Raw genomic sequence first — 56390 nt, forward strand, 5'->3', positions numbered from 1 at the left:
TGGGCGGCCTGGTCGACGAGGTACTCCTCCGCCTTCGCGACGACGTCGGGGTCGAGGTCGGCCGGCAGGTCGTCGAGCGACGTGACCAGCACCCGCGCCTGCGCCGGATTCACCGCCCCCGACGCCTGCCCCTGCCCGACCCGGGACCACCTGCCGGTGATCGCCTCGGCCAGCCGGGCCGCCCCCAGCGCCGGCCCGGCGTCGGTCCGGGTCGCATTGGCCAGCCACGCCGCCGCCGACCGCGCACCCGAGTCCAGCGCCACCTCGTCAGCCGACGCGAGTACCCGCAGCTTCAGCTCCTCCACCCGCGAGGCCAGCGCGGTCAGCTCGACCAGTGCGGCCGCCTGGTCCTCGGTCCGCATGTATGCCGGGTCCACCTCGGCCACGAGATCGAGTTCCTTGCCGATCGCCTCCGTGCACGCCAGCACCGGGTGCATGGGGTGCAGCGGCCGGATCGACATACCCAGACACTAGGCGCGACCACCGACATGTTTTCGAACGCCAGTTCGACCTGTGGAGACGTCATCGGCCGCCTTCGGTTGTGGACGGAAGCCGGGCCCGGAACTGACTCACCGACCGCCACCACGCGCCGGTCCGGCTCGTCGACCCCCCCCCCGCGGCGCACGCACAACGGACCTCGAAGCGCTCACCAACCGCGTACGGCGCGACCAAAGCAGCAAGCTCCGGACTCACTGGGACCCCATCTCTGGTCATGCCCCCAGAATCTGGGGGCACCACCGATCAGGTGTCCGCGATGTCTTGAGACTTAATCCGTCCGCGATGTCCCGAGCCTTCACACTCGCTCCGCTCGCACCTCAACCACCGGCTCGTGCCCACCGCAGCACGTTGACAGCCCATCGCAACCACACGCCGGTCGAGCTCGTCGAGACCACCCCCTCACTGACCTCACCGGGTCTCGACGGCCCGACCACCGTGGGTCAGCGGCGGCGGGCGACGGTGAGCAGGACCTCGGAGTGGTCGTGCAGGTCCTCGGGCGACACGGCAGCCAGCCGTCCCTCGACCCGCGCGACCACCTCGGTCTGCGCCTCCCGCCCGAGCTGGGCGAACCGCCAGCCGAGCGAGCCGCAGCGGGTCCGGAGGGCGAGGGCAGTCTCGGCGGAGAAGCGGCCGTCGAAGGAGCGCGGCGTGGTGCTCACCTCCGTGAAGTGGTCGTCGAGGAGCGCGGCCATGCTCTCGACCGTGTTCGTCTCCTCGTCGGACCGGGGCGGCGGGTCGAACACCGGGGCGCCGACCCGGTCGAGCTCCTCCCGGACGGCGACGTCGGCGGCGGTGCTGACCTGGGTCCCCCAGGTCGCCGCGAGCAGCCAGCCGCCGGGGCGGAGCACCCGCGCCACCTCCGCGACCCCCGTCCGCGCGTCGGGCAGCAGGAAGAGCATGAAGGACAGCACCGCCACGTCGGCACACCCCTTCGCCAGGGGCAGCTGCACGGCATCGGCCTGCACTCGCGGCGTACCACCGGGGACGCGCCGGAGCATCCCGAGGCTGCGATCGAGGGCGACGACCGCGCCACCCTCCCCCGCAGCACGTCGCAGGTCCCCCAGCAGCGCACCCGTCCCGGCGGCCACGTCGAGCACCGTCCGGGGCCGGTCCGGCGTCGGCAACGCGGACACCAGGTCGCGCGCATGGCGGTGCAGCTCCGGCGCCCAGTACTTCTCGTAGGCCTCGGCGCCGGCGTCGTACACCTCTGCCAGCGCCTGCTGCGGCGTCCGCTCCAACCCCTGCATGTTCCCGACCCTAGGCCCGCCGCCCGGCACGTTGACAGCACACTGTCAATCTTGACAGGATGCTGTCATGTCCTCCTCGCGACCCACCGTCCACATCGCCCTCTACGACACCTTCGCCGACTGGGAGCTCGGCCACCTGACGACCGCCCTCAACGGCGACGACTTCCACCAGGGCCCCGGCTACGACGTCCGGTACGTCGGCGCCACCCTCGACCCCGTCACCAGCATGGGCGGGATGCGGGCGCTGCCCGACGTGCTCCTGCACGACCTCTCCCCCGCCGACAGCGCGATGCTCGTGCTGCCCGGGTCGCAGATCTGGGCCACCGAGGCGTACCGCCCGTTCGTCGACAAGGCCCGCGACTTCCTGACCGCCGGCACCCCGGTGGCGGCGATCTGCGGCGCCACCGGCGCCCTCGCGCAGGCCGGGCTGCTCGACGACCGCGCCCACACCAGCAACGCACCCGAGTTCCTCGCCGCCCTCGGGTACGCCGGAGCCGCCCACTACGTCGACGAGCCGGCCGTCGTCGACGGCGACCTGGTCACCGCCTCTGGCGTGGCGCCGGTCGAGTTCGCGCGGGCGGCGCTGGCGCGGCTCGACGCGTGGTCGCCCGAGGTCCTCGACTCGTGGTTCAGGCTCTACCGCCACCAGGATCCCGCCGGTTTCCACGAGCTCATGGCCGCCTCGTCGTGACCACCGAGCGGAGCCCCCAGCCGACCACCGAGCGGACCCCCGAGCAGGAGCTCCTCGGCGGCGTCGCCGTCACCACCTTCAAGGTCAACGGCCAGGTGCTGGAGCTGGCCGAGCGCCTGGCCCGCCCGGTCGGGCTGACCGCGGCGTGGTGGCAGGTGCTCGGCGCGGTGCTGCCCGCGCCGCTCACGGTCTCGGGGATCGCACGCGAGATGGGCATCACCCGGCAGAGCGTGCAGCGGATCGCGGACCTGCTGGTCGAGCGCGGGCTCGCGGAGTACGCCGACAACCCGGCGCACCAGCGCGCCCGGCTGGTGGTGGCCACCGAGGAAGGCCTGGCAGCGGTCAGGCGGATCGGACCGGCCCACGCCGACGCGGCCGCACGACTCGCCGCCGAGCTCGGGACCGAGCGGTTCCGCGAGGTGCTCGCCGCGCTGCGGGACCTGTCCGCGGCGCTGGAGGCGCTGGAGTAGGACGCCGGGTCTCGACGAGCTCGACCGGCGTCATTCCCTGCCCTGCTCACCTTCCGGGGTTTCGAGGCTCGGCGCCGGCGCGCCTCGCACCTCAACCACCGATCGTGGGTCGGGTGAGAGGGTGGGGACGTGGAGCGCGACGACCTGGTCCGGCTGCGGCGGGCGCGGGACCGGATGGACCGCGACTACGCCGAGCCGCTCGACGTACCGCTGCTGGCGCGCGAGGCGCACATGTCGACCGGGCACTTCCAGCGGGCGTTCAAGCAGGCGTTCGGCGAGACGCCGTACGCACACCTGATGACCCGCCGGATCGAGCGGGCGATGGCGCTGCTGCGCAACACCGACCTGTCGGTCACCGAGGTCTGCATGGCGGTGGGGTGCACGTCGCTCGGCTCGTTCAGCTCGCGGTTCACCGAGCTCGTGGGCGAGACACCGACGGCCTACCGCTCTCGGTCGCACGACGACCTCGTCGGCGTCCCGGGCTGCGTCGCCAAGCTGGTCACGCGTCCCCGTCGCGCCTGATCACAGCGCCTGACCCCAGCGCCTGACCCCAGCGCCCGACACCAGCGCCGGCCCCCAGCGCCGGCCTAGGCGGTCAGGAACGGAGAAGCGCCCACGCCGACCGGCGCCCTAGCGTTCGGAGCATGACGACCCACACCCAGAACCCCACCTCCACGATCGCCCTCTCCAACACGTTCATCCACGTCGCCGACCCGGAACCGGCGCTTGCGTTCTACCGCGACGTCCTCGGCTTCACGGTGAAGCTGGACGTCAGCAAGGGCGGCTTCCGCTGGGTCACCCTCACCACCCCGACGCAGCCCGGCATCGAGCTCACCCTCAACCAGATCGGCTCGGGCGTGCCGGCCTCCGACGCCGACAACGAGGCGCTGAAGGACCTGCTCGCCAAGGGCCTGATCACGTTCCTGATCTTCGACTGCGACGACGTCGATGCGCTGTTCGAGCACGTCCGTGCCAGCGGTGCCGAGGTCCTCCAGGAGCCGGCCGACCAGTTCTACGGCGTCCGCGACTGCGCCTTCCGCGACCCCGCGGGGAACATGGTCCGCTTCAAGTCGCCGCTGCCCCAGCAGGGCTGAGGCGTCCGGGCCGTGTGCCACCCGGCCCGGCTGGCCGCTGCCGTCGCGCCGCGGTCAGCCTTGGGGGCGCAGCTTGATGAACGCCTTGGCCATGGACACCTCGCGACCCCTGGCGTCGAACCCGGTCGCCAGCACCCTGAGCCGGGCCACTCGCGCCCGGTTCAGCCGGACCGGCAACCTGACGCGGTAGTAGTCGGCGCCGGGGGTGCCGACCCGGACGCGCCTGGTGTCGAGCCCACGTCCCTTCCCGACGAGGCGAATCCTGTCGACGTAGCAGGGGACCCACATGTCGACCCGCACAGCGACCCAGCGGCCGACGGGAACCCGCTTCGACCCCTGGGCCGAGACCTCCAGTCGCGCCGGGTCGGAGACCAGGGCCCCGCGGGGGACACCGTCCATCCGGTCGTGCTGGACGCCGTCCTGACCGTGGCCGGTCACCGCGATCCACGCACAGTCGGGTCGGCTGGGCAGCTCCATCCGGAGGTCGAACGTGAGCGTGGCGCCGTCCCGGACCACGCCGCCCTCGGGCGAGTGGGTGCTCACGACCGTGGTGCTCGTCGCCGAGCATGAGCCGTCCCCCAGTCGATTCCCGAACGCCACGACGAGGGCGGCTTCGGTCTCGGCGGTCGGCGCCGCGGCGAGTGTCACGTCTCCCCACAGCCGCTCGACGGAGGAGTAGCGGAGGTAGAGGGCGGCACCGTCCAAGGTCCTGGCGGGCTCGGAGGAAGCCGGCATGCCGGCCGCGTGCTCGGTGAAGGTCCAGCGCACCTCCGTGACACCGCCAGGCTCGCACGCCTCCACCGGGGCCGCCCAGGCCACGAGCCCGAGTGCGACCAGCACCGCCGGCCACGCACGACGCCCTGCCCCCGGTTGCCTCAATGCTCCGGTCCCCTCATCCCCGAACCCCGATCTCGCCCCCGCCTCACTGTAGAGGTGCGCGGGCCCGCCGGACCACGATCAGCGGTTCCGTACGATTGGTCGACGTGAGCCACGCAGAGACCTCCCCGACGAACGCACCCACGAACGCCCCCGCGAATGCCTGGGGGTTCGGCCTCGCCACCGTCGTCGCCGGCGGCGACTCCGAGGGCACCGTCCTCGACGTCTGGTTCCCCGAGCCCACGCTCGGCGAGGCGCCCGCCGACGCCCACACCCCCGACGCCCTGGCCGCGCTCGAGGGCGACGACGAGGTGCGCGGCGTACGCCGTGAGGTGCGGCTCGTCGCGATCAAGGACCTGCAGGCGGCGCCGGAGTCGACCGACGACGTCTGGCTGCGCCTCCACCTGCTCTCCTCGCGCCTGGCCGTCCCCCACACCATCTCCATGGACGGCGTCTTCGGGCTGCTCACCAACGTCGTGTGGACCAGCGCCGGCCCGTGCGCGGTCCAGGGCTTCGAGATGACGCGGGCGCGACTGCGCGCCGCCGGCCATCACGTCACGGTCTACGGCGTCGACAAGTTCCCGCGGATGGTCGACTACGTGATGCCGACCGGCGTGCGGATCGCCGACGCCGACCGGGTCCGCCTCGGCGCCCACCTCGCCGAGGGCACGACCGTCATGCACGAGGGCTTCGTCAACTTCAACGCCGGCACGCTCGGCGCCTCCATGGTCGAGGGCCGGATCTCCGCGGGCGTGCTCGTCGGCGACGGCTCCGACGTCGGCGGCGGCGCCTCGATCATGGGCACCCTCTCCGGTGGCGGCAAGCAGGTCATCTCCGTCGGCGAGCGCTGCCTGCTGGGCGCCAACGCCGGCCTGGGCATCTCCCTCGGCAACGACGCGGTGGTCGAGGCCGGCTGCTACGTCACGGCCGGCACCAAGGTCACCATCCTCGACATGGACCGCAAGCCGAAGGTGGTCAAGGCACTGGAGCTCTCGGGCGCCAGCAACGTGCTCTTCCGCCGCAACTCGGTGACCGGCACCGTCGAGGCCGTCCCGTGGCAGCGTGACGGGATCGTGCTCAACGCCGACCTCCACGCCAACTAGCCGATGCGCCTCCGTGGGGTCCTCGTGGTCGGGGGCCTGGTCACCCTTGCCCTCGTGGCGCTGCTGGGCTACCGGCTCGTCGACCGGGTCACCCCGTTCTTCCAGCAGGAGCAGTGCGTCGCGACGGCCGACGACCGCAGCGTCTCGCTGAGTCTCGAGCAGGCCGAGAACGCCGCGCTCATCACCGCGATCTCGGTGCAGCGCGGGCTGCCCGCGCGGGCCGCGACGATCGCGCTGGCGACGGCGTACCAGGAGTCGAAGCTCTACAACATCGAGTCCGGCGACCGTGACTCGCTCGGCCTCTTCCAGCAGCGGCCGTCGCAGGGCTGGGGCAGCCCGGAGCAGGTCCTCGACCCCGTCTACGCCACCAACAAGTTCTACGACGCGCTGGTGCAGGTCGACGGGTACGACTCGATGGAGGTCACCGTCGCGGCCCAGGAGGTGCAGCGCTCCGCCTACCCCGACGCGTACGCCGACCACGAGGACGACGCCCGGGTCCTGGCCTCAGCGCTCACCGGCAACTCCCGCGCGGCCTTCCACTGCGTCACCGACGGCGACGCCGCCGAGGCGGCCGACCGGCTCACCGACTCGGGCCTGACCCGCCGCGCTGACGTCGTACGCCGCGACCTGCTGGCGGCGTTCGGCTCGCTGTCGCTGGGCGGGTTCGCGCCGGGCGGCGTCCGCGACGGCCACCAGGAGGGCTCGACCCACTACGACGGCCGGGCGGTCGACGTCTTCTTCCGGCCGGTGACGCCGGAGAACAAGACGCGCGGCTGGGCGGTCGCGCAGTACCTCGTGGCGCAGGCCGACCGGCTCGGCATCCAGAACGTCATCTTCGACGACCGGATCTGGACCTCCGGCGGCCGCTCCGACGAGGGCTGGCGCGACTACAACCCGCCGAGCCGGTCCGGGTCCCGGGAGATCCTCGAGCACCGCGACCACGTGCACGTCGACGTGTTCGACTGAACACACCGGCCCCGGCCTGCTTCACTCGAGGTCGCTCGCCGCCGATGATGGGCGCGTGCCGCGCGCCTCGGAGACCATCGACGACGCGACCCCGCTGGAGGGGTCGCGCATCGACGTCGGCGCCCGCATCGGCTGGCTGCTGCGCACCCACCGGACCGTGGCAGGGCTGTCCCTGAGGCAGATGTCCGCGTCGCTGGGCGAGGTCGGGGTCCGCGCGTCCGCCGCGACGCTGAGCCGGATCGAGGGCGAGGGGAACGCGACCAGCTCGCTGCTCGACGGCTACACGACCGTGCTGGGCCTGCCCACCGGGCAGCTGTGGACCGCCGCCGCGATGCTGCGCCGCAGCTTCTCCTACGCCCCGCCGGCCACGGACGACACGGTCCGCGACCTCGACTCCTACAGCGCGGCCTGCGACGCGGTCATGGGAGAGGCCCCCACGGGCGGCGACTGGCTGATCTTCGCGCGGCACCACGCCACCCCGGCCGGCTTCGGCCTCCCCTACTCCCTGGTCACGCCGCTCGTGCGCCGGCTGGCCCAGGAGTGCGCTCGCGGGTCGCGGACGGCGCGCGCCGTCCGTCAGGAGGCCCTCTCGCTGCTGATGAAGGGCCCCTACCGGGACCACCTCGCGTCGGCACTGATGGAGCTCGTCGACGAGCCGGACAACCAGAGCTTCTTCCTCCTCACCGGCGTCCTCGGCGACGTCCCGACCCCCGAGGTCGTGCACTGGGCGGGGCGGCGTCTCTCGGGCGCCACGCGCTTCCACGTCTGGGGCGGCTCCTACGTGCTGCAGGGCCTGCTCGTCGGGGGAGGCGTGACCCTCGAGACGTGGATGGAGGTCGTGCCGGCCGTCGAGGCCGGCTGGCGGGCCGCCGGCGACGACGCCGACCGGGCCGCTGCGCTGCGGGAGCTCTGCGCCACGCTGCCGCTCGCGGTGCAGGCCCAGCTCCCGACCGACGTCTGGGCGGCGCCCACGTCGCCGCGGGCCACGGTCCGCTGGGACCGGGCGGCCGACAACGACCACTACACCTTCGCGAGGCGGATCGCCCGGGAGGTCACCAGTCGCCTCGACCAGCCCGCCGAGCCGATGCTGGAGAGGCTGGTCTTCGAGGGCTGCTTCGAGCCGCGGGGCACCCGCCTGTCCATGGCCTGCTGGCTCACCTCGCTCTCGGCCTTCGCCCACACCACGGCCGAGGTGGTCCTCGAGCGGCTGCGGTCCGCACCGGACGCGGAGAGCCGCGCGGCCGCGCTGCGGCTCGCCGTGTTCTGCCACGACGGCCGCAGCGTCCCGGGGCAGGACCGGCTGCTGGCGGACGCCACCCCGGCGGAGCTTCCCCAGGTGCTGACCCTGCTCGGCCGCAGCGGCGCCACCCTGCCCGAGGAGGCACTGCGGCGCGGCCTCGCCGGCGACGCCACCGCCGTGCGGCAGACCCTCTTCTGCCTCGGCATGGCGGGCGACCCCCGCCTCGCAACGCTGGCCGACGACCCGGCCCAGCCGGACGACGTACGCCGCGGCGCGCGCTGGTGGCTGCGCGCCGGACCACGAATCGTCGACTGACCCCCCTTCACCCCGGACCCCCGGGCGACACGCACCCCCGGCCGCGACCCCCTCCACCCGGCGCCGACGCCGGGCACCCATGATGGGCGGGTGCCTCGCTACTCCGGGACCATCGACGACACCACGCCGATGACGGGTGGCCGGATCGACATCCCGGCCCGCCTGCGGTGGCTGCTGCGCACGCACCGGACGGTCGCCGGCGTCTCGCTGCGCCAGATGGTGGCGGCGCTGCGCGAAGCGGGCCTCCAGGTCTCCGCGGCGACGCTGAGCCGCGTCGAGAGCGAGGGCACCCCCAGCCCGGGCGTGCTCGACGGCTACAACGCCGTCCTCGGTCTGCCGTCCGGCCAGCTGCGCACGGCCGCGTTCATGCAGCAGCGGTCGTTCTCCTACGCGCCGGCGCTGCCGCCGGAGGACCTGCCGCGCGACCTCGACCGGTTCACCGCGGCGTACGACGCCGTGACCGGGCCGGCGCCCACCGCCGGCGAATGGCTGCTGTTCGCGCGCCACCACGCGAGCGAGGTCGGTTTCGGGCTCCCGCGCTGCCTCATGGGGCCGCTCCTGGAGCGGCTCGTGGACGAGACGCCGCGCGGGGTCTCGCTCGCCCGCATCGTGCGGTACGAGGCGCTGCACACGCTCAGTCGAACCCCCTACCGGGACGTGGTGATCGACGCGGTGCATGCCGCGGTGGCCGACCCGCACCACCAGGCCGTCGAGTGGGCCACCGGCATGCTGGACGGCGTGCCGGCCCCGCGGCTGCTGCCGTGGGCGGGCGAGCTGCTGGCGGCGCCCTCACGCTTCCGGGTGCGCGGCGCCGCGCACCTGCTGCAGAGCATCCTGGTGACGGGGCGCGTACCGCTGGAGGACTGGCGCCGGCTCGTTCCGGCCTTCGCCGTCGCGTGGGAGGCTGCGCAGGCCGACCCCGACCGCGTCGCGGACGTCGCCATGCTCTTCGCGGCGCTGCCGGTCGAGGCGCGCGAGGACCTCGCCTACCGGATCGGCGGGTGCCTGCCCGACGTGCCGCGGGCGCCGGTGAAGTGGGACCGCCGGTTGGACAACGCCCACTACGGACTGGTGACCGACCTCGCCCGTTCCGTCGTGGCGCGGATCGGGCAGCCGCAGGAGCCGCTGCTGGCGCGACTGCTCTTCGAGGCCTTCTACGAGCCGCGCGGCGTACGCATGTCCAACGCGGCCTGGCTGGTGTCGCTCTCGGCGTTCGCTCCGCTGGTCCGCGACGCCTGCTTCGAGCTCGCTCGGCGACCGGGGCTCGCGCCCGAGACGCTGACCGGGGCGATGCGCGTGGGCACGCTCTGCCACGACGGCAGCCGGATCGACACGACCGGGCTGTGGGACTTCCCCCAGCACCTCGAGACCGCCCAGGTGCTCAGCCTCGCCGGCCGCAGCGGGATCCCGATCCCCGGCCGGGTGCTCGAGCGCGGCCTGGCCGGCGACGAGACCGCTCGTCGGCAGACGCTCTACGCCCTCGGCATGAGCGACGACCCGCGGCTGCGCGAGATCGCGGCCGACCCGGCCCGGCCCGAGGCGGTACGTCGCGGCGCGGAGTGGTGGCTGCGGAGCGGCCCGCGGATCCTGGCCTGACACGGCGTGGCTGCGGGGCTTCACGGGCCTTGGGGAGGGGGTCGCGGGGCGGCTGCTGTCCCCGGTACGGCAGCCACCCCACGAGCATCGGCACACACCCCCCGGTGCTGCGAGACGAGGCTAAGCGACGTCCCCGTCAGATCGAGGCGTTGTTGCACAACTGTTGCGCTCTGCAACAGCTCTTGCCTCGTGGTGCCTCGCGGGTGCCTCCGCGATGCCTCAGGGCAGCAGCCGCTCGTCGACCCGCAGCGTGCGACCGAGGTCGATCTCGAGGTACTCGTTGACGTCCCTGACGCCCGCGCCGCGGCCGCCGGTGGCCGGGTAGTTGTTGTCGTTGAGCACCGCGATCGTTTCCTCGTCGAGGATCTCGACGTCCTCGATCGTGACGTAGGGGAACGTGAACGGGTCGCCGAAGCCACCGACGCCGTCCGGGTTCGCGAGGTCCATCAGGTCCACGAGCAGCTCCTTGTCGGCGTACCCGTCCTTGTCGCGGTCGCGCAGGTCGACGAGGTAGATCCGCTTGAACCGCGCATGGTCGCCGCTGAGGCCGTCGCGCTCGATGAGCAGGAGCTGGTGGCGGTTGACGGCGATGAGGTCGCCGAGCGCGTGGTCGGGCGACTCGAGGCGGTAGCGGAGGAAGTCGCCGGTGAACCGTGCACCGGGGTGGGCCGAGCCGTTCCGCAGCCGGACGTCGTAGATCCGCAGGTCGGCGGCGCGGCCGGCGGCCTTGTCCTCGGCGGTGGCGCCCTCGAGCATCGGGAGGAGGCGCCGGCCGTTCGGCGAGATCGTCATCCCCTCGAAGCCCCGGGAAGCGGCCAGGTTGGGCTGCTCCCCCTCGGCCAGGGTCGGGTTCTGCGGCGACTTCACGCCCGGTGTCGCGATCGGCGCCTCGAGCAGCCGGCCACGCGCGTCGGTGTGCAGCAGGAACGGTCCGAACTCCTCGCCGAACCACAGCGTGCCGTCGGGGGCCACCTGCATCGACTCGAGGTCGAAGTCCCAGCCGGTCAGCAGCCGGTCGCGGGCGGGGCACTCGTAGCCGGCGGGGAGCCCCTCCGGCTTCTCGGCGGCCTCGGCGCAGCCGCCGTCGCGCCAGGTGGTCCACGGGATGTGGCGGTCCGGGTCGCTGAGGTGGAAGCCGCCCCGCACGTCGACCCGCTCGGCGTCGGTGTCCGTGGCGATGCGGTGGACCCGCAGCAGGTAGTCCTGACTGTTGGTCTTGGCGCCGAAGCCGTTGTCGCTCATCGCGAGGTAGCGGTTCCCACCCAGCGCGTGGACCGCGGAGAAGCCCTGGACCGGCTGGCCCGGGAACGGCGCGGCCGGGTTGCCGGTGAAGTGGCCCGACGGCTCACTGCCGGGGACGAACGTGTCGGCGGGGAGCACGGCCCAGCCGGCCAGCTCCGGCTCGCCGTCGCGGCCGGGGTCACCGCCGTCGTACGACGAGGCGGGGGCAGCGAGCACGGGTGCGGCCAGCAGGGATGCGGCGGCGAGGGCCGCGAGGGGGTGGCGGAGGCGCATGTCGGCAACCGGACCTTCCGAGATCGGGGACGTCGCAGGTCACCCGACCAGACCCGGACGAGCGGCAGGCGACGAGCGGGTGACCGGCGGGTGGCCGGCTCCCCTCCCCCGCTCAGGAGGTGGCGAGGCGGGCGACGGCGGCGTCGATCCGCTCGTCGGTGGCCGTGAAGGCGACCCGCACGTGGCGGGCGCCGGCCGCGCCGTAGAACGAGCCGGGGGCGACGAGGATGCCGCGGTCGGCGAGCCAGGAGACGGTCTCCCAGCAGTCCTCGTCACGCGTGCTCCAGAGGTAGAGCGACGCCTCGGAATGGTCGACCCGGAAGCCCGCGGACTCCAGCGCCTCGCGCAGCTTCGCGCGGCGGGCGGCGTACCGGGCGTGCTGCTCGGCGACGTGGGCGTCGTCGTCGAGGGCCGCGACCATCGCGACCTGCTGGGGGCCGGGCATCTGCAGTCCGAGGTTCTTGCGGACCGCGAGCAGCTCACCCACGACCGCGGGGTCGCCGGCGACGAAGGCGCAGCGGTAGCCCGCGAGGTTGGACCGCTTCGACAGCGAGTGGACGGTGAGGATGCCCTCGTGGGACCCGCCGCAGACGTCGGGGTGCAGCGCGGAGACGGGCTGCCGGTCGTCGTCCCAGGCGCACTCGAGGTAGCACTCGTCGGAGACCAGCAGGACCCCGCGCTCACGGCACCAGTCGACGACCTTGCGCAGGTGCTCGACGGGCAGCACCCGGCCGGTGGGGTTCGACGGCGAGTTCAGCCAGACCAGGGCGGGGGTCTCGGGGCCGAGCGACGTCAGCGAGTCGGTCGCGACCGCGCGGGCGCCGGCCAGCGCCGCACCCACCTCGTACGTCGGGTAGGCGAGCTCGGGGTAGACCACGAGGTCGCCCTCCCCCACGCCGAGGTGCAGCGCGAGCGAGCCGATCAGCTCCTTGGAGCCGATCGTGGGCAGCACGCCGTCGAGGCCGAGGCCGGTGACGCCGTGACGGCGCGCCAGCCAGTCGATGCAGGCCTGCCGGGTCTCGGGTCGGCCGATCGTGACCGGGTAGCCGGGGGCGTCCGCCGCTGCGCGTAGTGCCTCCTGGACGACCTCCGGGGTGGGGTCGACCGGCGTACCGATGGAGAGGTCGACGAGACCCTCCGCGTGCGCGCCGGCGCGCTCGCGGAAGGCCGTCAGCTTGTCCCAGGGGAAGTCGGGAAGACGCCCCGAGACCGGACCTCCGGTCAGTGGTCCTGGTTCTGCGGCGGGAGCGCCTCGATGAAGGGGTGGTCCTTGTCGATCACGCCCATCTTGGCGGCGCCACCCGGGGAGCCGAGGTCGTCGAAGAACTTGACGTTGGCGTCGTAGTACTCCTTCCACTCCTCCGGGGTGTCGTCCTCGTAGAAGATCGCCTCGACCGGGCAGACCGGCTCGCAGGCGCCGCAGTCGACACACTCGTCGGGGTGGATGTAGAGCATCCGCTTGCCCTCGTAGATGCAGTCGACAGGGCACTCGTCGACGCACGCCCGGTCCTTGAGGTCGACGCACGGCTGGGCGATGACGTAGGTCACCAGATCCTCCTCTGGGGCACGGGTTCCGCGGATGGTTCCTCGGTTCGGGGCCAGCCTAGTATCCCCCCGTGCAGCAGCCCTCGGAAGCCCACCGGCTGGGACCCCACGTGGTCGGCCAGCGGGTCGTCGTGCGCCGGCTGCTGCGTGGCCAGACGGGTCCGTCGGGCGGCCCGGCGATGACCGACCTGCTCGGGATCTGTACGGCGTGGGGCGACGGCCGCTGCGTCGTCGTGCCGGAGTCCGGGGAGCCGGTCGAGATCGCCCTGGCCGACATCGTCTCGGGCAAGCCGGTGCCGCCGCGGCCGTCCGTGCGGCACCGGGTGTCGGTCCGGGACGCCGAGGAGCACACGCTCCACCTCTTCCCCTTGTCGGGGCCCGGGGCGCTCGAGACGGAACGGCTCGGCGAGTGGGTGCTGCGGACGCAGCCCGTGCTGGTCGAGCGGCTGGTGAAGCGGGCCAACTCGGCGCTGGCGATCGCCGACCCGGGTGTGGGTGTGGATGAGGCTCTGGAGCGGGTCGTCGACTTCTACTCCTCGCGGGGGCGGCCGGTGCTGGTGCAGGTCGAGGCGGACTCGGACGTGGAGGCCTCGCTGGTCTCGCGCGGCTGGTCGGTCGTGGCCGGCGGCGACGCCGACTTCCTCCTCGGCTCCCTCCCCCGCGCCCTCCGCGCCGCCCGCCGCGACGTACCTGCGGCGCAACCTACGGAGGTCGAGCTCGTCGAGACCCACAGCGGCGCGCAACCCACGTCGGTCGAGCTCGTCGAGACCCCGGCCGTCAACCGCGCGACGGTGACGCTCACCCGCAACGGGCGCGAGGTCGCCCGAGGCGAGGCCGCCCTCCACGACGACTGGCTCGGCCTGCACGGGCTCGTCGTCGACGACGCCCACCGCCGGCAGGGCCTCGGCACGGCCATCGTCGCCGAGCTGCTCGACTGGGGCGGCGAGCACGGCGCCACCACCGCCTGGCTCCACGTCGAGACCGCCAACACCGCCGGCCACGCCCTCTACGAGCGGCTCGGCCTCACCCGCCACCACGGCTGCCGCTACCTCGCCCCGCCCACCTGAGGTCCCGGCCCTGCCTTCTCTTCCGGGTTTCGAGGCTCAGGCGCCAGAGCGCCTTCACACCTCAACCACCGGCCGTGGCACCGGTGATCGAGGTGCGAGGCCGGCCGCGGCCGAGCCTCGAGATCCCCGCACCGGCGCAGGGCGGTAACCACACGGACGTCGCCTGTCCTGAGTAGGCGCGCCAAGGTCTCGACGAGCTCGACCGGCGTACCTCAACGCCCTGCCTCCCGTCGAGCCTCGACTGGCACCCACGCAGGGCGGTAACCACACGGACGTCGAGCCCGTCGAGACGTCACTCAGGTCTCGACGAGCTCGACCGGCGTGTGGTCACCGCCATGCCTCCTCGTAAGGGGTCTCGACGGGCTCGACCGGCGTGTGGTCACCGCCCTGCCTCTTCATACGGGGTCTCGTCGAGCTCGTCGAGACGTCTCCCTCGAAAAGGAGTTGGTGGGGGCGGCCGGGGACTCCTACGATCTCGGTGGCTCCGCGCGAGGCGTGACGACCCTCCCCCGGCGAGGCGGGGAGCGCGGGCCCGTGCGTACGACGTACCGACGAGAGGCCGGCGTCCAGTCGGCGAAGGTGTGGTGGCACCGCGACCTTGCCCCCGCCCACACCTCCAGGGCTCCCCCTACTGGAGGTGAAGGATGCAACGCACACTCTGTTCCGACCTGTCCGCCGCGACGCCCGGCTCGACCGTGCGCCTGCAGGGATGGGTGCACCGCCGCCGCGAGCTGTCGGCCGTGACCTTCCTGGTGGTCCGCGACCGGACCGGCCTGGCCCAGGTCGTAGTGAAAACCGCCGACGCCGGGCAGCTGGCCGGCGTGCCGGAGGAGACCACCGTCGAGGTGGTCGGGACCGCGACGGCCAACGCCCAGGCACCGGGCGGCGTCGAGGTCACGGCCCCGACGGTCACGCCACTCACCGAGCCCGCGGTGACTCCCCCAGTGGAGCTGTGGCGGCCCGGGCTCAGCGCGAGCCTGCCGACGCTGCTCGACCACGCCCCGGTCATCTGGCGCCACCCGGCGCAGAAGGCACGGTGGCAGCTGGCCGCCGCGTCGCTGCGCGGGTTCCGGGACGCCCTCGACGCGGCCGGCTTCACCGAGATCCAGACGCCGAAGTTCGTGGCGTCCGCGACCGAGTCCGGCGCCAACGTGTTCGAGGTCGACTACTTCGGCCGGCCGGCGTACCTCGCGCAGAGCCCTCAGTTCTACAAGCAGCAGCTGGTCGGGGTGTTCGAGCGGGTCTACGAGGTGGGGCCGGTGTTCCGCGCCGAGCCGCACGACACGGTCCGCCACCTGGCGGAGTACGTCTCGCTCGACGCCGAGCTCGGCTTCGTCCGCGACCACCGGGACGTGCTGGCGGTGCTGCGCGACACCCTCGCCGGGATGGTCGCCGCCATCCACGAGCACGCCGCGCCGGCCGTCGAGCTGACCGGCGCACGGGTCCCGGAGGTGCCGGAGGAGATCCCGGTGATCCACTTCCGCGACGCGCTCGAGCTGGTCGGCGCGCCTGAGGACGAGCCGGACCTCGCCCCCGAGCACGAGCGGGCGATCGGCGCCTGGGCGCTCGAGGAGCACGGCAGCGACTTCGTCGCGGTCGAGGGCTACCCGATGGTGAAGCGGCCGTTCTACACGCACCCCCAGCCGAACGACGAGCGGTGGTCGAACAGCTTCGACCTGCTCTTCCGCGGCCTCGAGCTGGTGACGGGCGGGCAGCGGCTGCACCGGCCGGCGGACTACGACGCGGCGATCCGGGCGCGCGGCGAGGACCCGGCGGCGTACGCGTCGTACCTGCAGGCGTTCGAGCACGGGATGCCGCCGCACGGCGGCTTCGCGATCGGGCTGGAGCGCTGGACGGCGCGGCTGACCGAGGCGGCGAACGTGCGCGAGGTGACGCTCTACCCGCGCGACCTCAACCGGCTCGCCCCGTAGCCGGCAGCCGTGTGGCTGGCGCCGTCACCGGTGACGGCGTCAGCCACACGGCCGAGGGGTCGAGCGCCTCAGTCGTTCGGCGACTTGCAGACGACCGAGTCGGAGGGCGTGTAGGTGGTCGTGAAGACCTCCCGGTCCACGACCTCGTTGCTGCCCGGCCGGCGGAAGACCCGCGTGACGTCGATGTCGAAGCCGGCGTAGCCGTTGTGCGGCACGCAGTCCTCGTCGCGGATGGTCCGGGTCTTCTCCTCGGTGAAGTTGTACCGGTCGGAGGTGATCGACTCGATGTCCCAGACCTTGGTGGAGTACATCGTGACGGTCACGGCGCCCTGGCCGCCCGGGCTGCTCTGCGAGACGTTCGCGTCGATGAGCACGCCGTACTCGGTGTCGTTCTTGAACCTCAGGTCGAGCGCACCCCACACCACGGTGGCCTCGCGGCCGACCGGGTAGCGGTCGATGTAGAACGAGTGAGGCTTGTGCTCGACGTCCTCGAGGCCGGCGAAGAACATCGCGTTGAAGAGCGTCGTCGCCATCTGCGAGACGCCGCCGCCGAGCTCCTCGCGGAAGACGCCGTCGGCGATGATGAAGCCCTCGGTGAAGCCGTTCTCGCGGGTCCGCTCGCCCACGGTGTCGTTGAGGGAGAAGGTCTCGCCCGGCTTGAGGACGGTTCCGTCGACGAGCTCGGCCGCGCGGCTGAGGTTCACGTTGCGGTAGTCCGCGTGCGGGTAGTACGTCGTGAACGTCGAGACCTGCTCCTTGATCTGGAGGGCCTTGGCGTCCTTGGTGGTGAACTCCGGCTTGGCGACGGTCGAGGGGACCTCCATCCGCCGCTTGCCGTCGGTGGTGGTGACCAGCTCGAGGAACGACGACGTGACGTCCTCCGGCTCGTAGCTCACGCCGGGCTTGGCGGGGACGACCTGGGGCTTGCCGTCGACCAGCGCGACGGTGGCGTCGACGGGGGCGCCGTTCTGGCTGACCCGGTTGCCGACGAGCTTCTTGAGCTGCTTCTTCTTGATCTTCGGCACCAGCTCGCCGTCCTCGGCCTTCACGGCCAGCGCGCTGGTGTAGTCCTTCGGGGAGAGCGTGATCTCGGCGTCGCCGAAGACCAGGGTGACCGGCGCGGAGACGGCCGGGTTGCCGAACTCGTCGAGCGCCTTCTGCACGTCGGCCTCGTCGATCTCGGGCTGCGCCGGGTAGAGGTCGAGCTCGGCGGTGACGCCCTCGCCGAGGTACGCCGCCTCGAGGGCGGCACGGGCCTCGGCGCCGTCGACCTGCTCACCGCCGCGCGGCTGCACGACGCGGACCTTGCCGTCCTTGAACCTCAGGTCGCCGTCGCGCGGCAGCGTGCCCATCTCCGCGACCAGCTTCTCGACGGTCGCGGCCATCTTGTCCTCGTCGACGTCGAGCACGGCGTCGAGGTCGTCGCCGCCGGTGTAGTAGTCCCACAGCCGGCCGGGCGACCAGGACCGCTCGCCGCCGGCCTCCTCCACGGAGGCCTCGTAGTCGACGGCCAGGCCGGCCTCACCGGGCGTGATCCGGGCGACGTCCCCCTCGACCTCGACCGGGATCGGCTCGTCGATGCGGTCGCTCAGGCCCTCCTGGAGCGCCTCCTGCGCCGCGGCGGGCTCCATGCCTCCCACGTCGACCCCGGCGATGGTGGTGCCCCGGGGGACGTTGTCACCGGCGCCGGCGTACGCCGCGGCGTACCCGCCTCCGAAGAGCACGACGAGCACCAGCAGCATGATCACGACGACCTTGCCGCCTGCCTTCTCACGTCCCGGATCAGTCACCGCGCCATGGTAGGAGAGCCCCCCGACCCCGCCCGAAATCGTCGGCCGACACGTGAGAGGGGCCTCACTCAGGCCGCGACGGTGTCCTGGCGCCCGTCCGGCTCGCTTCCCGCGGCAGCGCCGCGCCGGGCGCGGAGCACCACGTACGCCGTCGCGGCGGCCGCGAACGCGAAGCCTGCGGCGACCGCGAGCCCGTCGGTGTAGCCGTCGCTGAGGGCCGCGACGGTGGGGGCGTCGCCGGCGGTCGCGGTGGCCACACTCAGCGCCAGGGCGAGGCCGACCGCGCCGCCGAGCTGCTGGGCGGTGTTGACGAGCCCGGAGGCGAGACCGGCCTTGTCCTCGGGCACGTCGACGGTCGCGGCGACGATGCTCGCGACGTAGGCGAGGCCGAAGCCGAGCCCGGTGACCACCAGCGGGGCCAGCCACGAGGTGTAGCCGGCGTCGGGGCCGAGCCCGGCGAACCAGGCGAGCCCGAGGCCCGCCAGCGCGAGGCCGGTGACGATCGGCGCGAGCAGCCCGAACCGGGCGAGCACCCGCGGAGTGGCGGTGTTCATGGCGACGAGGACGGCGACGAGCGGCGTGATGGCGAGGCCGGTGACCAGCGGGCCGTGGCCGTGGACCTGCTGGAGCTGGAGCGCGAGCAGGAACCACATCGGGAACATCGCCATCTGCCCGAGGGCGGCCACCAGGTTCGGGCCCGCGGTCGCCCGGCGGCGCAGGAAGCCGAGCGGGACCAGCGGGCGGGCGACGCGCGACTCGACGGCCACGAAGCCGGCCAGCAGCAGCACCGCGGCGGCGGCCAGAGCGAGGGTGCGGCCCGACGTCCAGCCGGCCTCGGCGGCGTCGACGACGGCGTAGACGAGGACGGAGAGGCCGGCGGTCGCGGTGACGGCGCCGGCGACGTCGAAGCCTGCGTGGGTGGCGCGACGGGCGACGGGCGGCAGCGCACGTACGGCGACCGCGACGATCACGAGGACTACGGGCACGTTGATCCACAGCACCGACCGCCAGCCCAGGGTCTGGGTCAGCAGCCCGCCGAGGACCAGCCCCGAGGCGCCGCCGGCGCCGGCTGCGGCGCCGAGCAGGCCGAGCGCGCGATGGCGGGCGGGGCCCTGGGCGAAGAGCGTCATCACCAGCGCGAGGACGGCGGGGGCGGCGAGCGCGGCCCCGGCACCCTGGACGGCGCGCGCGACGACGAGCATGGCGGGGTTCACCGCCAGCGCACCGGTCAACGAGGCGGCGGCGAAGACGCCCAGACCGGCCAGGAAGGTCTGGCGCGCGCCGACGTGGTCGGCCAGCCGTCCCCCGAGGAGCAGCAGGCCGCCGAACGCGAGGACGTAGGCGTTGACCACCCACGTCAGGCCGGACGGCGAGACGCCGAGGTCGCGGCCGACGCTGGCCAGCGCGACGTTGACGATCGCGGCGTCGAGGATCAGCAGGAACTGGGTGGCGGCCAGGACAGCCAGCACCGGGCCGTCGGCGCGGCCTGACGACGTGGGGGTGGGTCGGGTACTCATGGGACCTCCTCGGGTTGGTGGTGGGGCTGGTTACCGACCCCCTAAACTGCACACGCTGTGAAGTTCATTCCGTGAGGCCCGAGGTGGTCTGGTCAGCGGCGGGAGAGGTGGTTGCCGTCGAGGAGGCGCTGAACGCCAGGAGCCGGCGCACCCGCGCCGCCGTGCTCGACGCCGCCCGGGCGATCGTCGAGGCGGAGGGCTTCCCCGCGCTCACGATGGGCCGGGTCGCCGAACGGGCAGGCGTCTCGCGCCGCGCGCTCTACCTCCACGTCGCGTCGCGCACCGAGCTGGTCACCGCGCTCTTCGCGCACGTCAACGAGGAGACCGGGCTGGAGGAGTCGGTGCGTCGGGTCTGGGAGGCGCCGGACGCCGCGGCGGCGCTCGAGGAGTGGGCCGGCCACGTGGCGCGGGTCCACCCCCAGGTCTCGGCGAGCCTGCGTGCGGTCGACCAGGTGCGGGGTACCGACCCGGACGCGGAGCGGCTGTGGCAGCTCACGATGCGCGACTGGTACGCCGGCTGCCTGCGGCTGGCGCGCTGGCTCGACCGCGAGGGCCGGCTGGCCGAGCCGTGGACCACCCGGACCGTCGCGGACATGCTCTGGACGCTGATGTCCTACGACGTGGTCGAGCGGCTGGTCGTCGAGCGGCGCTGGTCGACGGCGCGGCTGGCAGAGCATCTCGCCGCGCTGATGCGCCGCACGTTCCAGGGCTAGCTGGTGCGCGGGGCGGGCCGGGCGCGGCGCTCGGGGCGCGGCAGCGTCGCGACGGCCCACACGAGGACCAGCAGCGCGAGACCGAGCAAGGAGTAGCCCTGCGGGTCCGCGGAGATCGCGTAGTCACCCTCGGGCCGCGGCGTGAGCACCCAGCCGACGAGGCCGGCCCAGCCGAGGGCGAAGGGCAGCCGCGACCACGCGCCCGGCGGCAGCGCGACGAGTGCGGCCGCGGTGGCGACGGCGCCGAGCGCCAGCCCCCACCAGCGCTGGTGCAGCGCGACGGTCGCGAGCGCGGTCGCGGCGCCGGCGGGCAGCAGCCCGACGGCGGCCGCCGCGCGCGCCGCGATCCTCACCCGCCCCAACCCCCTCGCCCGGGCCTCAGAGGCCCGCGAAGAGGTCGGTCTCGAGGCCGTCGGGGCCGGTCTCCCCCGGCGTGCCCTTGGCGATCCGGAAGAACTCGATCCCCCACGCCGTCGAGCCGACGTTGTTGGACAGCGCGAAGAACGGGCCGTCGGTGGTGATCTGCGTGGCGTGCGCCCGCATCGCGTCCATCTTCACGTCGACGAAGTCCTGGGCGTCGACTGCGCAGGTGAGGTTCTCGTCGGGGGTGATGAACGGCGGCAGCGGGCCGTCGGGGTCCATCCCCTCGAAGGTCGTGGTGTCGCCGGCGTCGCGCAGCATGCGCAGGCCGGCGCGCATCCGGCTCTCCGACATGGCGCCCCAGTAGATCTTGGCGATGTCCCAGGCCTCGCCGAGGTCGCGGCGGTACGACGGCACGGCCGCGAGCTGGGCGGCGTACATCGCGACCCGGTGGGCCTGGATGTGGTCGGGGTGGCCGTAGCCGCCGAACTCGTCGTAGGTCACCAGCACCTGCGGCCGGACCTCGCGGATGACCTCGACGAGGTGGGTCGCGGCCTCGGTGAGGTCGGCGTGCCAGAAGGCGTTGTCATGGATCTGGTCGGCGGCGACGGCGTGGCCGTCCTCGTGCCACTTCATGCCGGAGTCGCGGTAGCGGCCGAACCCGCCGAGCCAGCGGTGGTCGGTGACGCCGAGGATCTTCATCGCGTCGGCGATCTCGCCGCGCCGGTGCTCGCCGAGCTTGTCCTCCTGGTCGGCCGCGAGGTGCTCGAGGCCCGGCACGAGGATCTCCCCCATCTCGCCGGCGGTGCAGGTGACGAGGGTGACGCCCCGCCCCTCGGCGGCGTACTTCGCCATGGTCGCGCCCTGCCCGATCGTCTCGTCGTCGGGGTGGGCGTGGACCAGCAGCAGCCGCTGGGCCGGGAGCTCGGACTCGGGTGCGGTCATGCCCGCCAGCCTAGTTCCCACCTCCGGTGACTAGGAGCAAGGCCGCAACCACGGCGGTCGAGCCCGTCGAGACCCCGGAACGAAGGGCAGGGCGGTGCCCCGACGCCGGTCGAGCCCGTCGAGACCCCGGAAGCGAGGCAGGGCAGCGACCACGTCGGTCGAGCCCGTCGAGACCGTGCCACGCGAGCGAACCGCAACCACGGCGGTCGAGCCCGTCGAGACCCCCTGGGCTTGGTGTTGGTGGTGACCGCGTGCGCAAACGCAGCCGGGACGCCGCCCCCGACCTGCGGATGCGCACAACTGAGCCCGGTACGCCGGGTGGCACCGCCGGTCGACCCCGGCAAGACCGTCAGGACCGAGGCGTCTCCCACTGTCGCAGGCGCGCGGCGATCTCCGCGACGTCACGCAGGCTCCCGTCGGCGACCGCGACGATGAGGTCGAACAGCTCGTCATCGGTGGCGGTGATGTCGTAGCCGTTGAGGTCGTAGAAGAGCAGCATCCCCGCCGCGCCCAGTCGCTTGTTGCCGTCGACGAGCGGGTGGGACGTGACGAGGGAGTGCAGCAGAGCGGCTGCCTTGGCGGACAGGCCGACGTAGGCGTCTTCACCGAAGACGGTGGCCTGGGGCCGGAGCGCGGCGGCGGCCAGCAGACCGGGGTCCGCGACCATGTCGCCCCGGCCCGTGACGGCCTCCGTCACGAAGAGCAGGTCGTCGAGGGTGAGGTAGTCGACGACCTCGGGCTCGCTCACGCGTTGCCGAGCCTGTCGAGCAGGTCGCCGCGCTCCTCGAGGATGCGGCGCATCGCCGCCTCCCGACGCTTCGAACGACCGCGCGCCGCCTCAAGGACCGCGTCACGCGCGAACGCCTGCATGGACTTGCCGGCCCGCTCGGCCGCCTCGCGGAGCTCGGCCGTCTCTTCCTCGGTGAGTCGCAGCGTCATGGCCATGCACCTCATGGTACCGCGCGATACCACCCGCCACCACGGCTCGACCCCTCACGGAACTTCACGCCGAGTGGCACCGGTGGTCGAGGTGCGAGGCCGGCCACGGCCGAGCCTCGAGACCCCCGCACCGACGCAGGGCCCCTACTCCTGCGGCCGCTTGATCCTCTTCGGCGCGCTGGGCAGGTCCAGCGGTGGGGCCGGGGCGGCCGCGGGGCCGGGCTCGTCGTCGAGGTCGAGCCAGCCGTCGTACTCGTCGACGTACATCTCCAGCACCAGCTCGGGCGCGTCGGTGAGCACCGCCCAGGGGTGGTCCTCGTCGTCGTCCTCGCCGGCGAGGCGCTCACGGCTGAGCTCGGCGGTGTAGCCGTCGCGGACCAGCCGGGCGACGACCGTCCGGGCGTGGTCCTCGTCGAAGAAGATGCCTCTCACGACGGCATTCTCTCGCGTACGGAGGTCGAGCCCGTCGAGACCGTCACCGCAACCGGGCAGCCAGCTCAGCCAGGAACGGACGGTCGGGCTCGAGCCAGTCGACCTCGCCGAGCTCGTCGGCGCCGAGCCACCGGACGGCGTCGTGCTCGTGCGGCTTCGGCTCCCCGGAGCGCAGCTCGGCGAGCGCGACCCGCAGCTCGTACTTCTCGCTGATGGGCGCCGACCCCGCGAGCCAGCCGGTCACCTCGATGTCGCAGCCGAGCTCCTCCCGGATCTCGCGGACGAGCGCCACGTCGGGCGACTCGCCGTCCTCGACCTTGCCGCCGGGGAACTCCCAGCGGCCCGCCAGCTCGGGCGGCGACGTACGCCGGGTGGCGAGCACGCGCCCGTCGGCGACGATCGCGGCGCCCACGACCGGCACCATCCCAAAGTAAAGAACCACACGAAATCCTCACACTGACGGCCTGTGACAGACAGGATCGACGCCTACGACGAACCGACACAGAGGATGCCGCACTCATGACGAATCGCCGTGGCTCACTCCTGCCTGCCATTCTCTCGGGGGCAGTCGGGCTCACGGGCACGATCTTCCTGTTCGCACTCCCGGGGGACGCCGCCCCCGACCCCGGGACCTTCTCCGCCGAGGCCATCGGCGAGGTCCTGCGCGTCAAACGCCTCGACCTCGACATGTCCGGCAACCCGGTCCAGGTCGACATCGGCGTCGGGGCGGCTTCGGGCGAGGCCGGCAGAGCCGCCGCCCCCGACCGCGCCCGAGCCCAGGCCTCGAACCTCGTCGCAACGCCGGCGCCACCGGTGGCCGCGAGCGCCGTCTCGGTCGCGACCCGCGGCCGGGACACCACCGGGTCTTCGTCGCGATCCGGCACCGTGGGCTCGCTGGAGGGTGTGGAGTTCGGCGGGACGGCGCTCTCCTCTCGTGGCCGCTGGACCGGCGACACCTCCTGCCTGCCCGCAGACGTCCCGCTGACCTCCTCGCGCGCGATGGTGCAGGGGTCCGGCACCGTGCCTGCGGAGATCCCGGATGGGCAACCGACGTTGCCCATCCCGCTGCCGACCGGCCTCCCGACGGAGTTCCCGTCCTCGCCGTCAACGGGCTTCCCGACGGGCCTGCCCACGGATCTGCCCACGAGCCCGCCCTCGTCGACCCCGACGACGGCACCGTCGCCGTCCACCACCCTCCCGACGGATCCCACGACGCTGCCCACGACCCTGCCCACGACGCTGCCCACGACCCTGCCCAGCGCGCCCGTCTCCAGCCCGACTGCTCCGACGGCGGCCCCGACGACGGTCCTGCCCGTGCCGACCGACCTGCCGACCCTTCCGCTGCCCGACCCGACGACGATCCTGCCGGACCCCACCGACCTGCCCACGCTCCCGCTGCCGAGCACGACGATGCTGCCGAACCCGGCCGTCGGTGGTGCGGACAGCGGCACCCCGATGATCGAGCTGGCCGCGATGCAGGTCGCCGAGCGCACCCAGCTCGAGGGCGGCGGCGCGGGCGGCAAGAAGGCCCGCAGGGTCGTCTCCGAGGTGACCGCGACGCTGGCCCAGCCGAGCGCGCCCGCACTGACGTTCTTCGGCGGTGAGGCCGCCTTGCGGATGGTCGGCGAGCCCAAGCTGGCGGCGTACTCCACCGGTGGTCGTCACGGCAGCCAGGTCGAGTGGTCGGCGCCGAAGCTCGAGCTGCTCGTCGGCAACGAGACCTACCCGGTCCCGGCCGATGGGTCGGCGCTGGCGCTGCCGTACAGCAAGAACGACGACGTCGTTCTGACCATCGCCCGCGGTGATGTGCACACGGCCGAGAACGCCGACGGCGTGCTCGCGCAGGCCGAGGCCACCGTCCTCGACATCCTGATCAAGAACGGCGAAACCGTCGCGCTCGAGGCCGAACTGTTCCCGATGTCGGTCACCGCTCTCTCGCCGGTCGGCGGCGTCGACTGCACGCCGGTCGACACCGACGGCGACGGCCTCACCGACGACCGCGAGATCAAGCTCGGCACGAAGCCGAACAAGAAGGACACCGACGGGGACCGGCTCTCCGACGGCCAGGAGGTCAAGAAGTACAAGACAAACCCGCGCCGCAAGGACACCGACCGCGACCGCCTGTCCGACGGCCAGGAGGTCAAGAAGTACAAGACCAACCCGAAGAAGAAGGACACCGACCGGGACGGCGTGCCGGACGGCCGGGAGGTCAAGCGGGGCACCGACCCGCTGAAGAAGGATCGCAAGCGGCGCTGACGGGCCCGCTATCGTCCGCGGCGTGACCGACCCCGGAGTCCGGCTGCGTCGCGGCGCAGAGCAGATCGCCGCGACCGACGCGCTCGCCACTGCATGTGGCGGGCGCGTCGGCCTGTCTCCACTGCTGGAGAAGCTCGACCGGCAGGGTCGCCGCGGCTGGGCGCCCGGGCTGCGGACGCGGTGGGCGTTCACCTGGGACCGCGAGGACCGGCGTACGACGCGCTGGTGGCCGCAGGGCATCTCGACCGGCGCGGACGCGAGTGGCTCCCCCGACGGACTGGTCGAGGGGCACCGGGTGGTGCTGACGACGTGGTACGCCAAGCCGCGTCCCGACGGGCACCACGGCGTACGGCTGAGCCTGGTCGACCTCGACAGCCACCGCTACGCGCACGTGCTGCTCGTCGACGCCGCCGTCGACGCGCAGGGCAACGTCTCCGTGGCGCCGGTCAAGATCCACGCGGGCGGGCTGGTGTGGCGCCGCGGCATCGTCCACGTCGCCGCAACAGCGAGGGGCTTCGTCACCGCCCACCTCGACGACCTGGTCCGGGTCCCGGAGCGTTCAGGGCTGACGACGTACGGCTACCGCTGGCTGCTGCCGGTCCGGACCCATTACGCGGCGGAGACCGACGAGGGCACCGAGCCGTTCCGCTTCTCCTTCTTCTCCCTCGACCGCAGTGGGGGTACGCCGTCGCTGCTGGCCGGGGAGTACGCCCGCGGCCGCCAGACCCGCCGCCTCGTCCGATACGCCCTCGAGCCAGGCAGCGGCCACCTCGCCACCGACGGTGACGGCGTCGCCCGGCCCACCTGGCTCGTGGACGCCGGCGTCGGGCACATGCAGGGCGTCGTCTCCGACGGCGATTGGCTCGTCGTCTCGACCTCCCACGGCCCGTTCACCCTGGGCTCCCTGCACAGAGGTGAGCCGGGCGCCTGGACCCGGCACCGCTGGGCCACACCGATGGGCCCCGAGGATCTCGTGGGCTGGCCCTCCCGCGGCGAGCTCTGGTCCCTCAGCGAGCACCCCCACCGCCGTTGGGTCTACCCGATCCGGCTCTGACCGAGGTCGAGCCCCTCGAGACCTGTCGTTGAGAGATCGAGCAGCGAGCGCAGCGAGCGTGTCGAGATCTCGTGCGCCGACCCCTCCCGCGCCGGTTACGAGTGCTTCAGCACCCCGGGCAGCCGCTTCGCACCGATCTTCGCCGCCGGCTTGTTGCCGTTCCGCGCCGTGACGAGCGCTCCCTTGCCGTTGGCCCACCAGTGCCCATCGGGGAGCAACGCCTTGGCGTAGTCGTTCCAGTCGCGCTGCTGCCGCGGACCACGGAACGTGATCACGTTGACGCGCTTGCCCTTGACCCAGCACACGCCGGAGTCCTTGTTGAAGTGACCACTGCCATTGCGGTCGAACCTCTTGCAGTTGATCTCCCTGGCCACCTTGCGAGCGGACTCGCCGTAGTGATTGTGCGGCGCCGCCACAGCGGCGGGCATGGCAGGCGCGAGCAGCGCCACCGCCGCCACCAGACTGATGACACCCCTGCTCACGATGACTCCCCCTTCTTTGCACACCTGGCAATGGTGGCTGAGGTGTGCGGCACTTGAGCGGCGAACCCCGAAACCCCGGAAGGCAAGCAGGGCTTCAAGGCACGGAGGTCGAGCCCGTCGAGACCTCGCACGCCGAGTGGTCGCCACTGCCCCGGAACGACGAACGCCGCCACGTAACTCACGTGACGGCGCCATTGCCGGGGACTCGAGACCACATGTCCTAGTGTGTGACAGGCGGTCCGGACCATTCTCGCGCAGCGGCAAACAGAGAATGGCCCGGACCGCGTCTGTGTGTCCCGACTTCTTGCTTCAGTTGTTGCTCGGGGGTTGCGGGAGCCTTGCCCCCGTGATGGCCGGCGGTGAGCCGGCCGAAGATCGACCTGTGGTGCCTGGTCGCCCCCGGTGGAAGTTTGGTGTGCCGCCCAGAGCCGCTGTTCCGCTTGGCTGAGAGACCTTCCGGTTTCGAGTCCGGGGAGTCCCTGGTCTCCCAGGGACTCCCCGTTCGCGATCGGGGACGTCCGTCCGGATCACCCGCCCCGCCGAGGCAGTAGCTCCCCGGCGGAGCGGGATCTCAGATCCGGGTGGTGCGTCAGCTGTTCTTGGCCTCGTCCAGCTTCTTCTTGGCCTCGGCGAGCTCCGCCTCCGCCTTGGCCAGACGCTCCATGCGGTTGTCGACCACGAGCTGCTCGGCCGCAACCGAGGCCTTCGCGATCGCACGGTCGCCGCGAGCCTCGCGCAGGGCGCGCTTGGCGGCACGGATGCCCTCACCCTTGCGCTTGGCCTGACGCAGGTCCGCCTTGGCGGCCTTCACCTCGCTGCGGGCGACCCGCAGCTCGGCCTCGGCGACGGACAGGTCCGCCTGCGCCTCGGCGAGGGCGTCCTGGGCCGCCTCGACCTTGGCCTCGGCCGCCTTGACGGCCTCCTCGAGCTCCGTCAGGTTGACGACGTTCTCGATCGACGCGGTGGCGACGTTCTCCGAAGCGGTCAGACCCGGGGCGTCGTTCTTGTCGGTGTAGGTGTTGACGGCCTTGCCGAACTGCGGCGTCACACCGCCGTTGCTGACACCGGTCACCTTGACGGAGACGGTCGACTTAGCGTTGTCCGTGAGGAGAACGCCGTACTCGAACTCGCCAGCCTCGTCGGTGACGGAGTCAGCCGACTGGGCGTTGGCCGGGCCGGTGACCTGGAACTGCAGGCTGCCGGCGGGGACACCGGGGACCACGTTGCCGAAGGCGTCGGTGACCGTGGCCGTGAAGGTCGCGACCTCGCCGGCGTTGGCCTTCTTGGGACCCTCGAGCTCAACGTTCCGAGCAGACTTGATCACGTCCGCAGCAGCAGTCGGCGCCTTGACGGTCAGCTTCACCGTCTTGGTGCGGCCGGCGCTCTCGATCGTCACCGTGGTGACGCCGAACTTGGTGCCCACGACCTTGAACGAACCGGTGCCGGCGTCGCTGAGGCTGATGCTCTTGGACGCAACGCCCTTGTCAAGGGTGGTGTCGTCGCCCGAGAGCACGAGCGCCCCGTTGTCGACGGTGACCTTGGCGGGAACCTTCGGGGTGCCGCCGGCGATGTTGATGGTGGTCGAGTCGCCTGCACCAGCCTTCGCGTCGTACAGCGGGGTCATGGTGGTGGCCGCCGCGTCCGAGGTAGCGCCAGTGATGACGTAGTCGGCTCCGCGGCCGTCCGTCGTGTAGTTGATCGTGCCGCCCTCGGAGTTGGTGGGGGTGGCGTCGAACTGGTCGTCGAACAGGTTGACCGTGAAGGTCTCGACGCCCGGGATCGTGCCAGCGTCGGGGAGGGTGATCGTGGCCTGACCCGCGGAGTTGACCGTGGTGCGGGCGGTAGTGGTGGCACCGTTGCGGACACCGCGAACGATCTGCACCTGCGCCGGCGCGCCGATGGCGTTGCCGAACTGGTCCTTGACGGTGACGACGACGTCGGTCGGGCTACCGACCTTGGTGACGTAGGCAGCGGCGTCAGACTTGACCGAGCTGGCGGTCGCGCGCTTGAACGTCACGGTGGTCGACGGGATGCCCGAGCCGGCCGAAGCGAAGGTGAACGCCCGGTCCTCGACGATGCCGCTCGGCTTGACCGTGAGCGAGCCTTTGCCGTCGTCGTCAAGCACCACCGAGTAGGTCTTGGTGTTCAGACCGTCGAACTTGAGGGTGGCGCTGTTGAGCGTGAGCAGGATGGCCTTGTTCGCGTCGTCAGGGGCGGTGCCCTCGTCGGCGCCGTCCTTGCTGGCGAAGTTGAAGGTGATGGAGTCCTGGTCCACGCGAACCTGCACGGGGTCGCCGAACTTCGAGTCCTTCGACCACGTGTCGGCGCCCGAGGCGAGGTCGAACTCGTCCTCGGTGATCGTCGCCCGCTCGAGGACGTTCAGGCTTGCACCAGCCATCAGGGTCGACTTGGTCGCACCAGTGCCGTTGCCGGCGACCGTGAGCGGCTTGGTGCCACCGGTGGGCGCGGTGGCAGTGAAGGTGGCCTTGCCGTCGTTGAGGGTCTTGTCATCCAGCGCACCGGTGGCGACGGCGTCGCCGCTGGAGGTGACGTTGAACGCCTCACCAGGCGCGACCTGGGTGAGGTTGCCCGCCGCGTCCTTCACCTCGACGGTGTAGGCCGGGGACTGCTCGCCGGTGGCCGTGGTCTGCGACGAGGGCGAGACGGAAACGGAAGCCGGGGCACCGGTCGGGGTGACCTCGACGACGGTCTTCGGGTCCGACGCGTTGACCGCGTCGTTGCCGTCGGCGTCCTCGACAAGGCCGAAGGTGGCCTTGCTGGCGGTGCCGAGAGTGACGGCGGTGATGGCCTCGTAGTGGTAGAAGCCGTCAGCGAACTTGTTCACGCCCGCGGCGTCCTTGTCGCCGTCGAGCAGGGTGAACGAGATGACGTCGACGTCGAAGGCCGGGGAGGTGATCTCCTTACCCGCGCCCATCTTCTTGGCGCCGCTGTAGTCAGCCTTGGTCACCCAGATCTTTGCCGGGTCGATCTGGTCCGACGAGCTCTTGACGATGACCGAGCCACCCGCGGAGTTGCCGTCACGGACCGGACCGTGCGAGTGCATAGACATCGTGTCGCCCGAGGCGGCCGAGGCCGAAGTGGCGAGGAACGGAAGACCCGTCACCGCCAGGGCGGAGACGGCGACAGTCGCCAGTCCCCGCTTCATGCCGCTGCTGTTCATGCTGTTTCCTTCCGGAGTTGCGGAAGGGGGAAAGGTCCTCCCCCGATCCGACCTTTTTGGCCCGAGGGCCACGAGAGCTTGCGCGACGGAGTCACTCCGATGCGCCGGAAGGAACGTAGGGCCGGGGAACGAGTTTCCGAGTTCTTGTTGCAGCGCCCCCCGATTTCTGAAATAAAACTCCCTGGCGCTCGGGAGTCGCGTCAGATGAGCCCAGCGGGGGAGCTCATCGTCTACGGGGGAAAGCACAACCAGTCGTGGCTCTTGATACGAGCCCGCCGGCAGCACGCCGGCGGGGCCGTCCTCAGCGTCTGCCTGAGGACAGCACACCCATGTCCGCGCGACACATCGGGACCGAGGCCCGCGTCGCGTGGCTCTTGGCGACCACCCGGATCCTGCACCCCGATCAGGAGATCACCCATCGCGAGCGGTTCGTCGCGGCGCTCAGGGAGCGCGGTGTCTCCGTCGACAACACCCGCATCTCTCGGTGGGAGTCCGGGACTCAGGCTGCCTCGCAGGCCGCGATCCGGGGCTACGAGGAGGTGCTCGGCCTCGGTCAGGGCAGCCTCGCAGCCGTCACCATGGGCCTGCGCCGCACCTTCGGCGAGAACGGCTACCAGCACCACTACTCCCCAGAGCGGCACGACGACGCCGGCGACCTCGACCACCTCCTCGACGCCGTCCTGACGGAGCAGGCCCATGGCGTCCACTGGCAACGGCTGGCGGCCGAGCTCACGGCGTACGACCGGGTCTTCCTCCGCGAGCAGGAGTGGCAGGACCTGAGCACGCGGCTCGTCCGGGAGCTCAGCCGGTCGGTCGGCCTGGGCTACGTGCGCCGCTACGAGGCCGCCGCCACGCTCATCCGGCACCCGTCGGCCCAGCGCTTCGTCTCCATGGCCATCGGGCAGTTCGTCATGGACGAGGACACCCAGGTCATCGGCCCCGTCCTCAGGCTCTACAGCGAGGTGAGCGACCCCGTCGCGTCGTCGCTGGTCCTGCGAATGCTCAGCAGCGACTCCAAGGGCCTGCGTCGCGCCGCCTCGTCGGTCGCCGCCGCCAAGCTGCGGCTCGGGCACTTCCCCGAGTCCTCCATGCAGGCCCTGGAGATGTACGCCGCCACGGCGATCCGGAGCAGCAAGCCGCTCGACGGCGGGCTCGATGCCTTCGACCTCGCGATGCAGCTTCCCTTCCAGAACTTCGAGGCTGTCATGGCTGCCGCCCGCGACCGCCGGGTCCAGCGGCAGCTCGGGGAGGCCCGCAGCACCGGCGAGCTCGTCTCCCGGAACGCGGCGGCACGGGTGGTCGCCGACCTCGCCGTCGCCGTGCAGAACGACACGGACGGACCGCGGCACAGCGAGCCGGACATGATGATGCGGCGACTGCTGCGCGAGGCGCTGTTCCACAACCACAAGATGCGGCGCGACCACGCAGCAATGCTGCTCACCGCCAGCCCCTACCGGCTCGCGGTCTCCCGGCAGTGCCAGCAGCTGATCGGCGTCTCCGACTACTTCCTCGCCGCGCGCGCGTGGGCGCTGCTGATGAAGGTCGGACTCGCCGGTCGACGGCCCGAGATCGCGATGCGCGCCCTGACGGAGGTCCGGCCGACGCTGCAGGCCCGGGCCCTGGTCAACCTCGGCCTCAGCGACGAGCCGATCAGCCCCGGCGAGGCACGGGCGATCCTCAACCAGGTCTCGCCCGACTCGCGCGGGTCCGTGCGGGCCGCGACGCTCTTCGCACTCGGCATGTCCGGGGCGCCCGAGATCGAGAAGTGCGCGGTGCACGAGGAGGACTGGTACAGCCGAGCCGCGATCTGGTGGATGAAGCAGGGGCCGGCACTGCACGAGCCGGAGCTGCTGCCGGGCGAGGCCTGAGGGTCTCGACGAGCTCGACCTGCGTGGGTTGCTGCCCTGCCTACCAGGTCTCGACGGGCTCGACCTGCGTGGGTTGCTGCCCTGCCTACCAGGTCTCGACGAGCTCGACCTGCGTGGGTTGCTGCCCTGCCTACCAGGTCTCGACGAGCTCGACCTGCGTGGGTTGCTGCCCTGCCCACCAGGTCTCGACGAGCTCGACCTGCGTGGGTTGCTGCCCTGCCTACCAGGTCTCGACGAGCTCGACCTGCGTGGGTTGCTGCCCTGCCCACCAGGTCTCGACGAGCTCGACCTGCGTGGGTTGCTGCCCTGCCCACCAGGTCTCGACGGGCTCGACCTGCGTGGGTTGCTGCCCTGCCCACCAGGTCTCGACGGGCTCGACCACCGGGATGAGGCTCGATCTTCGTTCTGGTGCGGATGGGGGCTGTGAGGCTTAGGCTGCCGACATGGAGTGGGTCCGCAGCGGGACCACCCTGGGTGTCTTGGGCGCAGCGGGGGCGGTCGTGGCTGCCCGCCTTGCCGTGCCGACGGGCACCGCAGCGGCGGATGCGCTGTTCCTCGTCGTCGTGCTCGCCGCCGCGGTCGTCGGCCTGCTGGGCGCCCGCCGCGCCCCGGACGGGCAGCGCGCCATCCCCGGGCTGATCGCCGGCTACCTCGTGCTCAACGCCCTCGCCGAGATCGTCCGCCGCACGCTCCGCCTCGACGACACCGCGACCAGCTGGCTGCCGGACCTGCTGCTGCTCGGCGGCTACGCCCTCCTGGGGGTGGCGCTCCTCCGCAGCCTCCGGCGCACTCTCACACCCGGCCGGGTCGACGTCGACAGCATCCTCGACGTTCTCACCATCCTCGCGGTCTCCGCGATGGTGCTCTGGGGGCTCTCGCTCGACACGGTCGTGTCCGACCCGGGCCTCACGACCGGCGAGCAGCTCGTCATGCTGGCCTACCCGGTCGCCGACCTCCTGCTGCTCGCGCTCGCGGTCCGCCTCGCACTCACCCGCCGCAGCCGGGACCAGGTCGACTGGCTCTTCGCGCTCGGCGTCGGCCTGCTGCTCGCCGCCCACACGACGTACCTCGCGGTCCCCGACGGCGGGCTCGGGATGCTGCTGATGGAGCTCGGCTGCCTGGCGTCCGTGGTCCTGGTCGCCCGCGCCACGTGGTACCGCCCCCCGGCCCGCCCCCGCGTGGCCGAGTCGCGCAACCGCACCGCCGCCTTCAGCCTCACCATCGCCGTCGTGCCGTTCACCGTGCCGGCGCCGTTGCACATCTGGACCCACTACACCCCGGCCCAGGAGCCGATCTACGACGCGCTGGTCAGCTACTTCGTCCTCACCGTGCTGCTGCTGGCCCGCGTCCGCCTGCTGCTGGCGTCCGAGCGGTCCGCGCGCGCCGAGGCGGCCGCCGCCCGCGACGCCGCCCTCGACGCCTCACGCGCCAAGTCGGCGTTCCTCGCCACGATGAGCCACGAGATCCGCACGCCCATGAACGGCGTCATCGGCCTCACCGGTCTGCTCCTCACCACCGACCTCACCCCCCGCCAGCGGCAGTACGCCGAGGGCGTGCGCGGGGCGGGCGAGGCGCTGCTGGCGATCATCAACGACATCCTCGACTTCTCGAAGGTCGAGGCCGGCAAGCTCGAGCTCGAGGAGACCGACTTCGACCTCGTCGAGGTGGTCGAGGGCGCCGCCGAGCTGGTCGCCGACCCGGCCCGCCGCAAGGGCCTCGAGCTGCTCGCCTACTGCTCCCCCGCGCTGCCGGCGACCGTGAACGGCGACCCCTCGCGGCTGCGCCAGGTGCTGCTCAACCTCGCGTCCAACGCAGTGAAGTTCACCAGCGAGGGCGAGGTCGTCATCTCCGCCGACGAGGTCGACCGCAGCCACGACCGCGTCCTGGTGCGGTTCGAGGTGCGCGACACCGGCATCGGCATCGACGACACCGACCCGCAGCAGCTCTTCGAGCCGTTCACCCAGGCCGACACCTCCACGACCCGCCGCTTCGGCGGCACCGGGCTCGGCCTCACGATCTGCCACCAGCTCGCGACCGCGATGGGGGGCGAGATCGGCGTGGAGAGCACGCCCGGCGAGGGCAGCACCTTCTGGTTCACCGTCCCGCTGCGCCTCGTCGAGGGCGAGACCCGCCCGCGCCGCCGGCCCAGCGGGCTGACCGGCGTCAAGGTGCTCGTGGTCGACGACAACGAGACCAACCGGCTGATCCTCAGCGAGCAGCTCTCCGCCTGGGGCATGAACGTCGCCACCGTCGACGACGGCCCCACCGCGCTCGACACGCTCACCGCCGCCAGCGACACCGGGCGTCCCTACGCCCTGATCATGCTCGACCACCTCATGCCGGGCATGGACGGGGTCGAGCTCGGCAAGCTCGTCAGCGCCGACCCCGACCTCACCGGCACCCCCATGCTGATGCTCACCTCCGGCCCGGACGTGCCGTGGTCCGAGCTGCAGGAAGCCGGCATCGCCGCCAGCCTCAGCAAGCCGGTCCGCCTCTCCGAGCTGCAGGCCGCCATCAACGACGCCTGGTCCCCCGAGGCGGAGCCCGACCAGGAGACGCCCGGCGAGGGCGTCCCGACACCGCCCGACGGCGTCGTCCTCGGCCACCTCCTGGTCGTCGACGACAGCACGACCAACCAGCTCGTCGCGCAGGGCATGCTCGACCACATCGGCTACACCTGCGACCTCGCCGCCGACGGCCAGGAGGCGCTCGACCTGCTCGCCCAGGGGACCTACGACGCCGTGCTGATGGACGTGAAGATGCCCATCATGAACGGGTACGACGCCACCCGCGAGCTGCGCCGGCGCGAGGGCGAGGAGCGTCGTACCCCCGTCATCGCGATGACCGCCGGCGTCACCGTCGAGGAGCAGCAGCTGTGCCGCGACGCCGGCATGGACGACTACGTCTCCAAGCCGATCGACCCCGAGACGCTCGCCGAGACGCTGGCCCGCTGGGTGCCGACCACGGCCGGCGCGGAGGGCTGAGCGGCCCAGTTCCCAGCCCAGTTCGCCGACCAGTTCGCCGACCAGTTCGCCGACCAGTTCGCCAACCAGTTCGCCGACCAGTTCGCCAACCAGTTCGCCAACCTTGGTGAAAAGGTCCGACGCGGACACTCTCACGCCGCGGCGCGCGCCAGAGTGGAGTTGCGCCGTCCTGGTGGGAGCGTCGAACCCCCCACAGGTGGACCCATGCTGCGGCGGCCCGGCCCGGCCTTCTGCCAGCTGCGGTCACGACCGCTCTCACCGGGACGACGACCAGCTCGGATCGCTCCTGGGCTGCGTCGGTCCGCCCGGGGTAGGTGGCCACCAGCGCCCCGGCCTTCCCCGGCGGCTGGTTCGAGGAGTGGGCCACACCCACAGCGCCAGCCAGGCCGAGCGCTCGCCGCGACGGCCACGGTCAGGACAACGCCACGAGGTTGGCTTGCGGGTCCGGCAGGCCGGGATTTCCTCCACATCCGGGCGCCACATCTCTTGCCCACCTGTTCGAACATATGTACGATTGGACAAAGCCGGGGCAAGCAAGGGGGTGTGAGCCCGTGGCCGAGCTCCATCCCGTTCTCGACACCGTCGACGCGCTGGCCGACCTGCTCAAGGCGGTCGCGGACGTGCCGGTGGACCTGCTGGCCACCGACGAGAAGCGGGAGGCGCTGCGCGGAGTCTCCCAGGCGGCCGCACAGCTCGAGTCGCTCCGGCTGCGGCTGGTCGCCACCTCCGCGGACGTGGCCGACGAGGACGGCTGTCGCGACGTCGCCGCGTGGCTCTCGAGCTGTCTCCGCAGCGACCGGTCGGGCGACCGCCGAGACGCGAGGCTCGCCGCCTCCCTCGACCGGTGGCAGGTGCTCGCGGTCGCGCTGGCGCAGGGCTCGGTCAACGTCGACCAGGCCCACGTCATCGCCCGCGCGCTCGACGAACTGCCGGCCGACGTGGGGCTGGACGTCTGCCAGCGAGCGGAGGCCCACCTGGTCGGCGAGGCCGCGACGTTCGGGCCGCGCGAGCTGCGCACCCTCGGCAGGCGGATCCTCGACGTGGTCGCCCCCGAGCTCGGCGAGGACCACGAGCGCCGGGCGCTCGAGCGCGAGGAGCGGCGGGCCCGGCGGACCACCTCGCTGACCAGCCACCGCAACGGCGACGGCACCACCTCGTTCCGGATCAAGGTCCCGGACGCGGTCGCCCATCGGCTCGAGACCTACCTCGAGGCCTTCACCTCGCCGCGCCAGGGGGCGGACGACGCTGCCACCGCCGAACGCCTCCCCCACGACCAGCGGGCCGGCCAGGCGTTCGCCGCGTTCCTCGAGGCCGTCGACCCCGCGCGGCTGCCGCTCCACGGCGGCGACGCCACCACCGTGGTCATCACCATCGACCTCGCGGCGCTGCGCGACGACCTCGGTGGCGCGGCGCTCGGCTCCGGCGACACGATCTCGGCGGGCGAGGCCCGCCGCCTCGCCTGCACCGCCCGGGTCCTCCCGATGGTGCTCGGCGGCGAGAGCGAGGTCCTCGACCTCGGCCGCTCGCGACGGCTCTTCAGCCCCGCCCAGCGCCGCGCGATGGCCGTGCGCGACCGGGCCTGCCGGGCGCAGGGCTGCGACATCCCCGCCCCCTGGTGCGAGGCACACCACCACCGGCAGCCCTGGGCCCACGGTGGACGCACCGACCTCGCCGAGGGCCGGCTGCTCTGCTCTTTCCACCACCACCGCGCCCACGACGAGCGGTACCTCCACACCGAGCTGCCCAACGGCGACATCCGGTTCCACCGGCGCAGATAGGCCGGCGGCCACCGCCGCAGGCGCCGGTCAGTCCGGCAGCCCCCAGAACGAACCCGACAACCCTGCCCCGCGCAGGTAGTCGGCGGCCGCGCTCGGCTCGCGGCGGACGTACCCGCGCTCCAGCCGCCCGGCGTACCAGCCGGAGGCCAGCCGCCACAGCGTCGTCAGGTCCATCACCGACCCGCGCTCGTGGCCCGTGCGCTCGAGCCAGTCGTCGACGCAGGCCTCGGAGCAGAAGATCCGCTGGTTCCCGCAGGTGCGGACGACGTCGTCCCACATGTGCGCGACCGGGATCAGGAAGTGGGCCACCTGGTCGCCGGCCGGCGGCTCCCGGTCGTCCACCCGCCAGGCGTGCGGCCGGTCGCAGGCCGGGCACGTGGTCGCCACGAGCACCGGCGCCTGCTCGGGCAGCAGGTGCGGGAGCGCGAACGAGTCCCAGGCGCAGCCGCCCCAACACGGCATGTCCCGGCCCATCACCGAGAACCCCAGCGGTACGGCGGCGAACGGGTGCGCCATCGCGATCTCGCCGTCCGGGCCGAGCGCCACATGCCGCTGGGCGGCCAGCCCGGCCAGGCCCTCCCGGACCTCGTCGGGTGACACCCCCAGCGCGGGGGCGAGGACCGCGACGCGCGGCAGGTCGCCCCGACGGAAGGTGTCGTAGACCGCCAGCCTCAGGTCCTCGGTCTCCACGGTCCGAGTCTGCGCGAGCGGCGGGCGCCCGGCACTCGCCGGGCCGGACCAGCGGCTCATCCGCGTCCGGCCTGCCAGACTGCGAGGGAAGCCGGTCTTCCTGGGACGGGAGGTGCACGGACGTGGAGCACGGCCTCGACGTCACGCTCGTCGCGGTGCTGGCCGCCTGCATCGTGGCCTGGAGCCTGCTGTCGGCGCGGCTCGAGCGGGCCAACGTCACCGCCCCGATGGTCTTCGTGGCGCTGGGGCTGCTGCTGGCCACCGAGCCGGTCAACCTCGTCGAGGTCCCGGTCCGCAGCGAGGGGCTGCGGACGCTGGCCGAGGTCACACTGGCGCTGCTGCTCTTCCACGGCGCGGCGTACGTCGACCTGCGGATGCTGCTGCACGACGCCGGGGTCCCGCTGCGGCTGCTCGTCGTCGGGCTGCCGCTCACCGTGGCCGCCGGCACTGGCCTCGCCGTGCTGCTGCTCACCGACATCGACCCCTGGGCGGCCGCGGCGATCGCGGCCGCGGTCGCGCCGACCGACGCGGCCCTGGGCGAGGCGGTGACCGAGGACGAGGAGGTGCCGCAACGGATCCGGCGCACCCTGTCGGTGGAGAGCGGCCTCAACGACGGCATCGCGACGCCGTTCGTGCTGTTCTTCGTGGCGACCGCGGTCGGGGACGAGGAGGCGCGGGCCATGACCGGGCCGGGCGACGCCCTGGCGCAAATGGCGCTTGGCGTCCTCGTCGGACTCGCGGTCGGCTACGTCGGCGGTCGGCTTCTCGCCGCGTCGCTGCGGCGGTCGTGGGTGGTCGAGGACTACCAGGCCATCATGTCGATCGCCCTGGCCCTGGCCTGCTACTCCGCCTCGGTGGCCGTCGGAGGCAACGGCTTCATCGCCGCCTTCGTCGGGGGCCTGGCGTTCGGCACGGTGGTGGACGCCCCGGTGCGGGACGTGACGCTGCGCTTCGACATCCGCACCGGCGAGCTGCTGTCGCTGCTGGTGTGGTTCTTCTTCGGGGCCGTGATGCTCCCCTCGGTCGCCGACGCCACCTGGCAGGTCGTGCTCTTCGCGGTGCTCGCGCTCACGGTGATGCGGATGGTCCCGGTGGCGGTGTCGCTCCTCGGCAGCGGCAACGGCCTGGCCACGGTCGCGTTCATCGGCTGGTTCGGGCCACGCGGCATGGCCTCGGTGGTCTTCGGGCTCATCGCCTTCGACGAGCTGCAGGGCGGCGACGCCGACGTGGTGCTGACCGCGGTCTCGCTCACCATCGCGCTCAGCGTCGTCGCGCACGGCCTCAGCGCCCAGCCGTGGGCGCGGCGCTACGCGATGCGCAGCATGCAGGCCGAGGAGCAGCAGCGCTCCTAGTCGGGGCCCTCCCCGACAGCCGCCTGCTCCTGCTGGTGGTCGGCGGCGAAGCCGGCCAGCAGCTCGGGCAGCTCCCCCGAGATCCCGACGACGCCGGCCACGCAGTCCGCGAACGCGGCCAGGCCGCCCTCGAGCACCCGCGCCGCGTGCCGCACCTCGGCGGACGGGGAGCCCGCGCCCGCCGCCACGAGCCGCTGCACGACCGGCAGCTGCGCGGCCAGAGACAGCTCGCGGTCACGCTCGCGGAAGTAGTAGGTCTCGCCGTACATCCGCAGGTCCATCTCGACGGTCGCCAGCTCGGCGGTCAGCGAGCCGAGCAACGGGGCGCCGCCCTCCCCTCGCTCCAGGAGCTCGACGGTGCCGGGGGTCCCGGACAGCACGGCCAGCCGCCGCGCCAGCGACCGCCGACGCACCAGCGCGGGGTAGATCTGCAGGATCCAGGAGATCGCGGCCGTGAACAGCAGGAACCCGACCAGGGCCTCCAGCGGCACCAGCACCCGAAGCACGGGGTCGGCCGGCACGATGTCGCCCAGGCCGAGGGTCGTCACCGCGACCAGCGAGAGGTACGCCGACGACTCGAGGTCGGCCGGCTGCTCCGGGAAGGGCGGCTTGCTGAAGTGGAAGCCCTCCGGCATGTGCGGCAGGTAGACCACGGCCCACCCCGCGACCAGCAGCACCGCCCACGCACCGACCGCCGCGAGCAGGCCGACCGGGCCGGCGAGCTCGGTGGACCGGCCGGTACGGCGGTTGAAGGCGCGCGCCATGCGCCAGATGAGCGCGAAGACCCGGCGGACCAGGGTTCCGAAGCCCCGCGGGTGCCAGAGGGTGTGGAAGATGTCGCGCAGCACGAGCAGCACGACGAGCAGACCCAGGGCGCTGACCAGCCACTCCATCCCGCCACGCTAGCCCCACGCCAGCCGAGTGCCGCCCCGGCCGGCTGCTGCCGACCGGCAGCCGCGCTCAGCTGTGCCTGTCCTCCAGGACGCCGTCGGCCAGCTCGGGCGTGTGCTCCGCGGGCTCCACGACGACCAGCTCGTCGCAGGCCTCGGACAGCACCCCGATCGCGGGGGCGGGGAGGCCGGAGTCGCTGATGATGAGCGAGGCCTCGGACAGCTCGGCCATCGAGCTGAGCCCGACCACGCCCCACTTGCTGGAGTCGGCGAGCACCACGAGCCGGCGGGCGGCGCGGATCATGGCGCGGTTGGTCTCGGCCTCGAGCAGGTTGGGCGTGCTGAACCCGGCACGCGGGTCCATGCCGTGCACGCCCATGAACACCGCGTCGAGGTGGAGCGACCGCAGGGCTGCGATCGCGAGCGGGCCGACCAGCGCGTCGGAGGGGGTGCGCAGGCCCCCGGTCAGCAGCACCGACACCGACTCCTGGCCCGAGCGGTGGAGCTCGTCGGCCACCCAGATGGAGTTGGTGACGACGGTCAGCCCGGGCACGTGGACGAGGTGCCGCGCGAAGGCGTGGGTGGTGGTCCCTGCGGAGATGGCGATGGCCGACCCGGGACGCACCTGCTTCGCGGCGCACTCCGCGATCGCTTCCTTCTCGGCGAGCCGGCGGGCGGACTTGGCCGCGAAGCCGGGTTCGGCGGTGGCCGGCTCGACGCGCACCGTCGCACCGCCGTGGACCTTCTCGAGCAGGCCCTCGCGCTGCATGATGTCGAGGTCGCGGCGGATGGTCATGTCGGAGACGCCGAGCATCTCGACCAGGTCGCTGACCCGCACCGTGCCGTCGCGCTCCAGGACCTCCTGGATGCGGGCACGGCGCTGGACGGCGAGCATCAGTCCTCCCGCACCACCGCGACGCCACCGGCGGCGACCGTGCCGCCGTACGGCGCGCCGGCCATCAGGTCGTGCCCGCTGAGGGCGACCGGGACCTCGTCGTCGGTGTGGTTGATGACGAACGCCCAACGACGCCCGTCCTCGGCGACCCGGCGGACGACCTCGACCCCCGGCGTGACCGGCCCGCGCCCGATGCCGGCGTCGTCGAGCGCACGCTCGACCAGGCTGCCGGTGGCCGCCTCGTCGAGCCGGGTCGCGGCGTACCAGGCGACGCCGTCGCCGACCTGGTGGCGGGTGACGGCAGCGGTGCCGGGCACCGGCCCGTCGGTGTAGGTGACGACGGCCTCGGCGCCGCGGAGGTGGAGGTCCTCGGCCCACACGTCGGCGGTGGTGCCGTCGGAGAGTCGGACCTGCTCGTCCGCCCGCAGCGGCAGGAACTCCTCGCTCATCACGCCCAGCAGGTCGCGGAAGGCGCCGGGGTAGCCGCCGAGCCGGATGTGGTCGTGCTCGTCGACGATGCCGCTGAAGTAGGTGACCACGGCGACTGCGCCCCGCTCGACCGCGGCGCGCAGCGCGTCGGCCGCGGCGTCGGTGATGGTGTAGAGGGTCGGGACGACGATCAGGTCGTACGCCGAGAGGTCGGACCCGGGGTGGACGACGTCGACGCCGACCTGGCGGTCCACGAAGGCGGCGTGGAACGCGTGGGCCCGGTCGATGTAGCGCACGTCGGTGCTCGGGTGGGAGTCGAGCTCGCAGGCCCACCAGGCCTCCCAGTCGAACAGGATCGCGGCCCGGTTGGCGGCGCGCGCCCCGGCGACCTCCTCGAGGTCGTCGAGCCGGCGGCTCAGGTCCACGACCTCGCGCCACAGGCGGGTGTCGGTCCCGGCGTGCGGGACGAGCCCGGAGTGGAACTTCTCGGCGCCGGCCCGGGAGGCCCGCCACTGGAAGAAGAGAATGCCGTCGGAGCCGCGGGCGACGTGCGCCATCGCGTTGCGCAGCAGCTGGCCCGGGCGCTTGGCGATGTTGCGCGGCTGCCAGTTCACGGCGGAGGTCGAGGTCTCCATCAGCAGCCACGGGTCGCCGCCGGCGACGCCACGCACCAGGTCGCTGCAGAAGGCCAGCTCGCGCCAGCCCTGCGGGTCCTCGGCGCGCAGGTAGTGGTCGTTGGTGACGAGGTCGACCTCGCGGGCGAAGGCGAAGTAGTCGATGTCGCGGATGTGGTCGGTGACCATGAAGTTGGTGGTGACCGGCACGCCGGGCGAGAGCTCGCGCAGCAGGTCGCGCTCGGCGACGTAGTTCTCGATGAGCTGGTCGGAGGAGAACCGGTGGAAGTCGAGCTGCTGCGTGGGGTTGGGGAACGCCGGGGCGGACCGCGGCGGGTTCACCTCGTCGAAGGAGCCGTAGCGCTGCGACCAGAACGCCGTGCCCCAGGCCTCGTTGAGCGCCTCGATGTCGCCGTACCGGCGCTGCAGCCAGGTCCGGAACGCCGCGGCGCTGGTGTCGCAGTAGCAGCGGGCCACGTGGCAGCCGGACTCGTTGCCGACGTGCCACAGGGCGAGGCCCTCGTGGGAGCCGTAGCGGGTCGCGAGCTCCCGCACGAGGCGCAGTGCGTGCTCGCGGTAGACCGGCGACGACGGGCAGTAGGCCTGCCGGGCGCCCGGCCACAGCGTGGTGCCGTCGGCGGTGACGGGCAGCGTCTCGGGGTGCCGGTGGGCGAGCCAGGGCGGCGGCGACGCCGTGGCGGTCGCGAGGTCGATGCGGACCCCGGCGCCGTGCAGCCGCTCGACGACCTCGTCGAGCCACTCGAGGTCGAACTCGCCGGGCGCGGGCTCGAGCTTCGCCCACGCGAAGACGGCGAGGGTGGCGAGGTCGTAGCCCGCCTCCTTCATGAGCTCGACGTCCTCGAGCTGGACGTCGAGGGGCCACTGCTCGGGGTTGTAGTCGCCACCGAAGGCCATCGTGGGGAGCGGCGCAGGCATGGGCTCAACCTTCGTCCAGCCCCCGGCCCAGAGTCAACAGATTCGATCATTTCCCATCGCATCCGGCCCTGCTGGGCCAGTCCTACTGCCCGACCGGCATCGACCGTCATTCAGTCGCGGAGCGCGCGGCGCCCCACGGGCCGCCAGCCTGGCTAGACCGGAACCCGCGCCGCTGCGGGCTCTCCGCCGTCAGGTCACGCCTTGGTCACGACCCGTGAGACGGGCACCCGGGACCCTTGACACCTGTCTGTGAGGGCCGTCACTCTGTCGGAATCTGTGTGTTTCTGTCAGATTCACCTTTGACCGAACACGCAGGCTCACCACCGTCTCGGCTCAGCACCCGTCGAACCCCCGGAGGGACTCACCCATGACCCGCTCCTCGCGCCGCCCGTTCTCAGGCTCAGCGATTCCCGGCTCCGCGATCGTCACCGCCCAGGCCACCCGGCGAAACTTCCTGCGCGGGGCCGCGTTCGGCGGACTCGCCCTCGGCACCCCCGGCCTCCTGGCCGCGTGCGGTGGCGACGACAACGGTGCCGGCGGGGGCGGTGGCAACACCGTCAAGTTCGGCATGAACGAGGCCGCCGGCTCCGGCCCGGCGTACGACCGGCTCAAGGCCATGGCCGACGCCTACGGCGAGACCACCGGCGTCAACGTCGAGGTCAACGCCGTCGACCACAACACGTTCCAGGAAAGCATCAACACCTACCTGCAGGGCTCGCCGGACGACGTGTTCACGTGGTTCGCCGGCTTCCGCATGGCGCAGCTGGCCAACAACGGCCTGCTCACCGACATCAGCGACGTCTGGCCGATCGACGGCATGACCGACGCCTTCCAGGAGGCGGCGACCGTCGACGGCAAGCAGTACTTCGTCCCGGTCTCCTACTACCCGTGGGCGGTGTTCTACCGGAAGTCGGTCTTCGACAAGAACGGCTGGGCCGTCCCGGAGACCAACGACGACTTCCTGGCACTGATGAAGGAGATGCAGGGCAAGGGCGTCACCCCGTTCGCCTTCGCCGACAAGGACGGCTGGCCGGCGATGGGCACGTTCGACATCCTGAACATGCGCCTCAACGGCTTCGACTACCACATGGGCCTCATGGCGGGCGAGGAGGCGTGGAACAGCGCCGAGACGCGCCGGGTGTTCGAGACCTGGGCCGACCTGCTCCCGTTCCACCAGGAGGACCCGCTGGGCCGGACCTGGCAGGAGGCGGCGACCTCGCTGGCCAAGGGCGACACCGGCATGTACCTGCTGGGCGCCTTCGTCGCCGACGCCATCCCGGACGTGCAGGAGGACCTCGACTTCTTCACGTTCCCGGCGCTCGACGACAGCATCGGCTCCGGTGCGCTGGACGCGCCGATCGACGGCTTCTGCCTCGCGGCGGGTGGGCCCAACCAGGAGGCCGGCATCGAGATGCTGAAGTGGCTCGGCACCCCCGAGGCTGCGAACGCCGCCAACGAGGGCGCCGACGCCCCCTTCATCGCGGCGAACTCCAACGCCAGCCTCGACAGCTACTCAGAGCTGCAGAAGAAGGCGGCCCAGGTGGTCGGCGAGGCGGAGAACATCGCGCAGTTCCTCGACCGCGACACCAACTCGGACTTCGCCTCGACCGTCGTGATCCCCGCCCTGCAGGACTTCCTGCGGAACCCGGGCAACATCAACGACATCACCGACAGCATGCAGCAGCAGAAGGAGTCCATCTTCTGATCCGCCCTGCTCCCGGAGCGCCCAGCCTGGCGCTCCGGGAGCCTGCACGGAACGTCGTACGTCACCGACCGGGAGGACCAGCGGATGAGCACCGCGACACCCGACGCAGCGCCCACGGGGCCCACCACCGGCGAGGCAGAGGCGCCTCCCAGTCCGAAGCGGCGCCTGAACCGGGGCGACCGCATCATCGTCACCGTCATGGTGGTGATCCCGGCCCTGCTGGTGCTGTGGCTGGTCTGGCTCCCCGCCCTCGCCTCCGGGGCACTGTCCTTCGGCCGCTGGAACGGCTTCGGCGGGCTCGACACGATCGAGTGGGTCGGCTTCAAGAACTACGAGGACATCACCCAGATCTACCCGCCGTTCTGGCCGGCGATCCAGAACAACGTGATCTGGCTGGTCTTCCTCTTCATCTTCCCGACGATGCTGGGCGTGCTGCTCGCGGTGATCCTCGACCGCGAGATGCGCGGCAGCCGCTTCTACCAGACCGCGTTCTACATGCCGGTCGTGCTGTCGCTGGCCCTGGTCGGCTTCATCTGGCAGCTCTTCTACTCGCGTGACCAGGGCCTGATCAACCAGGTCTTCGGCTCCGAGGTCGACTGGTACGGCGATCCAGACATCAACCTGTGGGCGGTGCTGGTGGCCACGGCCTGGCGCCACACCGGCTACGTGATGCTGCTCTACCTGGCCGGCCTGAAGGGCGTCGACCACAGCCTGCGCGAGGCGGCCGCGGTGGACGGGGCGGGCGAGGTGAAGACGTTCTTCCACATCGTCTTCCCGGTGATGAAGCCGATCAACCTGATCGTGCTCGTCATCGTCGTCATCGAGTCGCTGCGGGCCTTCGACATCGTCTGGGTGATCAACAAGGGCCGCAACGGCCTCGAGCTGATCGCCGCGCTGGTCAGCCAGAACGTCATCGGCGAGGCCACGCGCTACGGGTTCGGCTCGGCCCTGTCCGTCATCATGATGATCATCTCGTCGGTGTTCATCGCCTTCTACCTGCGCATCGTCTTCCGGGAGCAGCAGCCGTGACCACTGACGACACGACCAACAACCGGACCGAGAAGCCGGGCGCGACCCTCACCGGGACGACGCAGACCGCCGTCGAGGACCCGCCTGCCAGCGGCAAGGGCAAGGGGAAGGCGCCGAAGCGGGTCGAGGGCGGCGTCCTCAACAAGCCCCGCGGCAACGTCGCCACCGTCATCATGCTGGTGCTGGCGCTGATCTGGCTCTTCCCGCTGGTGTGGGCAGTGCTCAACTCGTTCCGCGACTACGCCTACACCCAGCGCGAGGGCTACCTCTCCTTCGGCGGGTGGACGTTCGACAACTACACGACCGCGTGGGAGCGGGGCAGCTTCGGGCAGTACTTCCTGAACTCGCTCTACATCACCGTGCCGGCCGTCGTGCTGACGCTGTTCCTGTCGTCGATGGTGGCGTTCGTGCTGGCCCGATTCAGCTTCCGCTTCAACCTGACGCTGCTGGGGTTCTTCCTGGCCGCCAACCTGCTGCCGCCGCAGGCGCTGCTGATCCCGGTCTTCCGGATGTTCCGCGAGATCCCGCTGCCGCTGTGGATGAGCGACTCCGGCTCGATGCTGAGCAGCTACTGGGCGCTGATCCTGGTGAACACGGCGTTCCAGATGGGCTTCTGCACCTTCGTGCTCTCCAACTACATGAAGACGCTCCCCCACGAGATCTACGAGTCCGCGCAGATCGACGGCGCCGGCGTGTGGCGGCAGTACTGGCAGATGACGATGCCGCTGGTGCGGCCCGCGCTCGCCGCGCTCGCCACGCTCCAGGTCACCTGGGTCTACAACGAGTTCTTCTGGGCGACGGTGCTGATCCAGGACTTCGACAAGCTGCCGATCACCAGTGGCCTGAACAACCTGCGCGGCCAGTTCTTCACCGACACCAACCTGGTGGCGGCGGGCTCCGTGCTGGTGGCGCTGCCGGTGCTGATCGTCTTCTTCGTCCTGCAGAAGCAGTTCGTCTCCGGCCTGACCCTGGGGTCGACCAAGGGCTGAGGCTCTGCCGAGCGCGCAACGTCATACGGTCCGGTCGCTATAGCGACCGGACCGTATGACGTTGCGGGTGTCTTGCGGCCCGTCAGGGGGTCCGGGCGGGCTCCGGGGCCCCGAGGAGCTCGTCGAGCTCGGCATGGAACCCCTCGAGGATCAGCTCCGGGTCGGGGATGACCGCGGCGTCGGTCTTGAAGCCGACCCGCACCGTGCCGGCGTACGTGAAGATGCACGTGCCGAGGGTCTGGTTGCCCGACCCGGGGACCCAGCCGAGCAGCCCGTTGATGCGGGTGCCGGCGAGGTAGCGGTGCTCGCGCGGCCCGGGGACGTTGGTGGTCACCCCCACCGCCTTGGCGGCGAAGAACCGCACGAGGATCCGGCTGAGCCGGCGGCCGAGCAGCCCGATGCCGTGGATCATGCCGAACGTCATGACCGCCTCGGGCGAGCCCTTGATCCCGTCCATCCGGCGCTTGGTCTGCGCGAGCCGGGCTTGCGGCGTCGCGGCCTCCGAGGGCAGCGGGAGCAGCACCAGGGCGAAGCGGTTGCCGAGCAGCAGCGGCAGCGGCTTCCCGGGAGGCCGGAGGTTCACCGGGATCATGGTCGGCAGGTCGACGGCGCGCCCGTCCTTCTCCGTCTGGTAGCGGTGCAGCGAGCCGGCGAGCGCGGCGACCAGCACGTCGTTGATGGTCGTGCCGGTGCGCTTCGCGAACGACCGGACCTCCTCGAACGGGATCGGGTCGGACCACACCACCTTCTTCACCGCGCTCGCCCGGCCCCCCAGCGAGGTCGAGGGGGTGCGGGTCAGCAGCAGCTTGCCGAGGATCGCCGGGCCCTGCCGCAGCACGGCGAGGGTGGTGAGGATCTTCGAGGCGCGCAGCTTGCGCCGCATCGAGCGGGGCGCGCGTCGCAGCGAGTCGGCGACCTCGCGGGCGAGCACGGTCCAGCCGCGGGCCGGCTCCGGCACGTCGCCGCGGTCGGCGTCGGGGGTCTCGTCGGTGAGCGACAGCAGCACCTCGGTGAGGGCGATGCCGTCCGCGAGCGCGTGGTGCAGCCGCGCGAAGATCGCCGGGCCCTCGGCCCGCCCCTCCACGATGTGGAGCTCCCACAGCGGGCGGTCGCGCCGCAGCGGAGTGGCCAGGAACGACGCGACGTACTCCTGGAGGGCGTGGTCGTCCGCCGGCGCGTCGAGCCGCACCTCCTTGATGTGGTCGGCGAGCGTGAAGTCCGGGAAGTCGCGCCACATCGGCAGGCCGAACCGGCGGCGCGGCGGCGCCGGCACCCGCCGGAACACCGGGTAGCGGTCGACGATGCGGCGTTGCACGAGGTCCTCGAACCTGGCCCGGTCGACGGGTCCGTCGAGCATGACGAGGCACTCGATCACCATGAGGTTCTCGGGCCGGTCCATGTTCAGCCAGATCGCGTCGACCGGCGAGACGGGGTGCAGCTCCATGGGTCGAGCCTATGTGCCGCGGGTCAGCGCTGCAGGACTCCGGTGGCCTGGCCGACCTCGATGAGGTGGCCGTCGGGGTCGCGCATGTAGGCGCGGATCTCCTGGCCGTGGTCCTTCGGCTCGGTGAGGAACGTCGCCCCGGCCGCGGTCCACTCCTCGTGGCAGCGGGCGATGTCGGCCACCCGGATGTTGAGGAAGGCGCTGACCGGCCGCGACGGGTCGGGCACGTCGAGGTGCACCTCGGGCTTGTCGTCCGTCGGTCCGCCGCCCTCGTTGAGGACGATCCACGAGTTGGCGACCTGGAGGATCACCGGGTCGCGCTCGATCACCGTGGTCGCGCCGAGCACCTTCGCGTACCACTCCCTGCTGCGGTCCTGGTCGCCCACCACCAGGAAGTGGGTGAGCACGAACCCCTCGGTGGGAGCGGGGAGCTCCGGCTGCCTGCTGGACGTCTGCTGGGTCATGGGGATCTCCGTCCTGTCCCCCACCCGTCCAGCGTCTCTCCGCAGCGCTCCCCTGTCCACGGGATCTGGCCCGCGTGGGTCTTGTCCCGGTCGGGCCCGGTTGCGACAGTCGAGGTCCGAGTGATGGCCCGAGGTCCGAGTGAAGGGACGTGCGAGATGGGCAAGCTGCTGATCCACATCAGCTGCGGTCCGGAGGCGCCGACCCGCGCGGCGCTGGGCCTGCTCGTGGCCAAGGCCGCCGTCGACGAGGGGCACAGCGTCGACGTCTTCCTCGCCGGGGACGCCGTGCAGCTGCTGCGCGACGCGGTCCTCGACTCGCTGACCGGGCTGGGCACGGGTTCGCTGCGGGAGTCCTTCGACGGCTTCGTCGCCGGCGGCGGGCGCTTCTTCGTGTCCGGGATGTCGAGCAAGGCGCGCGGCCTGACCGAGAGCGACCTCGAGGGGAAGCCGGCCGAGTTCGCGATGCCGCCGCGGCTGGTGCAGCTCGCGTTCGAGGCGGACCGCAGCCTCACCTACTGATCAGAAGACCGACCAGCCGGTCCGGCTGGTGAAGAGGTCGAGCGCGGCGAGCCCGGCGGTCGAGTTGCCCGACGGGAGCAGCGCGGGGCTCCACACGCAGATCGTGCAGCGGTCGGGGATGACGGCGACGATCCCGCCACCGACCCCGCTCTTGCCGGGGACGCCCACCCGGTAGGCGAACTCCCCCGCGGCGTCGTACGTGCCGCAGGTGAGCATCACGGCGTTGATGCGCTTGGTCTGGCTCAGCGACAGCATGCGGGTGCCGTCGGCACGGACGCCGTGGCGCGACAGCAGGCCGGCGGCCAGCGCGACCTCGCGGCAGGTCATGGACAGCGAGCACTGCCAGAAGTACTGGTCCAGCACCTCCTCGACGGGGCACTCGAGGTTGCCGTAGCTGGCGAGAAGGTGCGCCATCGCGGCGATGCGGTGCCCCTTCTCGGCCTCCGACCGGGCCACGGCCGGGTCGCCGTCGATCCCGGAGTTGCCGCTCTCGGCCCGGACCAGCTCGCGCATCGCGGCGGCGGCGTCGCCGGTCACGTGGTGGAGCTGGTCGGTCACCACCAGCGCGCCGGCGTTGATGAAGGGGTTGCGCGGCTTGCCGAACTCCTGGTCGAGCTGGAGCAGGGAGTTGAACGGGTTGCCCGACGGCTCGCGGGAGACGCGACGCCAGACGTCGTCACCGTTCCGGGCGACCACGAGCGCGAGGCTGAAGACCTTGGAGATGCTCTGCACCGAGAACGGGACGTCGCTGTCGCCGGTGACGTGGATGTCGCCGTCGTTCATCGCGACGACCATCCCGAACTGGTGGGGGTCGACCGACGCCAGTCCGGGGATGTAGTCGGCCACCATCCCCTTGCCGACCAGCGGCGCCACCTCGGCGCGGATCTCCTCCAGCACGTCGTCGAGGTCCATGGCGCCGATTGTGCACGCCGGCCGCACGCCGGGGTCGCGGGGTCGTGGCGCGTGCCTAGAGAACGACGTCGCAGGCCTCGGCCGCCGCATCCACGGCCTCGATGACCTCCTCGGTCGCCGCCTGGTCCTCACGGAACCCGTCGGGGAACCCGTCCGGGAAGGCCTCGCGGAGCTCGCGGTTCATGCAGTCGCTCTCGCCACCGCTCATGATGTCGGGGCTCAGGCCACTGCCGGCGAGGTACTCGCCCAGCAGGTCGTCGCCGTCCGGCGCGTCCGTCGACGACGCCGCGCTGTCCCCGCCGGCATCCGTCTCCGCACCGGCGTCACCGCTGTCGTCGCCGCCACAACCACTCAGAGCGAGGGCTAGCAGCAGTCCTGCTGTCCCGACCGAGGTCCTCGTGCGCATCAGGCAACCTCCTCTGGGAGTGGCGGACCCTCGACGTTACCCACCCTGCCGGCTCCTCGCCACAGGCGCGGCCGAGCCGGAGCAGGCTTCGCGGACCAGTCGGCTACGCGCCTGGTGCGGCCGTCGGCTCCAGGCTCGGCAGCCGCGACAGCGCCGCCTCGCGGCCGGCCTTGTCGGCGTACACACGGAACGCGGCGTAGCCGAACGGCTCCCCCATGCCGCAGCCGTCGGCAAGGTCGGGGAAGTCGCCCAGCACCTCGGGGTCGGCGAGCACCCGCTCGTAGGCGGTCTGGCCGTGGGCGATCACCCAGCTCCGGAAGTCGGTGGAGAGGTCGTCGCCGAGCCCGGCGCCCGGCAGGCAGGCCTCGTCGGCCACCGCCGCCACGCGCTCCGTGTCGAGCGCCCGGTTGAGACGCACGAACGTCCGGTGGAAGCCGGCGACCTGCTCCGTGTCGAGGTCCTCCAGGACGTCGCGCAGCGCACGCGCCTGCTGCACGTCGCCATCGGTGGCCACCCGGCAGGACTGCTCGACCAGGCGCCAGAACTCGAGGTCCTCCGCGCCGTCCGAGGTGGCGCAGTACGCCGGCGGGCCGTCCGCCTGCTTCGGGTCGTCGGCCGCGCAGGCGCCCAACGGCATCGCCAGCAGGGCAAGCAAAGCGACGGCGCGCCCGCCCGGACGGGGAAGCCGGGTCACGAGGACGCGTCGGGTCGAGCAGCGCCGCCAAGCGGCGAGCCCACGACGTCGAATCGGAACCCACCGAACTGCCCGGACAGGAGCGGCCGCGCAGCCGCGATCGCCTCCTGGACCTGCGGCAGCTCCAGCGAGGCCCGGTGCGCCTCGGCGGAGGTCCACACCTCGACCACGTAGACCGAGTCGGGGTCGTCGGCGCTGACGCCGACGTCGTACATCAGGCAGCCGGCGTCGGCGAGGGCCGCGTTGGGCCGGGTCAGGTGTGCGACCAGCTCGTCGCGCTTCCCGGGGATCGCGCCGAGAGAGCCGGCGTTCACGAACGTCATGGCGTCAACCTAGGCCTCGGAGCCGACGCATCACGCCCCGGCAGGCGGCGTTCGTCAGACGTTGAAGCGGAACTCCACGACGTCGCCGTCCTGCATGACGTAGTCCTTGCCCTCCATGCGGACGAGGCCCTTCTCCTTGGCCTTGAGCATGGAGCCGGCCTCGACGAGGTCGTCGAACGAGACGATCTCGGCCTTGATGAAGCCGCGCTGGAAGTCGGTGTGGATGACGCCGGCGGCCTCGGGGGCGGTGGCGCCCTTCTTGATCGTCCAGGCCCGCGTCTCCTTGGGGCCGGCGGTCAGGTAGGTCTGCAGGCCGAGCGTGTCGAAGCCGACCCGGGCCAGCACCTCGAGGCCCGGCTCCTCGATGCCCATCTCGGCGAGCATCTCGCGGGCCTCGTCGTCGTCGCCCAGCTCGACCAGCTCGGCCTCGAACTTGGCGTCGAGGAAGATCGCCTCGGCGGGCGCGACGATGTCGCGCATCTTCTGCTTGAGCTCCTCGTCGGCGAGCTCGTCGGAGTCGCAGTTGAAGACGTAGATGTAGGGCTTCGCCGTGAGCAGCGACAGCTCCCGGATCAGGTCGCGGTCGATGTCGGTCGCGATGATCGGCGTACCGGCCTCGAGAGCGGCGAGCGCCTGCTTGGCCGCGTCGACGACGGGCAGCAGGTCCTTCTTGCCCTTGGCCTCCTTCTCCAGCCGCGGGACCGCCTTCTCGACCGTCTGCAGGTCGGCGAGGATCAGCTCGGTCTGGATGGTGGAGATGTCGTTGGCGGGGTTGACCTCCCCGTCGACGTGGGTGACGTCCTCGTCGCGGAAGACGCGGGTGACCTGGCAGATCGCGGCCGACTCGCGGATGTGGGAGAGGAACTTGTTGCCGAGCCCCTCGCCCTCCGACGCGCCGCGCACGATGCCCGCGATGTCGACGAACTCGACCGTCGCCGGCAGCACCTTGGCGGAGTCGAAGATCTCGGCGAGCTTCGGCAGCCGGTCGTCCGGAACGCCCACGACACCGACGTTCGGCTCGATGGTGGCGAACGGGTAGTTCGCCGCGAGGACGTCGTTCTTGGTCAGGGCGTTGAAGAGGGTCGACTTGCCCGCGTTGGGGAGTCCGACGATGCCGATCGTGAGAGCCACGGGGGGCGAGTCTACGGTCGGCCCGGGGCTCCGCCCCAATCCCAGCCGGGTGCTGCCCCGATCGTGAGAGGTCTCGACGGGCTCGACCTCCGTATGGTCGCCGCCCTGCCTCGGTCACCGGGTCTCGACGGGCTCGACCTCCGTATGGTCGCCGCCCTGCCTCGGTCACCGGGTCTCGACGGGCTCGACCGGCGTTCGGTTGCTGCTCTGCGTTGGTGCGGGGATCTCGAGGCTCGGCCGCGAGCGGCCTCACACCTCGATCACCGGTGCCGGGTCTCGACGGGCTCGACCGGCGTTCTGTTGCGGCCCTGCGCCGGTGCGGGGATCTCGAGGCTCGGCCGCGAGCGGCCTCGCACCTCGATCACCGGTTGCCGGGTCTCGACGGGCTCGACCTCCGTGTGGTCACCGTTGGGCGTTCCTGCGCCCTGACAGGATGGCGGGCGTGGATGTGAACCGCGTGCGCGCCGACTTCCCCGCCCTCCGGCCGGCCGACGGTGGGCTCCCGGCGGCCCACCTGGACGGGCCGGGCGGGTCGCAGGTGCCTCGGCAGGTGGCGGAGGCGGTGGCGGCGACGATGACGGCCGGCCTCTCCAACCGCGGGTCCGTCACACCGGCCGAGCGGCTGGCGGAGGCGGTGGTGGCCGGTGCGCGCGAGGCCGTCGGCGACCTGCTCGCCACCGACCCGCGCGGGGTCGTGTTCGGGCGGTCGATGACGCAGCTGACCTTCGACTTCGCCCGCACCCTGGCCCGCTCCGGGGACCGCCCGTGGGGGCCGGGCGACGAGGTGGTCGTCACCCGGCTCGACCACGACGCCAACATCCGGCCGTGGGTGATCGAGGCGGAGCGCGCGGGCGCCACGGTCCGCTGGCTGGGCTTCGACCCCGTCACCGCCGAGCTCGACGACGTCGCGAGCGTGCTCTCCGAACGGACCCGGCTGGTGGCGGTCACCGCCGCCTCCAACCTGTTCGGCACCCTCCCGGACGTACGCCGGGTCGCCGACGCCGCGCACGCCGTCGGTGCGCTGGTCCACGTCGACGCGGTCCACCTGGCGCCCCACGGGGTCGTGGACCGGGCGGCGCTGGGCGCCGACCTGCTGGTCTGCTCGCCGTACAAGTTCTTCGGCCCGCACCTCGGCGTCCTGGCCGCCGACCCGGCGCTGCTCGAGACCCTGCACCCCGACAAGCTGCTGCCGTCGACGCAGGCGGTGCCGGAGCAGTTCGAGCTCGGGACGCTCCCCTACGAGCTGCTCGCCGGGACCACCGCCGCGATCGACTGGATCGCCGGGCTGGCCGACCCCGACGGTACCAACGGGAGCAACGGCACCCGCCGCGGCCGGGTCGTCGCCGCCATGACGGAGGTACGCCGCCACGAGGGCGAGCTGACCGAGCGGCTGCTGGCGGGGTTGGCCGGCATCGACGGCGTGACGGTCCACGGCCGGCCGGAGCGGCGTACCCCGACCGTGCTGTTCAACGTGGCCGGCGTCGACGGGCCGGACGTCAGCCGGGGCCTGGCGGCCCACCGGGTCAACGCGCCGGCGGGCAGCTTCTATGCGATCGAGGCGTCCCGGCACGCCGGCCTCGGTGACACCGGCGGGGTCCGCGCCGGGCTGGCGGCCTACTCGACCGTCGAGGACGTCGACCGGTTCCTGGCCGCCCTCGCCGAGGTGGCCGACCGGGCGGTCAGCCAGAGGCTCTCGACGAGGTAGACGGCCGGGTAGGCCAGCGACAGCGCGACCAGCCACGGGTTCGGGTCAGGCAGCTGCCAGGTGATCAGGCCGAAGAGTCCCAGCCACACCACGGCCAGGGTCATGTTGAGGCCCCAGAAGGTCGCGGTGCGCGACGGGTAGACGTACTTGACCGGGACGAAGACCAGCACGGCCAGCACCATCAGCAGCCACACCGCGGCGGTGACACCGAGGTCGAGGACGATCACGTAGAAGGCGGCGATGTTCCAGTAGCTGGGGAAGCCGAGGAAGAAGTGGTCGTCGGTCTTCGCGTCGCTGCGGCAGAACTGGTAGCAGGACGCGAGCACCGGGATCGAGGCCACCACCCCGCCCGCGACGCCGCCCGGCAGGAAGCCGTTGGACCAGAGCAGCAGCATCGGCGCGAGCACGTAGGTCATGTAGTCGACGATGTTGTCGAGCAGGGCGCCGTCGATGCTGGGCACCGTCGTCTTCACCCGGAAGTGGCGGGCGAGGAAGCCGTCGCAGCCGTCGACGATCATCGACAGCAGGAACAGCCACAGCACCGCGGTGACCCGGCCCTCGTAGGACAGGTGCACCATCAGCAGCGCCATGACGGCGCCGGTGGCGGTGAAGGTGTGGACAGCCCACCCGGCCGCCCGCTCCGCCCGGGTGACCGGCGCCTCCACGTCTCCCGTCCGGGGCTCCCCTGCGGGGTCCGGACCGGACGTGTCCGTCGTGTGCGCCCCGAGTGCCGACTGCTCCATGGCACGCAACGGTAAGGGGCGGAGGCGCCGACGTGGGACTCCACGTCGTACGACGGACCCCACGACCTAGGGTGGCGCGGTGCGCATCGCCACCTGGAACGTCAACTCCCTCCGCTCCCGGATCGACCGGGTGGAGGCCTTCCTGACCCGTCACGACGTCGACGTGCTGGCCCTCCAGGAGACCAAGGCCCGCGAGGACCAGCTGCCGCTGATGGGGCTGGAGTCGCTGGGCTACGAGGTCGCCGCGGCCGGCCACAGCCAGTGGAACGGTGTCGCGATCATCAGCCGGGTGGGCCTCGACGACGTGCAGGTCGGCTTCCCCGGAATGCCCGGCTGGGGCGAGCCGGCGGCCCCCGAGGCCCGTGCCATCGCCGCCACCTGCGGCGGCGTCCGTGTCTGGTCGCTCTACGTGCCCAACGGCCGCAAGCCCGACGACCCGCACTACGTCTACAAGCTCGACTGGCTGGCCCGGCTCCACGACGCGGCCAAGGAGTGGGTCGACGGCGACACCGCCCTCGTCGGCGACTGGAACATCGCGCCCCGCGACGAGGACGTGTTCGACATGAAGCAGTTCGCGAAGTCGACGCACGTGACCCCGCCGGAGCGGGCGGCGTTCCAGCAGTTCCTCGACACGGGGTACGTCGACGTGGTGCGGCCGCACACCCCCGGCCCGGAGGTCTACACCTACTGGGACTACTACCGGAACCGCTTCCAGCGGAACCGCGGGCTGCGGATCGACTTCGCGCTCTGCTCCCCCAGCCTCGCCGGCCGCGTGACGGGGGCGTTCATCGACACCGAGGAGCGGGACCCCGACCGGGGCCTGCCCACCAGCCCCTCCGACCACGCTCCCGTGGTCGTCGACCTGGCTGGGGCACACTCGGCCTGACAGCCCGCTCCTCGCCCGCACGGAAGGCAGGCATGACCGCCCCCACCAGCACCACGGCCGAGCCGACCGGGCCGGCACCGGCGGAGGACGCGCCCGGGCCGGCCGGTCGCCGCTGGGTCGACCCGGCGCTGGCGCTGCTCTGCGCGCTCACCGCGGTCGCGGCGTACCTGCCGCGCGGCTTCGAGGGCCTGCTCACCCGCGACCTCGGCATCTACGCCTACGGCGGCCAGCAGGTGCTCGACGGCGACCTGCCGTACGAGGCCGTGGTCAACCGCGCCGGCCCGCTCGCGCAGGCGCTGCCCGGGCTGGGCGCCTGGCTGGGCCGGCTGCTGGGCGCCGACAGCGGCGCGGACGACGTGGTCGCGATGCGGGCGCTCTACCTCGGCTTCACCGCGGTCTCGGTCGGGCTCGCCTACCTGGTCGCCACCCGGGTGTTCCGGTCGCCCCACGCGGGCCTGGTCGCCGCCGCGGCGCTGCTCAGCTTCGGCGGCCTCGTCGAGCTGGCGACGTACGGGCCGCGCGAGAAGACGCCGATGGTGATGTTCGTGCTCGCCGCGATGCTCGCGGCGGCGCACCGGCGGTGGCCGACCGCGGGGTTCCTGGTGGCCCTCGCCACCCTCACCTGGCAGCCGGCGTTCGTGCCCGCGATCGTGGTCCTCACCCTCGCGGTCCTCCTCGACCCGGGGGCCGACGGCCGCCTCGTCGCCCTCATCCGGGTCGCCGTGGGCGGGCTGCTGGCGACCGGCCTCGTGGCCGGCACCTACCTCCTGTACGGCGCCTTCGACGTGCTGCTCGAGGGGTTCTGGGGCATCAACGCCGGTTACGCCGGCACGTACGGCGCGCTGGACGACCTGCCCGCCGCGTGGACCAGGCTGAGCGGCGGGTTCGGCTGGTCGGTCCACCTGCTGGTGGCCGGGCTGCTGGCCGTCGTGGTCCTCGCCGTGGGGGCCGGGCTCGTCCGCCGCACCGGCCCCGGGGGCCGCCACGAGGGCCCCGGGGGCCCCGGGGGCCCCGGGGGCCCCGGGGGCCCCGAGAACCCCGAGAACCCTGAGGGCCCGGCGGGCCCAGGCTGGGACCGCGCCCTCCTCGCGGGCATCGCCGCGGGCGCCGTGGCCGCGACGGCATGGACGGCCGCGTCGTACAACAGCTGGCCCGACGCCTTCCCGCTCATGCCGTTCGCC

General features: G+C 72.3%; 53 protein-coding genes (1 of these 53 running past the window's edge). 24 read left to right on the top strand and 29 right to left on the bottom strand.

Annotated elements, in window-relative coordinates:
- Both ACFP2E_RS06350 and ACFP2E_RS06355 read right to left on the bottom strand, forming a co-directional pair.
- Nucleotides 1-461, bottom strand: a 461-nt coding sequence (locus tag ACFP2E_RS06350) for a DUF222 domain-containing protein (protein ID WP_378522678.1), incomplete at its 3' end; no start/stop codon positions are given.
- 477 nt (nt 462-938) lie between these two features.
- Nucleotides 939-1745 carry a class I SAM-dependent methyltransferase gene (locus ACFP2E_RS06355; RefSeq protein ID WP_378522679.1) on the bottom strand — a complete coding sequence of 269 codons (807 nt, stop codon included), beginning with the start codon at nt 1743-1745 and terminating at the stop codon, nt 939-941.
- Between the two features lie 67 nt (nt 1746-1812).
- Between ACFP2E_RS06355 and ACFP2E_RS06360 the strand changes: the two genes are divergently transcribed.
- The 4 genes from ACFP2E_RS06360 to ACFP2E_RS06375 all read left to right on the top strand — a co-directional run bounded on the left by ACFP2E_RS06360 (nt 1813) and on the right by ACFP2E_RS06375 (nt 4000).
- Complete coding sequence (locus tag ACFP2E_RS06360) at nt 1813-2436, top strand: DJ-1/PfpI family protein (RefSeq protein WP_378522680.1); 624 nt, start codon at nt 1813-1815, stop codon at nt 2434-2436.
- Nucleotides 2433-2906, top strand: a complete 474-nt coding sequence (locus tag ACFP2E_RS06365) for a MarR family winged helix-turn-helix transcriptional regulator (RefSeq protein WP_378522681.1) — start codon at nt 2433-2435, stop codon at nt 2904-2906. The genes ACFP2E_RS06360 and ACFP2E_RS06365 overlap by 4 nt, the downstream gene beginning before the upstream one ends.
- A 174-nt stretch (nt 2907-3080) precedes the next feature.
- A complete protein-coding gene (locus ACFP2E_RS06370) occupies nt 3081-3428 on the top strand; it encodes a helix-turn-helix transcriptional regulator (RefSeq protein ID WP_378522735.1) in 348 nt (115 codons plus the stop codon).
- Nucleotides 3429-3550: 122 nt separating this feature from the next.
- The gene (locus tag ACFP2E_RS06375; RefSeq protein WP_378522682.1) at nt 3551-4000 is read left to right on the top strand and encodes a VOC family protein; all 450 of its coding nucleotides are present in this window, start codon (nt 3551-3553) and stop codon (nt 3998-4000) included.
- A 54-nt stretch (nt 4001-4054) separates the two neighbouring features.
- Here the strand turns inward: ACFP2E_RS06375 and ACFP2E_RS06380 are convergent, their stop codons facing one another.
- Nucleotides 4055-4840 carry a hypothetical protein gene (locus ACFP2E_RS06380; protein WP_378522684.1) on the bottom strand — a complete coding sequence of 262 codons (786 nt, stop codon included), beginning with the start codon at nt 4838-4840 and terminating at the stop codon, nt 4055-4057.
- Nucleotides 4841-4983: 143 nt separating this feature from the next.
- On the opposite strand from ACFP2E_RS06380, the gene dapD reads away from it, so the two are divergent.
- The 4 genes from dapD to ACFP2E_RS06400 all read left to right on the top strand — a co-directional run bounded on the left by dapD (nt 4984) and on the right by ACFP2E_RS06400 (nt 10096).
- Nucleotides 4984-5979, top strand: a complete 996-nt coding sequence (dapD, locus tag ACFP2E_RS06385) for a 2,3,4,5-tetrahydropyridine-2,6-dicarboxylate N-succinyltransferase (protein WP_378522685.1) — start codon at nt 4984-4986, stop codon at nt 5977-5979.
- A 3-nt stretch (nt 5980-5982) separates the two neighbouring features.
- A complete protein-coding gene (locus tag ACFP2E_RS06390) occupies nt 5983-6945 on the top strand; it encodes a hypothetical protein (protein ID WP_378522686.1) in 963 nt (320 codons plus the stop codon).
- A gap of 55 nt (nt 6946-7000) precedes the next feature.
- Nucleotides 7001-8500, top strand: a complete 1500-nt coding sequence (locus ACFP2E_RS06395) for a hypothetical protein (protein ID WP_378522687.1) — start codon at nt 7001-7003, stop codon at nt 8498-8500.
- Nucleotides 8501-8590: 90 nt separating this feature from the next.
- Nucleotides 8591-10096 (top strand): hypothetical protein, encoded by a 1506-nt coding sequence (locus tag ACFP2E_RS06400; RefSeq protein ID WP_378522688.1) that lies wholly within the window; start codon nt 8591-8593, stop codon nt 10094-10096.
- A gap of 219 nt (nt 10097-10315) precedes the next feature.
- On the opposite strand, the gene ACFP2E_RS06405 is transcribed toward ACFP2E_RS06400, so the two are convergent.
- The 3 genes from ACFP2E_RS06405 to fdxA all read right to left on the bottom strand — a co-directional run bounded on the left by ACFP2E_RS06405 (nt 10316) and on the right by fdxA (nt 13159).
- Nucleotides 10316-11611 carry an esterase-like activity of phytase family protein gene (locus tag ACFP2E_RS06405; protein ID WP_378522689.1) on the bottom strand — a complete coding sequence of 432 codons (1296 nt, stop codon included), beginning with the start codon at nt 11609-11611 and terminating at the stop codon, nt 10316-10318.
- Nucleotides 11612-11723: 112 nt separating this feature from the next.
- Nucleotides 11724-12836, bottom strand: coding sequence for a succinyldiaminopimelate transaminase (dapC, locus tag ACFP2E_RS06410; RefSeq protein ID WP_378522736.1), 1113 nt, complete (start codon nt 12834-12836; stop codon nt 11724-11726).
- A complete protein-coding gene (gene fdxA, locus ACFP2E_RS06415) occupies nt 12833-13159 on the bottom strand; it encodes a ferredoxin (protein WP_378522690.1) in 327 nt (108 codons plus the stop codon). Before fdxA ends, dapC begins: the two co-directional genes overlap by 4 nt.
- Before the next feature lie 68 nt (nt 13160-13227).
- Here fdxA and ACFP2E_RS06420 point away from each other — a divergent pair, with 68 nt between their 5' ends.
- Together ACFP2E_RS06420 and aspS are read left to right on the top strand one after the other, a co-directional pair.
- Nucleotides 13228-14223 (top strand): GNAT family N-acetyltransferase, encoded by a 996-nt coding sequence (locus ACFP2E_RS06420; protein ID WP_378522691.1) that lies wholly within the window; start codon nt 13228-13230, stop codon nt 14221-14223.
- Nucleotides 14224-14867: 644 nt separating this feature from the next.
- Nucleotides 14868-16154 (top strand): aspartate--tRNA(Asn) ligase, encoded by a 1287-nt coding sequence (aspS, locus tag ACFP2E_RS06425; RefSeq protein WP_378522692.1) that lies wholly within the window; start codon nt 14868-14870, stop codon nt 16152-16154.
- Between the two features lie 68 nt (nt 16155-16222).
- Here aspS and ACFP2E_RS06430 read toward each other — a convergent pair whose 3' ends face one another.
- On the bottom strand, nt 16223-17944 hold the full coding sequence (locus ACFP2E_RS06430; RefSeq protein ID WP_378522693.1) for a VanW family protein: 1722 nt from the start codon (nt 17942-17944) through the stop codon (nt 16223-16225).
- Between the two features lie 68 nt (nt 17945-18012).
- Nucleotides 18013-19461: an MFS transporter gene (locus ACFP2E_RS06435; protein WP_378522694.1), complete on the bottom strand. Its 1449-nt coding sequence runs from the start codon at nt 19459-19461 to the stop codon at nt 18013-18015.
- Between the two features lie 71 nt (nt 19462-19532).
- Between ACFP2E_RS06435 and ACFP2E_RS06440 the strand changes: the two genes are divergently transcribed.
- Nucleotides 19533-20174 (top strand): TetR/AcrR family transcriptional regulator, encoded by a 642-nt coding sequence (locus tag ACFP2E_RS06440; RefSeq protein WP_378522695.1) that lies wholly within the window; start codon nt 19533-19535, stop codon nt 20172-20174.
- Here the strand turns inward: ACFP2E_RS06440 and ACFP2E_RS06445 are convergent.
- The 6 genes from ACFP2E_RS06445 to ACFP2E_RS06470 all read right to left on the bottom strand — a co-directional run bounded on the left by ACFP2E_RS06445 (nt 20171) and on the right by ACFP2E_RS06470 (nt 23271).
- Complete coding sequence (locus ACFP2E_RS06445) at nt 20171-20527, bottom strand: hypothetical protein (RefSeq protein ID WP_378522696.1); 357 nt, start codon at nt 20525-20527, stop codon at nt 20171-20173. The two genes, ACFP2E_RS06440 and ACFP2E_RS06445, sit on opposite strands and share 4 nt — an antisense overlap.
- Nucleotides 20528-20552: 25 nt before the next feature.
- Nucleotides 20553-21479, bottom strand: a complete 927-nt coding sequence (gene mshB, locus ACFP2E_RS06450; protein ID WP_378522697.1) for an N-acetyl-1-D-myo-inositol-2-amino-2-deoxy-alpha-D-glucopyranoside deacetylase — start codon at nt 21477-21479, stop codon at nt 20553-20555.
- A gap of 349 nt (nt 21480-21828) precedes the next feature.
- Nucleotides 21829-22227, bottom strand: a complete 399-nt coding sequence (locus tag ACFP2E_RS06455; RefSeq protein ID WP_378522698.1) for a type II toxin-antitoxin system death-on-curing family toxin — start codon at nt 22225-22227, stop codon at nt 21829-21831.
- Entirely contained in the window at nt 22224-22424 is a 201-nt protein-coding gene (locus ACFP2E_RS06460) for a DNA-binding protein (RefSeq protein WP_378522699.1), read from the bottom strand. Before ACFP2E_RS06460 ends, ACFP2E_RS06455 begins: the two co-directional genes overlap by 4 nt.
- Before the next feature lie 138 nt (nt 22425-22562).
- Complete coding sequence (locus ACFP2E_RS06465) at nt 22563-22850, bottom strand: hypothetical protein (RefSeq protein WP_378522700.1); 288 nt, start codon at nt 22848-22850, stop codon at nt 22563-22565.
- A gap of 43 nt (nt 22851-22893) precedes the next feature.
- Nucleotides 22894-23271, bottom strand: coding sequence for a (deoxy)nucleoside triphosphate pyrophosphohydrolase (locus ACFP2E_RS06470; protein WP_378522701.1), 378 nt, complete (start codon nt 23269-23271; stop codon nt 22894-22896).
- Nucleotides 23272-23369: 98 nt separating this feature from the next.
- Between ACFP2E_RS06470 and ACFP2E_RS06475 the strand changes: the two genes are divergently transcribed.
- Nucleotides 23370-25106, top strand: coding sequence for a hypothetical protein (locus ACFP2E_RS06475; RefSeq protein ID WP_378522702.1), 1737 nt, complete (start codon nt 23370-23372; stop codon nt 25104-25106).
- A gap of 22 nt (nt 25107-25128) precedes the next feature.
- A complete protein-coding gene (locus ACFP2E_RS06480) occupies nt 25129-26160 on the top strand; it encodes a hypothetical protein (protein ID WP_378522703.1) in 1032 nt (343 codons plus the stop codon).
- 95 nt (nt 26161-26255) lie between these two features.
- On the opposite strand, the gene ACFP2E_RS06485 is transcribed toward ACFP2E_RS06480, so the two are convergent.
- Both ACFP2E_RS06485 and ACFP2E_RS06490 read right to left on the bottom strand, forming a co-directional pair.
- The gene (locus ACFP2E_RS06485) at nt 26256-26642 is read right to left on the bottom strand and encodes a hypothetical protein (RefSeq protein ID WP_378522704.1); all 387 of its coding nucleotides are present in this window, start codon (nt 26640-26642) and stop codon (nt 26256-26258) included.
- 589 nt (nt 26643-27231) lie between these two features.
- Nucleotides 27232-29823, bottom strand: a complete 2592-nt coding sequence (locus tag ACFP2E_RS06490; RefSeq protein ID WP_378522705.1) for a hypothetical protein — start codon at nt 29821-29823, stop codon at nt 27232-27234.
- A gap of 329 nt (nt 29824-30152) precedes the next feature.
- Between ACFP2E_RS06490 and ACFP2E_RS06495 the strand changes: the two genes are divergently transcribed.
- Nucleotides 30153-31691, top strand: a complete 1539-nt coding sequence (locus ACFP2E_RS06495; RefSeq protein ID WP_378522706.1) for a hypothetical protein — start codon at nt 30153-30155, stop codon at nt 31689-31691.
- Between the two features lie 220 nt (nt 31692-31911).
- On the opposite strand, the gene ACFP2E_RS06500 is transcribed toward ACFP2E_RS06495, so the two are convergent.
- A complete protein-coding gene (locus ACFP2E_RS06500; RefSeq protein ID WP_378522707.1) occupies nt 31912-32073 on the bottom strand; it encodes a hypothetical protein in 162 nt (53 codons plus the stop codon).
- A 61-nt stretch (nt 32074-32134) separates the two neighbouring features.
- Between ACFP2E_RS06500 and ACFP2E_RS06505 the strand changes: the two genes are divergently transcribed.
- Together ACFP2E_RS06505 and ACFP2E_RS06510 are read left to right on the top strand one after the other, a co-directional pair.
- Entirely contained in the window at nt 32135-34675 is a 2541-nt protein-coding gene (locus tag ACFP2E_RS06505; protein WP_378522708.1) for a response regulator, read from the top strand.
- Between the two features lie 551 nt (nt 34676-35226).
- The gene (locus tag ACFP2E_RS06510) at nt 35227-36453 is read left to right on the top strand and encodes a DUF222 domain-containing protein (protein WP_378522709.1); all 1227 of its coding nucleotides are present in this window, start codon (nt 35227-35229) and stop codon (nt 36451-36453) included.
- A gap of 27 nt (nt 36454-36480) precedes the next feature.
- Here ACFP2E_RS06510 and merB read toward each other — a convergent pair whose 3' ends face one another.
- Nucleotides 36481-37143 carry an organomercurial lyase gene (gene merB / locus ACFP2E_RS06515; protein WP_378522710.1) on the bottom strand — a complete coding sequence of 221 codons (663 nt, stop codon included), beginning with the start codon at nt 37141-37143 and terminating at the stop codon, nt 36481-36483.
- Nucleotides 37144-37265: 122 nt separating this feature from the next.
- On the opposite strand from merB, the gene ACFP2E_RS06520 reads away from it, so the two are divergent.
- Complete coding sequence (locus ACFP2E_RS06520) at nt 37266-38495, top strand: cation:proton antiporter (protein WP_378522711.1); 1230 nt, start codon at nt 37266-37268, stop codon at nt 38493-38495.
- On the opposite strand, the gene ACFP2E_RS06525 is transcribed toward ACFP2E_RS06520, so the two are convergent.
- The 3 genes from ACFP2E_RS06525 to ACFP2E_RS06535 form a co-directional block, all read right to left on the bottom strand.
- The gene (locus ACFP2E_RS06525; RefSeq protein WP_378522712.1) at nt 38492-39388 is read right to left on the bottom strand and encodes a potassium channel family protein; all 897 of its coding nucleotides are present in this window, start codon (nt 39386-39388) and stop codon (nt 38492-38494) included. The genes ACFP2E_RS06520 and ACFP2E_RS06525 overlap by 4 nt on opposite strands.
- Nucleotides 39389-39455: 67 nt before the next feature.
- The gene (locus tag ACFP2E_RS06530; protein ID WP_378522713.1) at nt 39456-40280 is read right to left on the bottom strand and encodes a DeoR/GlpR family DNA-binding transcription regulator; all 825 of its coding nucleotides are present in this window, start codon (nt 40278-40280) and stop codon (nt 39456-39458) included.
- A complete protein-coding gene (locus tag ACFP2E_RS06535; protein WP_378522714.1) occupies nt 40280-42259 on the bottom strand; it encodes a beta-galactosidase in 1980 nt (659 codons plus the stop codon). Before ACFP2E_RS06535 ends, ACFP2E_RS06530 begins: the two co-directional genes overlap by 1 nt.
- A gap of 367 nt (nt 42260-42626) precedes the next feature.
- Between ACFP2E_RS06535 and ACFP2E_RS06540 the strand changes: the two genes are divergently transcribed.
- From ACFP2E_RS06540 to ACFP2E_RS06550, 3 genes are all read left to right on the top strand, one after another.
- A complete protein-coding gene (locus ACFP2E_RS06540; RefSeq protein ID WP_378522715.1) occupies nt 42627-43964 on the top strand; it encodes an ABC transporter substrate-binding protein in 1338 nt (445 codons plus the stop codon).
- 84 nt (nt 43965-44048) lie between these two features.
- A complete protein-coding gene (locus ACFP2E_RS06545; RefSeq protein WP_378522716.1) occupies nt 44049-44993 on the top strand; it encodes a carbohydrate ABC transporter permease in 945 nt (314 codons plus the stop codon).
- A complete protein-coding gene (locus tag ACFP2E_RS06550; RefSeq protein ID WP_378522717.1) occupies nt 44990-45982 on the top strand; it encodes a carbohydrate ABC transporter permease in 993 nt (330 codons plus the stop codon). Before ACFP2E_RS06545 ends, ACFP2E_RS06550 begins: the two co-directional genes overlap by 4 nt.
- Nucleotides 45983-46064: 82 nt before the next feature.
- Here the strand turns inward: ACFP2E_RS06550 and ACFP2E_RS06555 are convergent, their stop codons facing one another.
- The gene (locus ACFP2E_RS06555) at nt 46065-47426 is read right to left on the bottom strand and encodes a wax ester/triacylglycerol synthase family O-acyltransferase (protein ID WP_378522718.1); all 1362 of its coding nucleotides are present in this window, start codon (nt 47424-47426) and stop codon (nt 46065-46067) included.
- A 23-nt stretch (nt 47427-47449) separates the two neighbouring features.
- Nucleotides 47450-47890 (bottom strand): VOC family protein, encoded by a 441-nt coding sequence (locus tag ACFP2E_RS06560; protein WP_378522719.1) that lies wholly within the window; start codon nt 47888-47890, stop codon nt 47450-47452.
- A gap of 156 nt (nt 47891-48046) precedes the next feature.
- Here ACFP2E_RS06560 and ACFP2E_RS06565 point away from each other — a divergent pair, with 156 nt between their 5' ends.
- Complete coding sequence (locus ACFP2E_RS06565; protein ID WP_378522720.1) at nt 48047-48409, top strand: DsrE family protein; 363 nt, start codon at nt 48047-48049, stop codon at nt 48407-48409.
- Here the strand turns inward: ACFP2E_RS06565 and ACFP2E_RS06570 are convergent, their stop codons facing one another.
- The 5 genes from ACFP2E_RS06570 to ychF form a co-directional block, all read right to left on the bottom strand.
- Nucleotides 48410-49321: a glutaminase gene (locus tag ACFP2E_RS06570; protein ID WP_378522721.1), complete on the bottom strand. Its 912-nt coding sequence runs from the start codon at nt 49319-49321 to the stop codon at nt 48410-48412. It abuts the gene before it with no gap.
- A 55-nt stretch (nt 49322-49376) separates the two neighbouring features.
- On the bottom strand, nt 49377-49727 hold the full coding sequence (locus ACFP2E_RS06575) for a hypothetical protein (protein WP_378522722.1): 351 nt from the start codon (nt 49725-49727) through the stop codon (nt 49377-49379).
- Between the two features lie 103 nt (nt 49728-49830).
- Complete coding sequence (locus ACFP2E_RS06580; protein WP_378522723.1) at nt 49831-50421, bottom strand: DUF4240 domain-containing protein; 591 nt, start codon at nt 50419-50421, stop codon at nt 49831-49833.
- Nucleotides 50418-50744 carry a putative quinol monooxygenase gene (locus tag ACFP2E_RS06585; protein WP_378522725.1) on the bottom strand — a complete coding sequence of 109 codons (327 nt, stop codon included), beginning with the start codon at nt 50742-50744 and terminating at the stop codon, nt 50418-50420. Before ACFP2E_RS06585 ends, ACFP2E_RS06580 begins: the two co-directional genes overlap by 4 nt.
- A gap of 54 nt (nt 50745-50798) precedes the next feature.
- Entirely contained in the window at nt 50799-51875 is a 1077-nt protein-coding gene (gene ychF, locus ACFP2E_RS06590; protein ID WP_378522726.1) for a redox-regulated ATPase YchF, read from the bottom strand.
- A 433-nt stretch (nt 51876-52308) separates the two neighbouring features.
- Here ychF and ACFP2E_RS06595 point away from each other — a divergent pair, with 433 nt between their 5' ends.
- Complete coding sequence (locus ACFP2E_RS06595; protein ID WP_378522727.1) at nt 52309-53580, top strand: cysteine desulfurase-like protein; 1272 nt, start codon at nt 52309-52311, stop codon at nt 53578-53580.
- Here ACFP2E_RS06595 and ACFP2E_RS06600 read toward each other — a convergent pair.
- Nucleotides 53490-54323 (bottom strand): CDP-alcohol phosphatidyltransferase family protein, encoded by an 834-nt coding sequence (locus ACFP2E_RS06600; protein ID WP_378522728.1) that lies wholly within the window; start codon nt 54321-54323, stop codon nt 53490-53492. The genes ACFP2E_RS06595 and ACFP2E_RS06600 overlap by 91 nt on opposite strands.
- 79 nt (nt 54324-54402) lie before the next feature.
- Between ACFP2E_RS06600 and ACFP2E_RS06605 the strand changes: the two genes are divergently transcribed.
- Nucleotides 54403-55209 (top strand): exodeoxyribonuclease III, encoded by an 807-nt coding sequence (locus ACFP2E_RS06605; RefSeq protein WP_378522729.1) that lies wholly within the window; start codon nt 54403-54405, stop codon nt 55207-55209.
- Between the two features lie 32 nt (nt 55210-55241).
- A protein-coding gene (locus tag ACFP2E_RS06610) for a hypothetical protein (RefSeq protein ID WP_378522730.1) crosses the window boundary here: on the top strand, nt 55242-56390 show its 5' portion. 555 nt of this gene lie beyond the right edge of the window; 1149 of the gene's 1704 nt are visible here — the first part of the coding sequence; its start codon is at nt 55242-55244; the stop codon falls past the right edge of the window.

It is taken from the genome of Nocardioides sp. GCM10027114, from assembly GCF_042659625.1.
Classification (GTDB): Bacteria; Actinomycetota; Actinomycetes; order Propionibacteriales; family Nocardioidaceae; genus Nocardioides.

Coding starts and splice junctions, on each gene's coding strand:
- ACFP2E_RS06355 (WP_378522679.1), bottom strand. CDS start 1,745: ATGCAGGGGTTGGAGCGGACGCCGCAGCAGGCGCTGGCAGAGGTGTAC.
- ACFP2E_RS06545 (WP_378522716.1), top strand. CDS start 44,049: ATGAGCACCGCGACACCCGACGCAGCGCCCACGGGGCCCACCACCGGC.
- ACFP2E_RS06370 (WP_378522735.1), top strand. CDS start 3,081: ATGGACCGCGACTACGCCGAGCCGCTCGACGTACCGCTGCTGGCGCGC.
- ACFP2E_RS06495 (WP_378522706.1), top strand. CDS start 30,153: ATGTCCGCGCGACACATCGGGACCGAGGCCCGCGTCGCGTGGCTCTTG.
- ACFP2E_RS06475 (WP_378522702.1), top strand. CDS start 23,370: ATGACGAATCGCCGTGGCTCACTCCTGCCTGCCATTCTCTCGGGGGCA.
- ACFP2E_RS06585 (WP_378522725.1), bottom strand. CDS start 50,744: ATGACGTTCGTGAACGCCGGCTCTCTCGGCGCGATCCCCGGGAAGCGC.
- ACFP2E_RS06565 (WP_378522720.1), top strand. CDS start 48,047: ATGGGCAAGCTGCTGATCCACATCAGCTGCGGTCCGGAGGCGCCGACC.
- ACFP2E_RS06390 (WP_378522686.1), top strand. CDS start 5,983: ATGCGCCTCCGTGGGGTCCTCGTGGTCGGGGGCCTGGTCACCCTTGCC.
- ACFP2E_RS06405 (WP_378522689.1), bottom strand. CDS start 11,611: ATGCGCCTCCGCCACCCCCTCGCGGCCCTCGCCGCCGCATCCCTGCTG.
- ACFP2E_RS06570 (WP_378522721.1), bottom strand. CDS start 49,321: ATGGACCTCGACGACGTGCTGGAGGAGATCCGCGCCGAGGTGGCGCCG.
- ACFP2E_RS06460 (WP_378522699.1), bottom strand. CDS start 22,424: ATGGCCATGACGCTGCGACTCACCGAGGAAGAGACGGCCGAGCTCCGC.
- ACFP2E_RS06540 (WP_378522715.1), top strand. CDS start 42,627: ATGACCCGCTCCTCGCGCCGCCCGTTCTCAGGCTCAGCGATTCCCGGC.
- aspS (WP_378522692.1), top strand. CDS start 14,868: ATGCAACGCACACTCTGTTCCGACCTGTCCGCCGCGACGCCCGGCTCG.
- ACFP2E_RS06560 (WP_378522719.1), bottom strand. CDS start 47,890: ATGACCCAGCAGACGTCCAGCAGGCAGCCGGAGCTCCCCGCTCCCACC.
- ACFP2E_RS06555 (WP_378522718.1), bottom strand. CDS start 47,426: ATGGAGCTGCACCCCGTCTCGCCGGTCGACGCGATCTGGCTGAACATG.
- ACFP2E_RS06360 (WP_378522680.1), top strand. CDS start 1,813: ATGTCCTCCTCGCGACCCACCGTCCACATCGCCCTCTACGACACCTTC.
- ACFP2E_RS06575 (WP_378522722.1), bottom strand. CDS start 49,727: ATGCGCACGAGGACCTCGGTCGGGACAGCAGGACTGCTGCTAGCCCTC.
- mshB (WP_378522697.1), bottom strand. CDS start 21,479: ATGACCGCACCCGAGTCCGAGCTCCCGGCCCAGCGGCTGCTGCTGGTC.
- ACFP2E_RS06375 (WP_378522682.1), top strand. CDS start 3,551: ATGACGACCCACACCCAGAACCCCACCTCCACGATCGCCCTCTCCAAC.
- ACFP2E_RS06505 (WP_378522708.1), top strand. CDS start 32,135: ATGGAGTGGGTCCGCAGCGGGACCACCCTGGGTGTCTTGGGCGCAGCG.
- ACFP2E_RS06490 (WP_378522705.1), bottom strand. CDS start 29,823: ATGAACAGCAGCGGCATGAAGCGGGGACTGGCGACTGTCGCCGTCTCC.
- ACFP2E_RS06600 (WP_378522728.1), bottom strand. CDS start 54,323: ATGGAGCAGTCGGCACTCGGGGCGCACACGACGGACACGTCCGGTCCG.
- ACFP2E_RS06595 (WP_378522727.1), top strand. CDS start 52,309: ATGGCGGGCGTGGATGTGAACCGCGTGCGCGCCGACTTCCCCGCCCTC.
- ACFP2E_RS06525 (WP_378522712.1), bottom strand. CDS start 39,388: ATGGAGTGGCTGGTCAGCGCCCTGGGTCTGCTCGTCGTGCTGCTCGTG.
- ACFP2E_RS06535 (WP_378522714.1), bottom strand. CDS start 42,259: ATGCCTGCGCCGCTCCCCACGATGGCCTTCGGTGGCGACTACAACCCC.
- ACFP2E_RS06435 (WP_378522694.1), bottom strand. CDS start 19,461: ATGAGTACCCGACCCACCCCCACGTCGTCAGGCCGCGCCGACGGCCCG.
- ACFP2E_RS06530 (WP_378522713.1), bottom strand. CDS start 40,280: ATGCTCGCCGTCCAGCGCCGTGCCCGCATCCAGGAGGTCCTGGAGCGC.